A 57,671-nucleotide genomic window follows, 5' to 3' on the forward strand; every position below is an offset into this window, starting at 1 on the left:
TCGTTCTTTAAAAATTTGGGTATGTGATAGAAAGATAGACTGAACGTTACTTTCACTGGTAACGGATCAGGCTAAGGTAAAATTTGTGAGTGGCTCTTAGAGCCAGATCGAATTTTCGGCGAATGTCGTCTTCACAGTATAACCAGATTGCTTGGGGTTATATGGTCAAGTGAAGAAGCGCATACGGTGGATGCCTTGGCAGTCAGAGGCGATGAAAGACGTGGTAGCCTGCGAAAAGCTTCGGGGAGTCGGCAAACAGACTTTGATCCGGAGATGTCTGAATGGGGGAACCCAGCCATCATAAGATGGTTATCTTGTACTGAATACATAGGTGCAAGAGGCGAACCAGGGGAACTGAAACATCTAAGTACCCTGAGGAAAAGAAATCAACCGAGATTCCCTTAGTAGTGGCGAGCGAACGGGGACTAGCCCTTAAGCTTCTTTGATTTTAGCGGAACGCTCTGGAAAGTGCGGCCATAGTGGGTGATAGCCCTGTACGCGAAAGGATCTTAGAAGTGAAATCGAGTAGGACGGAGCACGAGAAACTTTGTCTGAATATGGGGGGACCATCCTCCAAGGCTAAATACTACTGACTGACCGATAGTGAACTAGTACCGTGAGGGAAAGGCGAAAAGAACCCCGGAGAGGGGAGTGAAATAGATCCTGAAACCGTATGCGTACAAGCAGTGGGAGCCCACTTTGTTGGGTGACTGCGTACCTTTTGTATAATGGGTCAGCGACTTATTTTCAGTGGCGAGCTTAACCGAATAGGGGAGGCGTAGCGAAAGCGAGTCTTAATAGGGCGTCTAGTCGCTGGGAATAGACCCGAAACCGGGCGATCTATCCATGGGCAGGTTGAAGGTTGGGTAACACTAACTGGAGGACCGAACCGACTACCGTTGAAAAGTTAGCGGATGACCTGTGGATCGGAGTGAAAGGCTAATCAAGCTCGGAGATAGCTGGTTCTCCTCGAAAGCTATTTAGGTAGCGCCTCATGTATCACTGTAGGGGGTAGAGCACTGTTTCGGCTAGGGGGTCATCCCGACTTACCAAACCGATGCAAACTCCGAATACCTACAAGTGCCGAGCATGGGAGACACACGGCGGGTGCTAACGTCCGTCGTGAAAAGGGAAACAACCCAGACCGTCAGCTAAGGTCCCAAAGTTATGGTTAAGTGGGAAACGATGTGGGAAGGCTTAGACAGCTAGGAGGTTGGCTTAGAAGCAGCCACCCTTTAAAGAAAGCGTAATAGCTCACTAGTCGAGTCGGCCTGCGCGGAAGATGTAACGGGGCTCAAACCATACACCGAAGCTACGGGTATCACGTAAGTGATGCGGTAGAGGAGCGTTCTGTAAGCCTGTGAAGGTGAGTTGAGAAGCTTGCTGGAGGTATCAGAAGTGCGAATGCTGACATGAGTAACGACAATGGGTGTGAAAAACACCCACGCCGAAAGACCAAGGTTTCCTGCGCAACGTTAATCGACGCAGGGTTAGTCGGTCCCTAAGGCGAGGCTGAAAAGCGTAGTCGATGGAAAACAGGTTAATATTCCTGTACTTCTGGTTATTGCGATGGAGGGACGGAGAAGGCTAGGCCAGCTTGGCGTTGGTTGTCCAAGTTTAAGGTGGTAGGCTGGAATCTTAGGTAAATCCGGGATTCTAAGGCCGAGAGCTGATGACGAGTTACCCTTTGGGTGACGAAGTGGTTGATGCCATGCTTCCAAGAAAAGCTTCTAAGCTTCAGGTAACCAGGAACCGTACCCCAAACCGACACAGGTGGTTGGGTAGAGAATACCAAGGCGCTTGAGAGAACTCGGGTGAAGGAACTAGGCAAAATGGCACCGTAACTTCGGGAGAAGGTGCGCCGGTGAGGGTGAAGCACTTGCTGCGTAAGCCCACGCCGGTCGAAGATACCAGGCCGCTGCGACTGTTTATTAAAAACACAGCACTCTGCAAACACGAAAGTGGACGTATAGGGTGTGACGCCTGCCCGGTGCCGGAAGGTTAATTGATGGGGTTAGCTAACGCGAAGCTCTTGATCGAAGCCCCGGTAAACGGCGGCCGTAACTATAACGGTCCTAAGGTAGCGAAATTCCTTGTCGGGTAAGTTCCGACCTGCACGAATGGCGTAACGATGGCGGCGCTGTCTCCACCCGAGACTCAGTGAAATTGAAATCGCTGTGAAGATGCAGTGTATCCGCGGCTAGACGGAAAGACCCCGTGAACCTTTACTATAGCTTTGCACTGGACTTTGAATTTGCTTGTGTAGGATAGGTGGGAGGCTTTGAAGCGTGGACGCCAGTTCGCGTGGAGCCATCCTTGAAATACCACCCTGGCAACTTTGAGGTTCTAACTCAGGTCCGTTATCCGGATCGAGGACAGTGTATGGTGGGTAGTTTGACTGGGGCGGTCTCCTCCTAAAGAGTAACGGAGGAGTACGAAGGTGCGCTCAGACCGGTCGGAAATCGGTCGTAGAGTATAAAGGCAAAAGCGCGCTTGACTGCGAGACAGACACGTCGAGCAGGTACGAAAGTAGGTCTTAGTGATCCGGTGGTTCTGTATGGAAGGGCCATCGCTCAACGGATAAAAGGTACTCCGGGGATAACAGGCTGATACCGCCCAAGAGTTCATATCGACGGCGGTGTTTGGCACCTCGATGTCGGCTCATCACATCCTGGGGCTGAAGCCGGTCCCAAGGGTATGGCTGTTCGCCATTTAAAGTGGTACGCGAGCTGGGTTTAGAACGTCGTGAGACAGTTCGGTCCCTATCTGCCGTGGACGTTTGAGATTTGAGAGGGGCTGCTCCTAGTACGAGAGGACCGGAGTGGACGAACCTCTGGTGTTCCGGTTGTCACGCCAGTGGCATTGCCGGGTAGCTATGTTCGGAAAAGATAACCGCTGAAAGCATCTAAGCGGGAAACTTGCCTCAAGATGAGATCTCACTGGGACCTTGAGTCCCCTGAAGGGCCGTCGAAGACTACGACGTTGATAGGCAGGGTGTGTAAGCGCTGTGAGGCGTTGAGCTAACCTGTACTAATTGCCCGTGAGGCTTGACCATATAACACCCAAGCAATTTGTGAACTCGAAAGAGACCAGATTGCGGTGTGTGAAGACGAAACGAACCGAAAGTTCGAATCTCRCAAAACACCGAAGCTATCACATACCCAATTTGCTGAAGCGAGGCCAACTGGCCACGATTCGGTACCCGAATTTCTTGACGACCATAGAGCATTGGAACCACCTGATCCCATCCCGAACTCAGCAGTGAAACGATGCATCGCCGATGGTAGTGTGGGGTTTCCCCATGTGAGAGTAGGTCATCGTCAAGATTNGAATTTCTTGACGACCATAGAGCATTGGAACCACCTGATCCCATCCCGAACTCAGCAGTGAAACGATGCATCGCCGATGGTAGTGTGGGGTTTCCCCATGTGAGAGTAGGTCATCGTCAAGATCAAATTCCGAAACCCCTATCTGCTGACGCAGGTAGGGGTTTTGTTTTTGCCCCCAGGAAAGTCTGCGAAAGCTCGTGATAAATTTGCACAGTTATTTCCGAGCTGGAGCACTAGAATAGCCCCACCTTAGCTGAGCCAGAGCTGTTTATGCCCGATCCGTCAGACATTGATAGGTTGTCAGATCTGCCCCTGAGCGATCTGGTGGCGTGTCATGAGTGCGACCTGTTGATGCGCAAGCCTCAGCTGGCCCATGGTGAAAAAGCCGAGTGCCTCCGTTGTGGCTATGAGCTCTATGCTCACCGGCACAATGTAGTTGAACGCAGCCTTGCCTTGGTTATCGCGGCCCTGCTGTTATATGTGCCGGCCAACTTCTTACCCATCATGGAACTCAATCTGCTCGGGCAGTCCTCCCAGGACACCGTTTGGAGTGGGGTGGTCGGCCTGTTTGATACCGGTATGCAAGGCATCGCGGCAGTGGTGTTCCTGTGCAGCATGGGCATTCCGCTACTCAAGTTGCTTTGTCAGTTGGTGGTGCTGTTGTCCATTCGCTTGGACTTTGGCCGTAGTTACGGTCTGTTGCTGTATCGCATTTATCACCATCTACGAGACTGGGGGATGCTTGAGGTCTACCTCATGGGCGTGCTGGTAGCCATCGTCAAGTTGGCAGACATGGCGGCCATCACCGTAGGCCTTGGCCTGGTGTGCTTCATCAGTTTGTTGCTGGTCCAGGTCTGGTTGGAGGTGGTGATGTCACCCCATCAGATCTGGCAGGCGTTATCAGGAGAGGATGCCCATGCGGGCGATTGATGCAGGGATTCTGATCTGTACGGAGTGCCACGAGTTGAATCGGCAGGATGCTGAGGCCGACAACCAAACCTGTACTCGCTGCGGCGCGCTGGTTCACCCCCGTCGCCCGAACAGCTTGATGCGGACCTGGGCATTGTTGATCACGGCCGCGATTCTTTATATTCCGGCCAACATGTTGCCGATCATGACTATCAACTCGCTGGGCCAGGGTGCCCCGAGCACCATCATGGCCGGCGTCATCGAGCTGGTTCAACACGGCATGATTCCTATTGCCGCCGTGGTGTTCATCGCCAGCATCGTTGTACCCACTTTCAAACTGGTGGGCATCGCCTTGTTGTTGTTTTCCGTACAGCGGCATCAGCCTATGTCGGCGCAACAACGCATCCTTATGTACCGTTTCATCGAGTTCATTGGTCGCTGGTCGATGCTGGATATTTTCGTGATCGCCATTTTGGTGGCCGTGGTGAATTTCGGACGGCTCGCCAGTGTCGAAGCCGGTCTCGGCGCGATCGCTTTCGCCAGCGTAGTGATTTTGACAATGATTGCCGCAGTAACCTTCGATCCCCGACTGATTTGGGATAACACGGAGTCGGATGACGACCATGACTGATTTGCCTACCGCTAAAACTCGACCGGCTTCGAACTGGTCGGCCATCTGGGTCCTGCCGTTGATTGCCTTGATCATCGGCGGCTGGCTCGGCTGGCGGGCTTATAACGAGACCGGAATCGAGATCAATGTGCGCTTTGAGAGCGGTGAAGGCATCCAGGTCAACAAAACCGAAGTCGTCTACAAAGGGATGACGGTCGGCAAAGTGACGGCCCTTACCCTCGATGACGAAGGCAGCTCCAAGGGAGTGGTCGCGACCATCGAGATGAACAAGGACGTCGAGCAATACCTCAAGACCGGAACACGTTTCTGGTTGGTCAAGCCGAGCGTGAGCCTGGCCGGGATCACTGGTCTGGAAACCCTGGTGTCGGGTAACTATGTGGCTATCAGCCCAGGTGAAGGGGAGTCGACCCGTAAATTCAAGGCGCTGGCCGAAGAGCCGCCGCTGTCGGACGCCAAGCCGGGTTTGCACCTGACCCTCAAGGCTGATCGGTTGGGTTCACTGAACCGTGGCAGCCCAGTGTTCTACAAACAGATTCAGGTCGGTCAGGTGAAGAGCTACCTGCTGTCCGAGGATCAGAGCAAGGTCGAGATCAAAATCTTCATCGAGCCGACCTATGCCAACCTGGTGCGCAAACACACGCGTTTCTGGAACGCCAGTGGCATCAGCATCGATGCCAACCTCTCGGGCGTCAAAGTGCGCAGCGAGTCTCTGGCCAGCATCGTGGCCGGAGGGATTGCCTTCGCCACGCCGGAAAGCCGCAAGGACAGCCCGCCGACGGACCCAAGCCTGCCGTTCCGTCTTTATGAAGACTTTGACGCCGCTGCGGCGGGCATTCGCGTGAAGGTCAAGCTCAGCGATTTCGAAGGGTTGCAGGCCGGTCGTACGCCGGTCATGTACAAAGGCATCCAGGTCGGCAGCCTGAAGAACCTCAAGGTCGATCCGGACCTGGCCAGCGCCACGGCTGAATTGACCCTGGACCCCTTGGCCGAAGATTACCTGGTAACCGGCACGCAGTTCTGGGTCGTCAAGCCATCGATCTCCCTGGCGGGTATCACCGGCCTGGAAGCGCTGGTCAAGGGTAACTACATTGCCGTGCGACCGGGTGACAAGGGCGGCGCGCCGCAACGGGAGTTCGAAGCCCGGGCAAAAGCTCCGCCACTGGATTTGCGCTCCCCAGGGCTGCACTTGGTCCTGCTGACCGAAAACCTTGGATCGCTGGAGGTCGGCAGTCCGATCCTCTACAAGCAGGTCAAGGTCGGATCGGTGCAGAGCTACCAGTTCTCCCGCAAGAAAAAGCAGTTGATCATCGGTGTGCACATCGAGAAGGAGTACGAAGGGCTGGTCAACGGCTCGACACGCTTCTGGAATGCCAGTGGTATCACCCTTACGGGAGGTTTGACGGGCGGGATCCAGGTCAAGAGCGAGTCCCTGCAAAGCCTGATGGCCGGTGGGATTGCCTTCGAAACTCCGGAACCCAATGTGCCGCTGAAAAGACGCATCCCGCGTTTCCGCCTGTTCGCCGATCACGAGGCCGCACAACAGCGCGGCACCGAGGTCACGATCAAGGTCGATCGCGCCGATGGTTTGCGCAGTGGTACGCCGATCCGGTTCAAAGGGTTGGATGTGGGCAAGATCGAGGATGTTGATCTCAGCGCCGATATGCAATCGGTACTGCTCACGGCGCGTATCACCGAAGTGCCGGAGCGCATCGCCCGGGTCGGGTCCCAGTTCTGGGTGGTCAAGCCGGAGTTGGGGTTGATGAAGACCTCCAACCTGGAAACGCTGGTAACCGGCCAATACATTGAAGTGCAGCCTTCGGCGAAAAACCTCGGGCCGCAGAAAAGCTTCGTGGCCCTGGCCAACCCACCGGAAAGCGCTGTGCCCGAAGCAGGACTGAGCCTGGTGCTGAGCGCGGCCCGCCGTGGTTCGTTGAAGATCGGCGTACCGGTGACCTATCGCGAGATTACGGTGGGCAAGGTCACCGGTTATGAACTGGGCCAGACCGCGGACCGGGTGCTGATCCATATCCTGATCGAGCCCAAGTATGCGCCGCTGGTGCGCAGCGGCACACGTTTCTGGAATAGCAGTGGTTTCGGTCTGGACTTTGGTCTGTTCAAGGGCGCGACGGTGCGCACCGAGTCCCTTGAAACGCTGATCCAGGGCGGTATTGCGTTCGCAACGCCGGATGGCGAACGAATGGGCAATCCGGCTCGACCGGAGCAGACTTTCCCGTTGTTCGACAAGTTTGAAGATGAATGGCTGACCTGGGCGCCGAAGATCAGTCTCGGTAAATAAGGTTATTGGATGTAGCACTTGTGGCGAGGGAGCTTGCTCCCGCTGGGCTCTGTAGGAGCTGGCGAAGGCTCGGGTCGTGTTCGGACGATCTTTTGAGCTTGATCTTTCGCTCTGGACTCAATGGGCAGTGGAAAGATCGCAGCCTCGTTGCACTCGACAGCTCCTACGGACTTAAAACCAGCGCAATAAAAAAGGCCGCGATCCAATGGATCGCGGCCTTTTTTATTGCCGTGTAATTCACCTCACACCGAATCCAGCTCCGGCTCGTCGGCCTGAACATTCACCGTGGCCTTCACCGCATCGTGACGACGTATGTATTTCCAGTCCGCTTCGTCGATGTAGATGCCGTTCGGGCCGCTGCCGCCTTCCAGGTCGATAGCGACACTGGCGCAGACTTGCGGTTTCACACTGGCCAGGATCGGCACGAAGCCCAGTTGCAGGCTGGTTTCCAGCAGGGCAGCCTGGTTTTTCTCGTCGATGTCCGCGGCTTCGTCCAGGTAGTACGGCAGGCGCACGCGGCCGGCCTGTTCGCGGTCCATCAAGTGCAGCAACAAGTACATGTTGGTCAGCGCCTTGATGGTCATGGTGGTGCCGTTGGACGCCGCGCCGTCGATGTCGGTGTGGATCACGGGCTGACCGTTGACCTTGGTGATCTCGAACGCGAGTTCGAACAGGTCCTTGAGGCCGAGCTGGTTGTGGTTCGCCGCCACCAGCCGCGCCAGGTATTCCTTGGCTTCTTCGTTCTTGTTGTCCTGCTCGGCGCTCTGGCTGAGGTCGAACACCGACAGCGTCTCGCCTTCCTCGTACTGGCCGGCACTGTGGATGATCTGGTCGATGTGCTTGAGCGCTTCCTTGTTCGGCGCCAGGACGATCCGGAAGCTCTGCAGGTTGGACACCTGGCGCTTGTTGATCTCGCGGTTGAACAGCGCCAGTTGGTGCTCGAGGCTGTCGTAGTCGCTGCGGATGTTGCGCAGGGTCCGGGCGATGTCGGTTACCGCCGCACGGCGCGCCTTGCCCAGGGTCAGGGCTTCGTCAGTGCGGTGGGCATAGGCGTTGATCAGCAGTTGCAGGCGTCGCTCCATGTCGTCTTCGCTGTCGAACTTGGCCACGCCCTTGAGGCGCACCTGGGCATACAGCGCCTCGATCTGGCCGTCGACCCGCAGCAGCCCTTGCCAGCTGTCCTGGTAGTCATTGAGCAGCGGCAGCAGGTTGTCCATGGAGTCGTCGACCGGGTCCATGAACGGCGTGCCGAACGGCAGGTCCGCCGGCAGCAATTGACGACGGCGCAGGGCGTCGTCGAGAGTGCGTTGCTTGGCTTCCATGTCGGCGATCTGCCGGCCCACCAACTGCAACTTGGCGGACAGCTGCTGGACGCGCTCGGTGAAGGCATCGCTGGAGCGCTTGAGTTCGTCCTGGGCGGCTTCCATCTGCGCCAGTTGCTCGAGCTTCTCGCCTTCCGCTGCACTCAGGGTCTGGCTGCGACGGAAGTCTTCCAGGGCTTTCTGCGCATCCAGAACCTGCTGGTACAGCGCCTCGGTCTGGGTTTTGCTCGCGGCGCGGTCGGCGGCCACGGCTTGCTGGGTCTTGAGCTGCTTGAGTTCTTTTTCCAGGCGCTCTTTCTGGTCGCGCAGCGCGGCTCGGTCGGCCAGGGCTTGCAGGGCAGGTGGCTCGATGTGGGACAGGTCGATGGACAGGCCCGGCACTTCGAAACGCTCGCCCTTGAAGCCGTCGAGGATCAGCTCCATGGATTTGACCCACTCGCCGTTCTCGTCCAGCGCGATGCCGTGTTCGCCCAGTGGCAGGCTGAACAGGGCGCTGTTGAACAGGCGCATCAGGCGTTCGACGTCCTGCTGCGAGAACTCTTCCCGCAGACGGGCGTAGCTGTTGTTGTCGGCGTGATCGAGTTGCTGCTTGACCGACTTCAGGCGTTTTTCCAGGTCGCGCAGGCGTTCTTCCAGGTCCTCGGCGCTGAACTGCCGGGACTGGGCCAGGGCACCGGCCAGTTCGTCGTGGGCGTCCTTGGCGGCGAGCAGTTGCTGCTCCAGGACCTTGACGTCATCCACCAGGGCAAAGCGATGCTTGAGCACCGACAGCTCGCCGAGCCAGCGCTGGATGCCGCTGATTTCCCGTTCCAGGCGCATCAGCTCCTGAGTGCCGCCGCGCTGGTCGTTCTGCAGCGAGTCCTGCTCGTTGCGGTAGTGTTCGGCCTGGATGGTCAGCTCTTCCTTGCGCGCACTGGCGTAGTCCGACCAGGTGCCGAGCAATGAGTCGAGCAATGGCGACAGGCGATGCAATTTGCCGCGCAGGATATCGCGTTGCTTGACGCCATTGGCCAGGGCTTCCACCAGCGGACCGGCCGCCACCAGGGAGTTGTAGTCCTGCTCCATGCGGCGTACGTCGCGGAAGGCTTCTTCGCACGCGGCGATGTAGTCCACGCTACCGGAGCGCAGGCTGTGCTCGAACGCGTCGAGGAACAGTTGCTTGAGCTTGGCTGCGGTGATTTCGCGCATGTGCAGCAGGTTGATGAACAGCGCGCGGAAGGTCTTGAGGCTTTGCTCGCTGGTGGAGCGCAGCGGGATCAGCGTCAGGTCCAGCGGGATCGAGGTGTGGCCACCCACCAGCAGGCGTCGCAGTTCATCCGGCTTGAGTTCGTAGGCTTTCAGGCCTTCGCGCTCCAGGTTGGTGAACAACTCTTTCTGACGCAGGCAGGTGTCATTTTTCTGATAGTGGGCCAGGTCCAGTTTGCCGGCGTAGGCAAAGAACTGGTGACCGAAACCGCCGCCAGGGCCGCGACCGACCACGCCAATCACGTGCGGGCCGTGGGGCAGGGCGACTTCCACCAGGATGTAGCTGGTGTCCGAGGCAAAGTAGAAGCGCCGGGATTGCTCCAGGCTGTACTTGCCGAAGCTCATGTCCGACATGCGCGCCAGGATCGGGAACTGCAAGGCGTTGATCGAGGCGGACTTACCGAGGTTGTTCGCGCCATACACCGACAGCGGTTCTTCCAGCGGGAACAAACCGAGGCTGTAGCCGGCGGTGTTCAAAAGGGCAAAGCGGCGGATGCCGTAGCGTTCCTTGCTCATGCGTCGGTCTCCTGTTCTTCGGCAATGGCGCGGGCCAGTGCGTCTTCTTCGCTTTCACCTTCAAATTCACTGAGGTCCAACGGATCGTCGGTCTGCAGCAGCTTCTCGTCGCTGTCTTCGTCGATCAGCACGGGCACCGGCAACGGCAGCACGCTGTGCAGGCTGGCGGCCAGGTCGCGGTCCTGCTGGACCGACAGGCACACGTCGAGGAAGCGATGCATCGGCGGCAGGAAGCGGTACACGCCGTTTTCTTCGCTGGCGAAACCCAGTTGGGTCATGCGCCGCATGATTTTTTCTTCCAGCTCTTCCTGGGTCTGTACTTCGGCCTGGATGAACAGATCGCGGTATTTTTCCAGCAGCGAAGGCAGCTCATCGCGGCCCAGGCTGCCGCCGTCGAGCACGGCAATCGGGTCGCGGCCCTGGTCGGCCAGATGCTCGACCAGGATAAAGGTGAACAGGGCCAGGCGCTGGGCGGTCTTGTTCACCGCCGCGGCGGCCAGGTCCGGCACGAAGTAATAGAAGCCACGGGTGTCGCACACCAGTTCGAAGCCCAGGGCCTTGAACAGCGTGCGGTACTGGTCCTGGAAGTTCGACAGCTGTGCGTACAGCTCCGGGTCGCGGCGGCTGACGTGGTAACCCTTGAACAGCTCGCGGAAAATCGGCGCCAGCTGGGACAGTTCGGATAGATCAAGATGCATGGGGGATGCTCGCAGAATCCTCGGCGGCGGTGTCGCCGGCCGAGAGCAGGGCGAAGGAGCGCAGGCTGACCTGATGCTCGTGAGTGTGATAGTCGCGGCGTTCCAGACGCTCGCGCTTGAAACGTTTTTCCCGCGACAGGCGCGAGAACCAGTACAGCAATTCGTCGGTGGCGCCGTCCGGTTCCTGTTCCAGCAGCCAGGTCATCAGGTCCGGCATCGGCAGGGCGTCTTCGCAGCGCTCGACCATCTCGCGCACGGTGCGTGGCGCACGCGGTGCCTCGCCGCCCTTGTGGGTCTTGTGGGACTTGGGGAAGCGCGCCGGTTTCGGTTCGAAACGGGCCAAGGCGTACACATAGGCTTCGACCTGGCTGGCGCTGCCCAGGAACGTGCTTTGCGGCCGGGTAAACATCGGCATGGCGGCCTGCGGCACGGCATCGATGCCTTTGCGACGAATGGCGGCCAGGGCCAGCGCGGCGCCACGGGTCACGGCGTTATGCCGGCGGGCTTCTTCGCGCAGTGGCAGGAGCAGTTCACGGGCATGGCGCAGGGTCAGCTGGGCGCTGGTCTGCATCTCGAGGATGCGCGCGTGGGTGCGCAGCAGCATGTCGTCGTCCACCAGGTGACCGAGGCGCTGCTGTTCGGTGAGCATGCGCAACAGCACGTTCTCGACCTTGCGCACGCCTTGCTCGAAGGCGCCGTCGGCGTTCACCAGTTGGATCATCGGCTCGACGTATTCGTCCCAGGTCGCCAGCACTTCGGCATAGCGTTGGCGCAGCGGGATCTGCCGGTCGCTGGTCTTGGCCCGCTCGGCGACGGCCACCAGGGCCTGTTCGTCGTTGGCGAGTTTCTTGAGTACGTCGCGCACGCGCATGTCCAGCAGGCGCAGTTGGCGGGCCAGGTCGTTGCCGTCGCGAATGTCGAAGGCGTCCTGGATGTAGCCGGCCAGGCGCTCGAGGTGGCGCAGGTAGGCTTCGATCTCCAGGCACAGGCCCAGGCGGTGTTCGCGGCGCAGGTAGGCGAGGAAGTCATGGATCTGGGCATTGAGCTCGAAGCGGTTCGGGCTTTTCGCCACCGGTACGAGAATGTCCAGGCGGATCCACACATCCAGCAGGCTGGTGATGTCCTGGGGCGTGCTGTCCAGTTGTTGGGCGGCCAGCTGTGAACGCAATTCGTTGAGGCTCAGGGTGCCCTGGTCGAAGTGCTCGCACAAAGGTTCCAGCAATGCCCAGTGTTCAGCGAGGGCGCGCAAGACGCGCTTGGGTTCGATCATCGCAATGGCCGTCGGGTTGGCAATTAAAAGCGGCGATTGTACTGCATCGGGCCGGTTGCGATTCACCCCTTGGACGGACTGTCGTTTGCTATCGATCAACTATTGGCTCAACAGGGAAGCGATCCGCGCCGAAGGGCGGTAGAATCCCTCCCACTTTCAGTTATCCACAAGTGGCCGACCCTTGCTTATCGAGTCCCGTCGCCGCGCCTATCTGACCGCTATGCAGGTGGTCAACTGGCTGCCGCGTACCGAATTGCCGTTCGCCGCCCCGTCGCGGCCCGAGCTGCTGGAAACGCCCGAGCCCGAGTACATCGCGCCGGTCGTGACCGCGCCTGTGGCCAAGACGGTCGCCGAGCCGGTGGCGCCCGTGGTCGAACGGCCAAAAATCGAAGTGCCGCGTCCGAGCCTGGCCTCGACCCGTACCAATGCCAAGCCGGTGGAAGAAGTTGTCGAGGCGCCGCCCAAGGCGCCCTACGTCGCGCCGCCGCGTTTTGCCTTGCAACTGCTGCGGGCCGGGCGTTGCCTGCTGTTGGTGGAGTTGCCCACGGGTGAGCCGTTTCAAAGCCGCGATCCAGCCTACTTGCTGCTCAAGGACATGCTGCGCGCCGCCGGTCTGCCGGATAGCCCGCAGATCATTGGCGAACCGGTGCGCTGGCCGCTGTTGTCACGCGGCACCATGGACCAGGGGCCCGACGCGGCGCGGGATTTTGTCCAGGGGTTCGTTTCAGCGCGCCTCGAAGACGAGCCCTGCGTGTGCCTGTGGCTGATCGGCCTGCCGGCGGTGAAGTTTGCCGGCGAGGCGGATGCCGAAGCGTTCAATCGTGAATTGCAGGTCGAAGGCCTGGGCTCGGCCTGGGCGTTGCCCGGGTTGGAACTGTTAATGGAAACGCCACAGCGCAAGGCTGATGTCTGGCAAGCCATGCGCCGGCTGATGGCGCGCTGGAAAGAATCGAATGAGTGACGCTGTATCGTTCCGCCCGATGACCGAGGCGGACCTCGACGCTGTACTGAAAATCGAATACGCCGCCTACAGCCATCCCTGGACCCGCGGGATATTTCTCGACGGGCTGGGCAAATACCAGATCTGGCTGATGTTCGAAGGCCAACAGCAAGTGGGTCATGGTGTGGTGCAGATCATCCTGGATGAGGCGCACCTGCTCAACATTACCGTCAAACCGGAAAACCAGGGCCGTGGCCTGGGTTTGCGTCTGTTGGAACATTTGATGTCGATTGCCTACAAGGCTGAGGCCAGGGAGTGTTTCCTGGAAGTGCGCGACAGCAACCGCACGGCGTTCCGGCTGTATGAGCGCTATGGCTTCAATGAAGTGGGTCGGCGCCGGGATTACTACCCGGCGGTGGGCGGGCGTGAGGATGCTGTGGTCATGGCGTGTACCTTGGTGGACTGAAGCGCCGCGATCCCATGTGGGATACATCAAACCTGAGGTCATACACAAAACAACTGTGGAAGCGAGCCTGCTCGCGATGGCTTCGGTACATCCGACATTTGATACAAGCTGACCCACCGCTTTCGCGAGCAGGCTCGCTCCCACAGGGTCAGGTCAGCGCTTGCCATCCAGCGGATCGATATCCGCCATTTCCGCCTCGTCCAGCCCGTCGTCCCCGCCAATATCATTTTCATCCACCACGCTCAGGTCCCAGTCCGCCTGTTCATCGTCCCCGGTCTCGTGGGCGTCCCGGGCGCCGTCTTCGTGGATGAGGGTTTTCGGGCTCATGTCGTCGTCGGTCGATTCGTGATCATCCGTCGAAGCCCCGGTCATCCCGGCTTCACGGACGCGTTCGCGAGGCATCAGGTGCTCGCGTTCGTTTTCCGGCAGTTCGTCACCGATTTTCGCGCTGGGTTCTTCTTCATCGAATTCCAGTTCATGCATCGAGCCCATGCGATCCTCATTGTCGTCAATGGGTTCCGGTTGCGTCGTATCGAAGGGACGTCGTGAATCATTCATGGCAATTCCTCATACTGTGGGCCTTACTGGTGTCGACCGGCAGCGCATCCAGGAATTCCAATGCATCGCCGACGTGACCTCGACCGGCGGTCGTTTGTCACAGTTGCGCACTCTCAATCGAGGCTAGACAGCATGAACGAATTACAAGATCTGATTGATAACAACGCGCGTTGGGCCGATGCGATCAAGCAGGAAGATCCTGACTTCTTCTCCAAGCTGGCTCGTCAGCAAACCCCGGAATACCTGTGGATCGGCTGTTCCGATGCGCGGGTGCCGGCCAACGAGATCGTCGGCATGCTGCCGGGCGACCTGTTCGTACACCGCAACGTGGCCAACGTGGTGCTGCACACGGACCTTAACTGCCTGTCGGTGATCCAGTACGCGGTGGACGTGCTCAAGGTCAAACACATCCTGGTCACCGGCCACTACGGCTGTGGCGGTGTGCGTGCCTCGATGCAGGACCGGCAACTGGGTCTGATCGACGGCTGGCTGCGCTCGATTCGCGACCTGTACTACGAGCATCGCGAGGCGTTGGGGCAATTGCCGACCGAGGAGGAACGTGTCGACCGCCTGTGCGAGCTGAACGTGATCCAGCAGGTGGCTAACGTTGGCCATACCAGCATAGTGCAGAACGCCTGGCACCGTGGGCAGAAACTGTCGATCCATGGCTGCATCTACGGCATCAAGGACGGACGCTGGAAGAGCCTGGACACCACGATCAGCGGTTTCGAACAGTTGCCGCCACAGTATCGGCTGCGTCCGGTCGACGCGCCTTGAGTCCGGTTCGTCAGTCGCGGTGACATTGACGGCGCCAGTGCCGTAGAAACTTCATTCCCTGCTCATTGGGCGGTTCGTCATAGCCGGTAATCCAGCCATGACAGTTGGGCGAACCGCACCGGCAGGCGAACTGTCGATACAGTTTCTGTTCGGTACTGGCGTAGTCCATCGTCAGACAGTCACCTTCATCGATGTGGGCCAGTGACCACAGCCACAGTTCGCTCATGTCGAGGAAGACATTCGGGTTGCAGGAATGCAGCAGCAATCCGGCGAAGCGTGGGTCATACATGTGGACGTCCGGCAGGATCTGCAGCGTGTGCAGGCGCCGTCGGCTCACCAGCAGCCCCGAAACCCTGCACATCCTCTCCATGGGGGCGAATGGTTTGCGGGCGATGATGCCGTTGCCGCGGCCGTCGGTCGTGCGACGCACTTCGAAGTCGTGCACCGAGGGGTAGCCCAGGCGGGTGCTGAGTGGTTTTTCCGGGTAGATGCAGTCCCGGTGCTGTGAACAGGTGCGATCTGTAATGAACGTGGTCATGACAGTCCTTGTCGGTGCTAAACACTCGACTTGCTGGCGCTGGCGATCCTGCCGGCGGTCGTTGAAAAAAACCTTGATAGCTTCGCCCAAGTCGGGGGCGTCATCTACTGTCGACTCTGACAGGTGCCAAAGGCGCTTTCCCGCGTCAGCGCCAGCCTACGCGGGAAAGCGCCTCAAGGTTCAGACCGCCTCGGCTGGCAGCGGCATCGGTACCTTCAGTTGTGGAAGTTGCGACTTGATCGCCGGTGTTTCGCATTTTTTCGCCGCTTCATCCGGCGTCAAGTTGCGAATGGAGGTGTAGAACAATTCGCAGGTTTTCTCCTTTTGAGTGACCTGCCAGGTCTGTGTGCATTGGTTCAGCAGGGTGTTCGGGTCGGTGCCCGGCTTGCTGCCCATGCCGGCCTGCCAGCATGAAGCACTCAGGTCCTGGCCCATGACTTTCAGGCCGGCGGCATCGGCCTTGGCTTCGTCACCGTCGTAGCTGTCCTTGTCGGCGGCGTACCAGATGTAGCTCGGATGGTTGGAGCCCAGGACCGGAACCTTGACCCCGCTGCCGGTTGTGATGGTCGCCAAGCTGAGCACATTCACGGTCTGGCCGTACTGGGTCTTGATCCAGTTCCGAACGGGCGCTCCGAAGGCCACCATCGGCAGCGCGGCGCCGCTGGCGGTTTGGGTGACCTGTGTGACCATGGTGGTTTGGTAATCGTTGAAGTAGCTGTAGAGCCCCTCCAATGTACTGCCAGCATTGGACGGCGCCGCGATGGGCGCGATGTCGATGATGGTCTGGTAGGCCGGTGTCTGTTCAGCCGCAATGCCGTTGACGGTCAGCAGCGTGGCCCAACGATCGGTGGTCGCCGACTCCAGGTAGTCCTGGGCCTGGGTCAGGGAGTAGTCCGGCGGGAAGTGCAGCAACTCGACACTCTTGCGGTTTTCCAGGGCCATGCCCAGTGGCAGGAACAGGTACCAGTTGTAGGACCATTTCTTGTCGCTGTTGAGTTTCGAGGCACCGTTGTACGCTAGGTCCCCGGCGTCGAGCAGGGCCTTGAGCGGTTGGCCGTAGCTCTTCGGTACCCCATTGATGCTGGCATAGACCTTGTCGTTGTCGATTTTGACCTCGACCTTGGCCGTGGTGTAGCCGTCACGCTGCACGCTTTGGGTCAGGTAATGCTCGACGGTTTGTTCCAGGGTCCAGTCGCGAAAACAGATGACGTTGCAGTTGTTGGGGTAGGCAAAGAGGCGGGTGACGCGTTCGGTGCTGCCCAGTTGTACGTCGATATTGGTCGTGTCGGCGGCTTGGACGGTGGCGCTCAGGGTGAGGACGGCAAGAGGAAGTACGGCGAGTTTGAACATGCTCAGATCCTTTTCAGCGTGAGGGACCCTCAAAAGCAGGGCGCATCCATACTGAAACAGACCGGGCCGAAGAAGAAGTGGGCCGATGGAAATATCGGCCCTTTTTTATGGCTTTATGGCATCACTGGCGGCAAATAACTCAATGTCGTCCCCAGCGCCCATAGCAGCGCCAGCACCAACGGCGTATGCACCAGCAGCTGCACGAAGGAAAAACCGATCAGGTCCCTGGCCTTCAGCCCCAGGACCCCGAGCAACGGCAGCATGTAGAACGGGTTGATAAGGTTCGGCAGCGCTTCGGCGGCGTTATAGATCTGCACCGCCCAGCCCAGGTGATAGTTCAGGTCGTTGGCCACCTGCATGACGTAGGGCGCTTCAATGATCCACTTGCCGCCGCCAGACGGAATGAAGAAGCCAAGTACCGCCGAATAGACACCCATCAACAGGGCGTAGGTGTCATGGGAGGCGATTTGTACGAAAAAGGTCGAGATGTGGTGGGCCAGGGTCTGGGCATCGCTGCCCTTGACCGTGGTCAGCAGTGCGGCGATCGAGCCGTACAACGGAAACTGGATCAACACGCCGGTGGTGGTCGGCACCGCGCGGGCCACGGCGTCGAGAAAGCTGCGCGGCCGCCAGTGCAGCAAGGCGCCCAGCATGATGAACAGGAAGTTATACGTGTTGAGCCCGGAAATGGCACTGATCGCCGGCTTGGTCGAAAACTCGTGGAACAGCCAACCGGCTGCCAACAGCACCAGGGCAATGGTCAGCAGCGGACTGTGCTCCAGCCATTCCCCTGGGCGGGTACGCGGCTGCAACGCCGGCATGCTGAAACTGGGGTCGATACCACAAGCGGCGGCGTCACGGGCACTGTTCGGCCCGGGAGCGGTGGCGTAGGCGACGATCAGGGAGATCACGATCAGCGCCAGCAACATGACCCCGGATTGCCAGAGAAAAATGGTCTGGGTAAAGGGAATGACGCCGGTAATGGACAGGATCGAGGGCGGCAGGCTGGCCGGGTTGGCCTGCAATTGCGCTGCCGACGAAGACAAGCCCAGGGCCCACACTGCGCCCAGGCCCAGGTAAGCAGCGGCCCCGGCGGCGCGATAGTCCATTTTCAAGTCGGTGCGCCGGGCGAGGGCGCGCACCAGCAAACCGCCAAACACCAACGACAGGCCCCAGTTGAGCAACGACGCGACCATGGAGATCAGCGCCACCCACGCCACGGCGGAGCGGCCATTGGTCGGAATCCGTGCCAGGCGGTCAATCAATTTGACGGCCGGTGGCGAGCTGGCGACCACGTATCCGCCGATCACCACGAAGGCCATTTGCATGGTGAACGGGATCAGGCTCCAGAAGCCGTCGCCGAACGCCATGGCCGCCGCCGTGGGCGTGGCGCCGATGAATTGTGTCGCCACGGCGACCACCAGCACCGCCAGCGCGGCGAAGACCCAGGAGTCGGGGAACCAGCGCTCGGCGAAACTGGAACAGCGCAAGGCGAAGCGGGCGGAACGGCTGTCTTCGATGTCGGTGGTCACGGCAATTACCTCGTTTTTATGGTTATGGGCATTGATGGCAAAGGCTTCAAAGGTCAGGCGCAACAGTAGAACAATCCAGTGACCATGGGAGGCTTATCGGGTTCGAGGGCGTCCTGGAATATTTTCACCAGGGGCTCGCGGTGCTCTTTAGAAAAAAAACGCCGGGCCGATGGCTAGGGAACAGCATTTAATTCTCCTGCTGTCGGAGCTGCCCATGTTCAACAACCGCCTGAAGCAGGAGCTGCTGGCTCTTCGCCAAGAACTGTCCAGCCTTGCGCAAGTCAAGGAAAGCCTGGATCGCGAAATGCTTGGCCTCACCCTGGATGCCGAGGGACGGATCCAATCGGTCAATCAGAATTTCCTCGACGAGATGAGCTACAAGAGCCAGGACTTGATGGGCCGAGCTGTCGATGACCTGGTTCCCGCATATTTGAAATCCAACGAGTTCCAGATGCGCTTCAAGTCGGCGCTGACCCGTGGCGAGCACTTTTCCGGTGCCGTGCGCCTGCTGCGAGGCAATGGCCAGGAAGCCTGGCTGCGCTCGATCCTCCAGCCCGTGCGGGGTGCTGACGGGCGGATCCGCTATTTTTCGATGTATTCCAATGACCTGACCCGCACCATCGAGGCCTCTCGTGAGCATGAAAACCTCATCGGTGCGTTGGTGCGGTCAACGGCGGTGATCGAATTCGATTTGGGCGGTCACGTACTGACGGCCAATGATCGTTTCCTCAACGCCATGGGGTACACCCTTGCTCAGATCAAGGGCAAGCATCACCGCACGTTTTGCGAACCCGAGGAATACAACAGCGCGGCCTACGAGCAGTTCTGGAAGCGCTTGAACAGTGGTGAGTTCGTGGCCGGCCGCTTCAAGCGTCTCGACAGCAGTGGTCGTGAGGTCTGGCTGGAAGCCTCCTACAACCCGGTGGTCGATGCCAACGAGCGACTGTACAAAGTGGTCAAGTTCGCCACCAACATCACGGACCAGGTCAACCAGGAAAAAGCCGTCGCCGATGCGGCCAGCATCGCCTACAGCACCTCGCTGCAGACCGACAACACCGCCCAGCGCGGCACGACGGTGGTGACCCAGGCCGTGGAGGTGATGCGCGACCTGGCCCGGCACATGCAAACCGCTGGCGAAGGCATCGAGGCGTTGAACGAGCAATCCCTGGTGATTGGTACCATCGTCAAGACCATCAGCGGCATCGCCGAACAAACCAACCTGCTGGCGCTCAACGCCGCGATCGAAGCGGCCCGGGCCGGCGAGCAAGGTCGTGGCTTTGCGGTGGTGGCCGATGAAGTGCGACAACTGGCATCGCGCACCAGCCAGGCGACCGATGAAATCGTTGGCGTAGTCCGCCAGAACCAGGACATGGCCCGCAATGCCGTGGCACTGATGACCGACGGACAGCACCAGGCCGAACACGGCCTGGCCCTGGCCGCCGAGGCGGGGACGGTGATCGTCGAGATCCAGGACGGGGCGAAGAAGGTGGTCGATGCGGTGAGCCAGTTTGCCAACCAGCTATCGACCTGAGAAACCTGCTGAGTGAGCCGCCGTTATCGCGAGCAGGCTCGCTCCCACAGTTCTCCCTGAATAGCCTTGATATTGTGTTCGCCGCCCCCCCCTGTGGGAGCGAGCCTGCTCGCGATGGCGGCCACACATTCAACATCCTGGCACGCTGACTCAACCTGATCTACGAGCGCTCAATCCCCCAGCGCGGCGCCTTCGCGCCGCGGATCCGCACCGCCAGCCAGTGAGGTTTTCCCTTGCGCATCACGCACCCGGACGATCGCCTGGGTGCCGCTGTTCATGTCGATCTCGCTCACCGCATGGCCTTTGTCTTTCAGCGCCTGGATCAGCGTCGGGCTGAACTGCCCCTTTTCCAGTTCGGTGGGGCCATTGCGGCTGCCGAAGTTGGGGAGGTTGATGGCGGTTTGCGGGTCCAGGTTCCAGTCGAGCAGGCCTATCACTGACTTGGCGACGTATTCGATGATTTGCGAGCCGCCGGGGGAGCCGACAGCGGCCAGCAGCCTACCCTGATGATCGAAGATCAGCGTCGGCGCCATGGACGAGCGCGGGCGTTTGCCAGGTTCGACGCGGTTGGCGACTTTTTGCCCGTTTTCTTCAGGGATGAAGGAAAAGTCGGTCATCTGGTTGTTGAGTATGAAACCCTGGACCATCAAGTGCGAGCCGAACGCCGACTCCACCGTGGTGGTCATGGACACGGCACCACCCTGGTCATCCACCGCCACCACTTGCGAGGTGGAAATGCGCAGCGGCGAACGGTCCGGCGCATAGGCCACCTGAATGCCCGGCGGTGTCCCGGGCTTGGCGACGCCCATGCTACGAGGGCCGATCAGGCTGGCTCGGCTGGCAAGGTAACCTTGATCGACCAGCCCTTTGAGCGGCACGGCTACAAAATTCGGGTCGGCAATGTATTGGGCGCGGTCGGCGTAGGCCAGTCGCTCGGCTTCGGCGATCAGGTGCACCGCTTCGGGGGAGGGTTCAATGCCGGCGGGTTTAGCGGTCTTGAGGGGTTTCAAGGGGGCGAGGGCCGCGTTGCTGTCGCGCTGTTCCAGGGCCTGCAACGTCCCGAGGATCTGCGCCACGGCAACCCCGCCCGAAGACGGTGGTGGCATGCCGCAGATTTGCCAGCGCTTGTAGTCGGTGCATAGCGCGGGCCGCTCCCGTGCGGTGTAGCCCTGGAGGTCGTTCAGCGAAAGGCTGCCGGGGTTGGCGTGACCCTGCACCTTGGCGACGATCTCCTCGGCAATCGGCCCTTTGTACAAAACATCGGGACCTTCGTTGGCGATGCGCTTGAGCACGCCTGCCAATGCCGGGTTTTTCAGCACGGTGCCGACTGCCTTCGGGCTGCCATCGGCATTGAGAAAGTACGCCGCCATGTCGGGCGAGCCCGGCAACGAAGGGTCGGACGCGATCAAGGCGTGCAGCCTGGGGGAGATCGCGAAGCCCTGCTCCGCCAGCGCGATGGCCGGCTCGAACAGCCTCGCCCATTCGAGACGGCCATGTTTGCGATGGGCCAGTTCCAGTCCGCGCAATACCCCCGGTATGCCGACGGACCGACCGCCGATTTGGGCGGCGGTAAACGGCATGGGTTTGCCGTCGGCTTGCAGGAAAAGTCTTTCGGTGGCGCCGGCCGGTGCTGTTTCGCGACCGTCATAGGTGCGCACGGCCTCGCCATCCCACAGCACAATGAACGCGCCGCCGCCGATGCCTGAAGATTGCGGTTCCACCAGCGTCAGTACCGCTTGCATCGCAATCGCCGCGTCGATGGCCGAGCCGCCACGTCGCAACATCTCCCGCCCGGCCTCGGCCGCCAACGGGTTGGCCGCGGCCGCCATGTGCTTGTCGGCGTAACGGGTCTGCACATCGGTGCGGTAGCCTGAGGTGATTTCCGGCGGAGCGGGCAATGCCGGTGTGGCGGTGGAGGAGGGCGGGGCCTTACAGGCGACGAGTGTCAGGGCGACAGCGAGCAGCGAAACGGCTGACAGGCGATGAAGGTTCGGTTTCAGGTCTATAAGCACGTGTCGCTCCATCCGTGGGCCTGGGGTATGGAGATTGACTGTAGCGATGCGCGGCGTGGGGCGCAAATCAACAAGCCCTCTCGCCACAGGTGAGGGGCAACCAAATCCTGAGAGGACAGGCACTTTTCTCTAGGCATAAAAAAACGGCCTATCTTTCGATAAGCCGTTTTTAGTACTTGGTGGTACACAGTCATTTGAACTGGATGCTCAAACTACTGTATCTAAAGGGTTTATTGTCGTAGCGTTCGGTTAGGCATACATGTGGGCATACACGCTGCCTTTTTCTGGCTACTGTTTTCCCATGTACCCTCCGCCTGTCAAAGCGCCGCCAGACATGGCGTACCTCGATCAAGCAGGGCCGATGCCAAGATAGTTATTCTTTGGCCCGTCCTTCTGCCGCCAGGGAGGCGAGGGCCAGGGTGAGAAATCCTGAGTTTCTATCCAGCGTTTCCAGTGCCCCCCTGATGTTCTGCGCGACTTCTGTAGATCCTCGTTGCTCAACCCAGTTTGAGAGCTCCTCGATAGCTGCTCCCAGGGCAAGCTGGTTTTCATTCATTCGTTTGAGCACAGACGCAAGCAGAGATGGGTCTTCCATGCTGTTCTCCCTCCCGTGTTGACCATATAGCCAATCTACATCGAGCCAGTGGCATTGCATATCAGTAGCCCTGTTTACCAGGTGGGCAAAATTGCGCCGGGGACCCTGGGAGATTTCGCTGCACACGGGGTCGGAAACCCGCGAGATCTTGGTAGTGACAGTTGCCCGAGCTTACTGAAATTTCGACGTTGAAATTGAAAGGATATTGAAGAAAAAAGGGCATCGTTACCGCAACGGTAAAGGTGAGCCATTGTGTTGTTGATAGCGAACGGTTGCGTCCGGTCAACCTTCGAGGTGGTGTCAACCACGTCAACCTGTCAACCGACGTAGAAAACTCAGTCGCTAACAAGATGCTGCGGGTTCTTTGCCCCGTACCCATTCGAAATGCCCAGGGTCCCCGTCGAGCTACCCAGCGAGAGGGCAAATGCACAGGTGAACATCAGTTCACCAGGTTCACCTGTTCACTAAGCTGTGCACTTTTTTGCTAATACGATCACGCGGGTTTCCGACCCCGTGTCTTAAAGAAACCTCAGGGGCCCCGGCAAAATATGGAACTGCTCCTGACGTTCGCTGGTGGCATTGATGCTTCCGGGGAGCGGGGAATACGTATCCTTCTGAAAAGCAGTGTTACGAACGTTACTGGTGTAACAATCGTCGATAACTGATTGTATTTATTGAATATTGTGGGCGTAACACTGTGTTTGAGCATGAGCTTTTTAGGAGTGTTACTAAGCCAACTGGTGTAACGCTTCAGAGGTCTGAAGTAGACCCATAAAAACAGGAAAGAAGCTCTTGTCGAACTCTCGCTTGCCCATCAGCAACGATTGGCAGTTAGGTATGAGCACTTTGCTAGGCGTCAGCAAGCTATCAGCGATTAGCCCGCTTGCCGGCCAAAAGCGGACTTTAATCGACGTCTATTGAGGCTTTGAGGCATCTACGAAATCAGAGGCGATTCATGTAGTGTGAGGGTATGAATTTTCGACAGGGAGGGTGTCATATGCAAAACACGCGGATTCGAGAGATTTTTATTTCGAGGCTTTATGGTTTGTATAACCATCGAATAAATTTAAAAGACGAAGGTCTTACGATAATTCATGGTGCCAATGGTGTAGGAAAGACGGCTGTTTTAAAATGCTTGGATTATTTGTTTGAATGGAATATCGAGGCCTTATCAAGGATCCCATTTAGAACAATAAATATCGGTCTTAGTGATGGTGCCAAGATATCTATATCCAGAGCTGCCAGAGTCGAAAAAAATTCAGTTAAAAATGACATGCTTAATGGAGCTCTAGAGATTTCTTTTTTTAAAGATCCCAACACCCACATAGAGACTGTTTTTGCTATCGATCCGGAAATGGCAAATTTTGCTGAAACAATTACGACCTCACAGTCATGGATGGTAAAAGTTCAGCACGGATTATGGCGCGACACTAGAACAGGCAAATACGTCGATGCGATGGAAGTGGTGCAGGATTATTTTCCCGGGAAGGGTAAGAGAAAGAAAACCTATTCTCCTTTTTTTGAAAAGATCAGGAAAGGACTTAATGTTAAGCTGATTGACACTCATCGTCTTAATCAGCGATCAAAAGAACAATCGGCAGACTTTACCGTGCTGGAATGCGCGGCAGATATGTTAAAGCAAATCAAAATGGTTAACGTAGAGTATGCTAGAAGAGCTCAGGAGTTGGATCAGACTTTTCCCCACAGGTTGATCTTGAACTCCAATAGCTTCTACGGTCCTGATATTGTCAAGGAACGATTGTTGAAGCTTGAAAAACGTCAGGTGCAACTAAGTAAAATTGGACTGTTAGCGACTCACGGGGGGCAGACCTTTCCTTCCGATGTTGAATCCCTATCACATCCAAAGCTTGAAGCGATTAGTCTGTTTGTGCAAGATAGTGAAACAAAACTGGATGCGTTCAATGAATTAGCCATTCGTTGCACTGCGTTACTAAAACTCATAAACACAAAATTTAGGCATAAAAGATTAGAATTGAATAAGGAGGCCGGGCTTTCGATAATTGATTTTTTCGGCGATACCATTCCAATGGATGCCCTATCCTCCGGCGAGCAGCACGAGCTGGTTATCACTTATGAACTTTTATTTAAAACTCCTTCGAATACATTGTTATTGATCGACGAGCCCGAGATTTCCCTGCATGTCGGATGGCAAAAAAGCTTTATTGAAGATCTTTTGTATATATCTGATATCGTAGGCTTTGAATCCGTTGTGGCCACTCACTCTCCGTTCATAGTAGGAGAGAAATACGACATGATGGTAAGTCTTGATGATGGAGTTCATGGGGAATGATCGTAGCTAGAGATGTGGGAGATATAATTTCAGAAATCCAGATGACTTTGGCTGCTGACCCAAATGCTATTTTTTGGCTGTTGGAGGGAGTTACAGATATAAAATTTTTCAAGCCGAGACTAATTGATGAGATAATACTTATTGACTCGATGGGTAAATACAAGGTCATCGAAACCATCAAGAGAATCGCTGCTAGCAACCACCTTAAGTCTTTGTCAGTTCTAGGGGTGGTTGATAATGATTATGACTGGTTGAATGGCTATGAAGCCCCTTCTAATGTTGTCTCAACTGAGCCTAGAGATCTGGAAGGGATTTTACTTAGAGCTAATTGCGTAAGTTGCGTCTTGACTGAATTTGGAAATAGTAACGCGATAGCGCAGTTTGAAAGGCGAGAGGGGCCAGTTATTGAAGCGATTTTATCTAGGGCGCTAGTTTTTGGTAAGGTACGAGCTGTAAATAGTAGAGGTAATCGAGTGTGTTTGAAATCACTAAAGCCAGTTCAGTTTTTTAAAGGTGATTGGTCTTATGATAAAGATAGATTGTACGAGAAGGCTGTGCAGCTAGGTGTGTCATCAAGCATTGTTGAACTAGAGAGAGAGATTTCTAATCTGCCTGAAACTGATCCTTGGCATTATGTCAGAGGGCATGACGCTATAGATATATTATGTGGCGGTTTGATTTCAGTTCTTGGGCCTTTTAAAGCGCACGCCTCTTTAATAGAGCCGGTTTTACGTCAGTCTCTAACTTCGCAGCAATATCAAGCCACCGCAATCCATCAGCAGTCAATGCTCTGGCATGCACAAAGAAATTTACCATATCCTTACAGGGAAGCTATTAATTGATGGGTTTCAATCAGTTTCTGCACTTAACTACCATGCCAGCGGAAATTCTACAAAAAAAAGAAGTGAAGAGCCACATACCTCGATAATTTGTGACGCTGATTAAAATTTGGAGACAAGTCCTGGTAGTGGACAAGTCTCCATACTCTTCCGGTCGAAAATAGTATGCTTCGACGGTGGATTCTCTGGACGATAGTCGTATAGCTGGCGCTGCCCTCGGACAAGTCAAACATCCCCCGGCGCTTCCTGGTAAGCCTTATGACTGCACCTTGGGTCGTCCATACGCGGGCACCCTGCCACTGGTCTTTTTCTGCTTTTTGTCACCAGCAGAAGGTCCGAAAACGATCATTCGTGAATGGCAGTTATTGGCCGATTCTGTTGAAAAAGTCGGCCATAGTTTCCACGGCAGAAAAGTATGCGCTTAAGATTGAAATCTTTACTTTGAGCAAAAGAATGCGGGCTCAGATTTCGCGTAGCTGCGCGCAAAAAAGGCGTTTTCAGCAGTCAGTGCGCGGGTAGTCTGGAAGGACCGACTTTTCAACACAATCGGCCGAAAGCGGTAACTCATAAGCGACTGCCTTCGGCTACGCGACTATGCCACCAAGCCGGCCTTCAGAAAAAGCTGGCAGAGTTTGGTCGGGAGAATGGCACCACCATCAAAGCCGCCATTGTTCATTCCTAGACCGGCGTTCACAAATGCAAGTAGAACAGACTCATCCATTTCGACAGCATCTTCGATTTTCGCCCTGGAAAATTTTCCTATTTTGTCGATGTCAAAGGACGGAATGCGCTCAAGAGCAAATAAGATGCGGCTAAGCTCTTCAAACGAAATGTCTTCACTGGCATAAGCCGCAAAACATTTTGCTGCCAGCTCCGGCTTTTTCGCGCTCTCCATCCTTTCCAGGATTTCGATTATCGCCTCTCCTACTCTCCCAGCGAATTTGTCGTTTTCTCCAAGTTTGCGCAGCATCTCGTTTCGCTTGCTTTCTGAAATCTCGGAAAGCTGGCTAAGAAAACGAAGAAGCTTGCCGCCAAAAACGTGATCCCTGATAGACAGTGTCGCGCTGAAGATACCCGCTATGCTGCTGACGACCGGGATTGATTTGGCAGCATCAGAGGCGAGCAAGGCATCTATCCCGAGCTCGACATATTCCTTGGCTGCGTCTCCTATAAAGCCGGAACGTATTACTTTCGCGAGTTCTGCACCACGTGGTGAATCGTTCTTGTCCATGAGTTTCCCCCTGTTTTTTGTGTTTTCTTCCGACATCAATACACTCTTGGAGTGAGTCGTACACTATTTGAACGTCTGCTTGTGGTCGTTTTCTGCCTGTCGCGACCGACTGAAAACGACCCCTACCGGCCTGTCATAGGATCGCGGTAGGAATGGCAGTTACCTGCCGCCCCCGCACAGATCTGTATGTGCAGAACTACCGCATACGGCTCCTGATTTGGGTGCGAGACGCGAAGCGATCCTCGGATACAGGTGTGCATGCTATGAACGCATGCCCATCATCCAGGGACATTACCTCGAGCTTGTTTGCTTGGAGCCGCTCCTGAAATCCATGACGGGCGTCAAAACCAGAAAGGTCATAGTTATTGGCAGTGTTCGTAAACCGCTTTTCCTGCCTTTTGCTTCTTTCCATCCTAATTTTTTTGCGCCTCTTCCATGTCTCGATCATATCTAGGAGTTTGTAGTAACCGATCCATCCTCGATCAAGATCCAAGAACTTCAAGATCATGTACACGTCCTCGTGTGCAGTGGCCAAGATCGTTAAGCCGAGCTTCGCAGACGTCCTCAGTGCATTTCTGAGCTCTTCATCTCCTTTCTCGGAGGGACGTTGGGTCGACCCAGCAGCCCGACAATTTGCATCCGCTCCTGATAGTTGGTTTGCCTATCCTGAAGGTTGATCCCGTGGATGGTGAGCTTCTGGTAACCCCGCTCGAAAAGCTCTGAGGCGCCGTTGTAGAGGCTTAAAAGCTCATACGATATTTGCCACTCAGTCTGCTGATCGGCAATCTGCTGGAGATACACAGAGTTGAAGCTGAAGTGATCGTTGAGACAGTCGTTCCAGTGATCTACCCCACCCCAGATCCTGAAGTAGTCTAGGGCCAAGCCATATTCGCTGAGCTGCCTCAATTCCTGGGCATTGCCGTTCAGCATGACTTCCCATTCGCTTTGCTCGTGCACCTAGTTTCCTCCTACCTGTGATCTGCCACACCCGCTGGAAAGCCTCAAGCGTACCTAGCCAAAATTTTTTTAGCTTCAGGGCATCAGGCGACGACTCAAATCCTTGGTGGCAGGTTCGAGTTCTGCTGCGCCCACCATACTCAAAGCCGCGCACTACGCGGCTTTTGCGTGTCTAGATATTCACTTTCTACGCCTTCAACTCCTCTAAATCAGTGGAACGTCCAAAAAAACGTCCACACCTACACCCACCACTCAGCAGGCTAGCTGCAGAAAAATTGCAGCAAGCTTGCAAATTGAACTATATTTACCGTCTTATTTCGCTTGAAGTGCGAGCATATTGCATGTTGATTGAGTTCTCGGTTTCTAATTTCAAATCCATAAGAGAAAAGCAGACCCTCTCGATGGTCGCAGCCTCACGTTTGAGCAAGAAGCAGAACGTAATCCATCCCAACGTACCAGGTGAAAAGCTTCCACCTCTCCTAAAGGCTGCTGCAATATATGGCCCAAATGCATCTGGCAAATCAACACTAGTGGAAGCAATGGGTGTCGCGTCCTTTCTCGCAAGAATGGAACCTATCGCCACACCAAGGCTTCTGCCTGTTTCGCCGTTCCGCTTTGATCCTAAATTGGCAGAAGAACCAAGTACATTTGAAATTCATTTCATTCAAAACGACTTGCGCTATCAGTATGCTTTCTCTTTAACAGCTCAAAGAATCCACAGTGAAAAACTAGTAGCGTACCCTCGTGGAAAAGAGGACACACTTTATGAAAGAACTCTGACCAACGACACTGAAAGCTACAGCTTTAGTGGGAATCTGGAAGGAGGAAAAGAGCTTCATAATGCTTGGAGAAATCTTACTGGCCCTCAAACTCTTTTTCTTGCTCAAGCCGTAGCTAACAGCAATGACTCGCTGACTCAACTTAGAAACCCTTTCAATTGGCTTACGGAACTCAGCGGAATTGACTCAAATGATTGGGATGGTTGGGCCAGAACTAGCCAAAACCTTGCAAATCGCCATAAAACATTTACATCAACTATTGCAACCTTTCTTCAACAAGTAGACGTTCCTGTAACAAATATAAAATTCGAAGAAAATGAAACGGCGGCCGTTGCGTCAAAGCCAACTAATAAATCATACACGGCAAAGCCAAACTACAAAACAATTCTAACCCATACAACCGCTCTTGGTGACGCTGACTTCGATTTTAGCGAAGAGTCTAGTGGCACCAAAAACCTAATAGGCTTATGGCTACCGTGGAGCCTTTTAGAAGATACATTGGCAGGAAATACCCGTATCCTACTAGTGGACGAATTTGATAGCAGTCTACACCCGGAATTAGTTACAAATTTGGTAAAACAACACCTTGCATCCACAAAGCACACTCAAATTATATTCACTACTCACAACACGCATTTAATGAATGCAAAACTATTGAGAAGGGATCAATTCTGGCTGACCGAAAGGGATGCTAATGGTGCGACCCAGCTGCGTTCCCTCCACGACTTCGCCGGTAGAGAGGGGGAAGACATTGAAAAGCGCTATTTTGAAGGAAGGTATCGCAGCCTTCCTTACTTGAGGGAAAAGTAATGGCGAGGGACGCTAAATCATTCGAGCGGGGAAAACCAAAATTCAAACCTCAACCAAAAGTATTAATAATTTGTGAAGATAAAAAATCCAGCAAAACATACCTTGATGAAGCGTGCTTGCACTTCCGTGCAAAAGTTGACGTGAAAATAATTCACTGTGGAAAAACCGATCCAAAAGGAATCGTTGAAGAAGCAGTTTCTAATGTAAAAAAATATGAAAAAATATTCTGCGCCATAGATCGGGATGAACATCTAAATTTTGACGAGGCCATAAGAATTGCCAAGCCAATTGCAGAGATAGAAGTGATTGCCTCATATCCCTGCTTTGAGTACTGGCTACTATTACATTTTAAATACACTAGAAAACCTTATCGAAGTACAAAGAGGAAATCCGCAGGAGATCAGGTTGTTGACGATCTCCGGGACGAAAACGGGATGTCGCAATATGCCAAGGGATCAATAACTGGCTTGTTTTCTGAGTTGCATGCTCGCAGCGCAGGAGCTCACAAAAATGCCACAAGAGCATCTATTGAGGCTGAACAAAATAAAGAGCTTAACCCCAGTACTATGTTTCACGAACTACTCACATATATAGAGTCCCTATCCAAGCCGATTAAGATTTGAGATTTTACTAATTGGGTTTAAATTAACCAAGTCGGTCCAATGCCCAGGACTGAGGTGGGCATATTTCTGAGTCATAGCCAGAGTTATATGCCCTAAGTTTCGTTGAAGCGTAAGGGTGTCCCCGCCATTCATCATGTAGTGACTGGCAAAAATGCGGCGTAGAATAGCCGGTCGTGAGGGGCCGCTTTTGGTCGAAAGCTGCCCTTTAAATCAATGTGTGGGTGGGACTGAACAGTTAAGCCTGTCGGCTCAACCAACTACCTATAGAGCGGGCAGCGGAAGCCGACTAGGTCCTCCACCGCACCCTAACTTCGGTGCTTCAATTGCTGATCGATGAGACTCAGTTCCGCTTTGATCGCATTGGCGGTGAGGCTTTGTATTGCTGTGCTTTTACCCCAGCGAGAGCCCATGAGCTTGAGCAGGCTGCTCAGATGGGTTTTCCTTGCCTTCAGCGTATCGGTACGACTGGGGCTGTTTTGCGTGGTAGTGTTCATAGTGCTGATCCTTGGGCATTGTTTAAACAGCCCACACGCGTGGGCTGTTTCGGGTGGGGCAGTGCGTTACAAAGCCAGCACGTCGTGCACGTTGTACCGCACTGAGCGCTCCGACAAATCATTCCAGGCCCAACTGCTAAAATTTTCCCCTTGCTCTGGAACGTTGAGCTTGAGCAGCGCAACGGGATCCCGGTCGATCATTCGACGCGCCGCACAGAGTTGCCCGCCCACATTGAGCAATGCCTGAGCGGCCTCATTCCACTTCTCTTCGAGCACCGTGTTTGCAAGGTGCAGCGCCTTGTTCTCGATTTTTTGGTGTTCTTGCTGCGCTTCAGAGATGTGCTGATCGATGGTGGTTAGCTCTTGTTCCAGAGCGCTGATGATCAACTGTTGACGACGGTTGTGCTCGGCTACAGTCGCGAGGTTTTTCGCGGCTTTTTGGGCGTCAGCATTAGCTGTCTTCTCGCCTTCAGTGTCGCCCCACGCGACAGCCTGAGCGTAGGCGGTTGCGGCTTCGGTCTCAGCCTGCCGTGCCTTCGCCATTTCGTCTGTGGCTTGCTGACGGATTTCATTCAGGCGGGTGCTGACACTCTGCCGCTTTTCGTTGAGCTCGTGCTCGTCGGCTTTCCAGGTCGCCATGGCATCGCGGTAGCCCGCCATTAGGTTTTCGTGATTGGCGACGTTTTCGCGCCGAACAATTTTTTGATTCAACCGATCAATTTCAAAGTCCAGCGAATCACATTTTCTTTTCCGCTCAGCGTACTGATCCTGCACGTCTCGCTCCCGGCCTCGCTCGATAGATTCGGGGCTGGCTAGGGCGGTCTCATAGTGCAAGAGTTCGGCTCGCAGGCGTTGTACTTCGAAAGTCAGTTGTTCACGGCGGTCTTTCAGTTCTTGGATGTCGTTCATTGTTTCGTCTCTGTGTAATTCGATTGGGTTGGGGTGAGCGGCTGGCGAGGCCGGGAATCAGCCGGCGCTACCTCAATCAGAGGGATGCCGTTAGGCAGCCCGAGCCTCGCTCTCATCCGCTCCCGGAATCGTCTTCACGATGTAGCAGCGTTGCGGGCCTAAACCGGGCAATCGGACCAAACTCGATGCCTTGCCGTCGCTACCAGGTTCCAGCACACCCCGATGCAGCAGCTCCTTGTTCACGGCGTTGATGTTCATGCCCCGAAATATCTCGGATCGCCATGCCTCGGGCAGCACGTAGTAGGTGTGGGTGGTGTGCATGGTGTCGCCCATGCCGTGCTCCAGCGTTTTGCGAAAGCCCAGGCGGTCGATGGTGCGTGGCCCGTGCTCATCGATCTTCGCGGCGGCGGTTTCCCAGCGGGTGAAGCGGCTTTCCCCAAAGCGCTCGATGATCTGCCGGAGACGGGCCAAAATCGCATCGCCTTCAAGGTTTCCGGCGCCGCCACGCTCATTCAGCCACGCGCTCAGGCACACGCGTGCCGCCGTGGTTGCGGTGCCGTCAGGCCAGCCAGTGATACCGAGCGCGGTGGCCAGCTCTCCGGCTGCTGCGGCCAGCCCAAAGCGTGCAGCGGCTCGATGCGCCTGCCCGCTAGCCGATGCGGGGAGAGCTTTGGCGACGAACCCTTCCAGAGTCCGACGGAGGATGGTTGACCATCCGTGCATCTTGCCGGGCTCGCAAAGGGCCGCCAGGAACGCGGTGAGTGGCGTGCCGTAGTATTTGGCTACCCGAGCCTTGAGCGCGTCTGAGAGGGCCGCAGCATCATCGAAGCCACTCAGCACATCAAACATGCCCAGGCCTTTGCTGGCATCCGCTGGTACGGCGAGCATGCGCACTTCCATGCCGGCTTTCAGTTCCTTATTGGCTTCGGCCATGTGCTGCGCCAACGTCTTCTCGCCGGTCGAGAGAAACAGCAAGCGCCACTCCTGCACCTGTCGGCCCGCTTGTCCTCGATCATTGGCGCGAGCCTTGCCGGTGCCATTGCCGAGCATGTACACCGTTTCGCCGATGATGCGCGGGTCGCACATACCGATTTCATCGAGCACCAGGAGCCCGTCCGAGTGCGCGGCGGCGATGGATTCCAGGGCGTTGTCTGTCGAGCGCCAGGAACGCACTACACGCGGCCCGCCATAGATCGAGGCGGCCACTTGCAGGTGGGTGGTCTTGCCACCGGAGCTGTCGCCATAGAGGTGAAACCCGCCCGATTCGTGACCGAGCATATTCAACAGCGGTCCCGCAAAGGCCACGCTGACGACGAATGCCAAACGATGGTTGCCAACGCACAATGCGCCGATTTGCTCTTGCCATTGGTCCAGTGTGCCGGATTCGCTGATCGGTGGGAGTTGTGCCCCAGCCTCATAGAAGTGCAGATGTTCGTCATGCGAGCCGATCTGCCGTTCGGGCAACAGGAAGGCACTCCCATGCCAGCCCAGCCGAGTGACCAAACGAGCCCGCTGCGCACTGTCAAAACCCTGCAAATAGCTTTGTAGGTCGTTGCGTGCGTTGCGTCCTGAGCGGCTGCCCGCCAGACGCAGACCCATGTCCACCAGCGGGCCGAGTACGTCCTTGCCAAAGTCCCCGGTCATGGTGCGGGCGGGAATGTTCCAGCGTTTTTTCTGGCCGTCCGGGTCGTCGAACTCGACCAGTAAGCCCCAGTTGTGCCCCTTGTCGTCACGGGTACGTGCGAGGATCTCTAGAGGCGAGCACACAGGCCGCGCTTCGCCGTCGTCGCCGGAGTAAAACACGCCTTCTGACGTCAGGCGAAAACCGCCGGGCAACAGGTCATTTTTTGATTTGGCTGGTCGCTTGGTTTTGGGCTGCACCTTTGTTTCGACTTCTCCGGCCGGAGCGGGAGCGGGTGCCGAGCCAAGCAGCTCGCCAGTGCGCTCCAGCTCGGTGAGGTGGGCCGATGTCCAGCCCTTGGCGAGTGCGTCGGCTGCATCATCGCCATCGTCCCATTGCCCACCTTTGGCAAAGGTCGGTTTGCCATTCTTCAGTGTGGGCTTGCGCTTGAAGATGTCCAGGGCGATTACTTGCACTGAGGCGGCGCCGATTTCACGCAGCTTTTCCGCAACGGCCTCCATGCAACTCTGACCGCTGGAGTCGTTGTCCGGCCACAATAAGACCACCCGCCCTTTGAGCGGTGTCAGGTCGGCCTTGTGCCAAGAGTTGGAACCGTTCGGCCAGCAGGTCGCCACGTAGCTTGGCATCAGCTCGGCAGCGGCATCGGCGGCTTTCTCACCCTCGCACAGTACGACCGGGGCATCGAGCCGTTGCGATAGTTCGTCCAGGCGCAGAAGGGGGCGCGGATCGGGCAGACCTTGCCAACGCCATTGAGTGGTTTGGCCGTCGGCGCGTTGGCACCAGGTCAACGGTGCGAAGACTTTCCTTGGCTTGCCGTCTTCGTCGGGCTCCAGGTCGAAGCGATAAAGCGCCATGAGGGTCTGGCCTTGGGCATCGCGATAGATCCATACCTTGGAGGGCGCACCGTGTTGCCGATGCTTGGCCGGGCACTTGTTCATGGCCTCGACCGGGATCGGCTGGATGGCGTTCCATTCCGGTGCTTTGCTTTTGCTCGGTGTGGGCTTTGATTGCGCGGCGCCTGCCGATACGTGCAGCAGATCCGCCAGCTTGTTGCAGGCCTCGACGTCTGTGCCGCCGTCTAGGTAGCGCACCAGGTCGATCAGGTCGCCGCCTTTGTCGCCGGTGGCAAAGTCAGCCCATGTGCCTTTGCTCAAGTTGACCTTGAGCGACCCGGCACGTTTGTCCGTGCGGGTCGGATTGGGGGCGGTGTATTCCTTGCCGCCATCGACCCGTTTGCCGTTGGGGAGCCAGTGAGATAACACGCGGTCAATGTCCTTGAGTGCGGTGCTTTTCACGTCGGCAAAGCTGGGGCGTTTTGTGGGTTTGTTCATGCGCTGGGTCATGTATCGGCCCCCGGCATAAACATGGCATCGTTCACATCATCAATCAGGGCCTTTGCCATTTCGCCGAGGTACAGCGCGCACCAGCTGTAGCGTTCGCCCTTATCGCTCATGGCGGCATCAAGGGAGAGTTGATTGGCGTAATGCTGGAGGAGCGAAACCGTTTCGAGCGCGTCCTCAATAGGAATGCCTGCATTCACTCGAAACACGCCCTGGCCTGAGGTTTTATTGAAAAACGACGCTCGGCCTAGTGTGGTGTGAGTGCTCATGCGGCACCGCCTTTCTGATCCATCGGAACAGACGTGGTGTCGCCGTGCAGGGTCAGGGTTTTGATCAGTCCCAAGGTGCCCCGAACATCCCAAATAACAGCGGCCAGGACATGATTGGCTAGGCGTGGTCTATCGCTTTCGCTTTCGAAATGGTCCTCAAGCAACATCAGTACGGACTCTGCGCGGTTGATCGCACAGGTGATTGCATCAACAGGGACGCCCTTCTCAATGTCTTTGCTGACGCAGAGCAGATCTTCGGGCAAGGCGAAGCTGAGGGAGGAGTTCATTGGGCACCGCCTGCGGCTTCGAGAGCGCGAGCTTTGACCATATGGGCGTTGTAACGGGCAAGACGAGTAGCGAGACTGGAATTGGCGTGTAAAGCGGCGAGAGCCATTGCACGGTGTGCAGCGGCGCGAATTTTGGACGGATTGAGGGCGTGTTGCATTTGTGAAGGCTCCTTGTACTGAGGAACCGCCACCGTCTGCCGCCAAGCAGATTAGGGTGACGGATTGCGCAGGATTGGCGGACCGGCGTACAAGGAGACCGGCGCACCCGAGGGTGCTCCTACGCAACCCGCCATAACACGGGAATGCAGACACAAAAAAAGCGCCTGCAATCGTAATGGGGGCGCTGTTGCGCCTTGTACTGTTTGGGCCGCCAAGCCCATTCGCTGAATTTGCAGCGACGACCAGAGAGTACCGCTCGTTTTTCGAAAGTGCAACTACGGGGGTGTCTTGCGGATTTTTCGGGTGTGGCATAAATTGTTCGGGCATGTAGATTTACCTCAACGCCTCCGGATCGCCCCCGGAGGCGTTTTCGTTTCAGGCATGAAGTTCGAAGCGCAGGGAAAGCAGGGGCAGGAAGCCGCCTTGGAGCATCGAGCGGGCATCCTCATAGGCTTCCGCTTGCTGGCCCTCATCGACAATCACGGTTCCGGTCTTTTCGCAGTGGAGGGAGAGCGCGCACCAGGTGCCGTCGGCCCAGCTGAGTACGCTAACCACACGACCTTGTTTGTCCTGCTGGCTGCGGTAGCGCTCCAGGCGCTGCATGAGGCGAGGCGAAAAGCCGATCTGGCGAAGAATAGAGAAAGGATGCATCAGAGCCTTGTTGGCGATCTTGCGGCTCATGCGGCCACCTGATCACGGGCAGCGATGCGTGCCCGTGTCCATGCTTGAACTTCTGCCAAAACCCATGCGACCGGAGCGCTTCGGGCATTGCTGTTACTCAGCTTCACCGGCATTGGGAATCCACTGTCCGGTTGGCGCATGAGCTTGTAGATGGTTGGGCGTGCGAGCCCTACGATTGAAATGACCTCGGGCATTCGAATGAGGGTCGATGCTGGGTCATGAGGAGCGATGGTTTTTGATGCGGTATTCATAGCGAGCCTAACCTGAGTGAAATGAGACAACAGGCCATACGCTACGTAGGGGAGGGGGAACGGACAGTGTCCGCTCCCCTTTTTTTCACTTGAGGGGTCTTAGACCCAGAATGGTCAGGTGGTCTCTGATGGTTTTTTTGGTTCCATGAACGTTCTGGTCGAAAAGCAGATTGGTTAGCTCTGCATCGCTCAGACTGCGCTTTTCAATCAAGCGGCCATTGATGATTTTTTCGGCTGCTGCCTTGATATTCGCGCGCCTGTACATCGTGTCCGATTGTATTTTTGATTCAGGGTCTCGGTTTCCCTTACCAGCTTCATGACCCCGCTTTGATGCCTTTGCCGAGAAAGCCTCGTCGAGCATTCGGTGCATCAGGCTGGATGTGTTGAAGCCAGTCTTGGATACGTCGATGTTCTCCGCTTGCCTATACAGTACTGCCATCGATAGGGTCTGTTTGGCTTCACCCAGCAATTCAGCGAATCGCTCTCGCGCTTTGATTTCGGTTCCACTGCGACGCAATCGTTCTTTTTCGACCAGGGCTAGATACTGGCGGGGCGAGTCATTTCTCAACTGCTCTAGCAATTCTGCATCGATGTCGTAGGTCGCAAGTTCAAGTTCGAACAACCAGTTTCCGATTACCTCTACAGCTTCGGTGCCAAGCACGAGAGCAAAGGTCGCTGCCAGTTGCGAGTCTGTAGCTTGATGGTTGAAGCCGGGGAGATGTCGGATGACATTTGGCAACGAGGCTGCTCCCGCGATGCTGGCATGGTCATCGATGACGTCACGTAGTTCAAAGACCGTTGTTGTGACTGGCTCAGCACACAGTGCGTAGGAGCCATCCTCAAGCCAGAATGAAGTAGCGTCGTCGATAAGGTCGAATGCTTGTCGGAAATGCTCGTTGAACTGGCGATAGAGCGCCAGCTCGCGAATGGCTCGTTCGACGTCGTCCATGTCCTGAATTAAGCACTTTACCTCGATCCCGGCAATTTCCAGTTCCTCTATGCCAGTGCTCCGTTCAATGGGCATGTTGGGTACCCCGTCGCCCCGGAGCTGGGAGGCAGTTGCAGCGATGCGCATATGAAAACGGCACCGCCCGCAGGGCTGAGCGAGGCGGATTTTCGTTACACGACTTGGTGTCGTTACACTCGGTGTATCGTTGAGATGGTCGCGGTGTAACTCGAAAAAAACACAATAAATTCAATTGGTTGGTGTCGTCCGTTACACGTGTCACACGCGTTACACCGGTTTTAGAGGTGGGCTGGGTATTCGTACTCATACAGCCTTTCCGAATTGGCCCTGTACAACATTGCCTACCTCTAGGGCATCAAGGTGATCCGCATACCACTGCATCATTTTCACGCGCTGCTCGAGGTACTGAGCTTTGTTGTAAATACCTCGGACTCCCTGTGCCTTGTGACTGAGTTGGGCCTCGATATGGTCAGCGGGGTAACCATGCTCATTGAGGATGGTGCTGGCGATGTGGCGGAAGCCATGACCGGTCTGGCGGCCTTCGTAACCAAGACGCCTGAGTGCCATGAGAAACACGGTGTCGCTTCGGGGTTTGGTGCGGTCGCTTCTACCTGGAAACAGGAGAGGGTATGCACCGGTAAGTTGCCGGAGCTCCAATAGGGCATCTACGGCTTGAGTGCATAGCGGCACCAGATGTTCGCGGCCTTTTTTACGTCCCTTTCGTTCGACAGGCACTGTCCACAGTTTCTTGTCGAAGTCGAACTCCACCCAATGAGCTTCGCGAAGTTCGCTGGGACGGACTGCCATCAGGGTCAACAGCCGCAGGCCAAGCTGAACATCTTTGGCGTGCGGATAGGAGCGTATAGCTCGAAGTAACCCAGGTAGCTCGTCAGGAGAAACATGAGCGTAGTTCTCTGCCTTTCCTGATGACAGAAACTTATGCACGCCCTCCAAGGGATTGTTGACGGCTCTGCCAGTCACGCGAGCCAGGTCATAGATATCTTTGCAGTAAGCCCTCACGCGGCTCATCTGTTCCAAAATCCCCTGGCGCTCAAGTCCTCTCAATAGCTCCATCCACTCCATAGACATGATCGAGGTATAGGGACGTTTACCGAGCGAGGGGAACACGTGGCGTTCGAGTGCGCCGAGTATCCTTTTGGCAGTCCCAGCATCCCAGCCGCTGAGGCGAGACGTATGCCATTCCCTGGCTAGTGATTCGAAGGTGTCATTGGCTGCGTCAATGTCAGCCGCCTGACGAGCCTTCTTGGAGATGATTGGGTTCTTGCCCTCTGAGGCGTCAGCTCGCAGCTCTGCCGCTTTCTGTCGAGCGAAGGCGCCGCTTACTTCTGGATAGCCGCCGAGACCTAGCCAAGACCATTTGCCGTCCGGTTTCTTGTAGCGTAATTCCCAAGATTTTTGGCCGTTTGGTTTGACCCTGAAATACAGCCCAGGACTGTCTAGTTCGCGGTATGCCCCGGCCTCAGGCTCCAGGCTGGAAAGTGTTGTATCAGCGAGAGGACGTCGCTTGATATCGGCGCGCTTCATCCGTGTATGCCTCCAGTTCAATTAGTTCTGAAGCATACACGTGGGCATACACGGTGGGGAAGGATAGGGGTAGACAGAGGTGAACAGCCAGAAACAAGAAAGCCCGCACTAGGCGGGCTTCTTGAGGTTGCTTAGAGACTCATGGAGACATCTGTAAACAGGTACTTGGTGGCTACACAGGGACTTGAACCCCGGACCCCAGCATTATGAATGCTATGCTCTAACCAACTGAGCTATGTAGCCAAGTGGCGCGCATTATTCGCCGGTAACGAAGATGTGTCAAGCGTAAATCTGAAATATTTCTCTGCGCTTTCAACCGCTTAACAATCCTCGCTGCAAATCGCTATCAACCGAGCTGAAATCTCCCTGTGTTGGCACTCAGGGCCCGGCTTCCCTGGCTCAGGGTATCCGCCGCCAGGTTCACGGCCCTTGCGCCTTCAAGCAAACGCATCGCTGCCTGGTCGACCTGCTGGATATTGCCGCTGACCTCGTCGGCGGTGCTGGCTTGTTCATCCACGGCGGTGGCGATTTGCGCCAGGGTATCGGTGACGCTTTGCACCGCGCTGGCAATTTCTCCCAGCCGTTCGCCAAGGCCGGTGACTGCTTGGGCGTCGGTCTGGGCCTGGCCGCAGGCGGCTTCCATCAAGCTGACGGCTTCGTTGACCGTGGCGCGCAGGCTGTCGACGGTGGCGGCAATCTGTTGCGTGGAGGATTGGGTGCGTTGCGACAGGCTGCGCACCTCGTCGGCCACCACCGCGAAACCACGGCCCTGTTCCCCGGCGCGAGCGGCTTCGATGGCGGCATTGAGGGCCAAAAGATTGGTCTGCTCGGCCACGCCACGAATGGTATCGACCACCAGTTGGATCTGTTGCCCTTGTTCGCTGACCCGCCCCAGTGCGGCGGCGGTTTCGTTGAGGCGCTGGTTGAGCTGCTGGATGCTGGCCGTGGTGCGTTGGCTGTCGTGGCTGCTGTCGGTGGCGATGCGGCGGGTCTGCTGGGCACTATCGGAGGCCTGTTCACAACTCTTCGCCACACCCTGGGAGGTGGCGGCCAGTTGTGTTGCGGCGGCAGCGATCTGGCTGATCTGCATCTGCTGGGCTTCGACTTCGCCCAGGGCGCCGCTGGAGTGGGTATTGAGGGTGCGTACGGCGTTGCTCAACTGCAACGTTTCGTGGTCGACCCCCAGCAGGCTGTTGCGCAACTGCACCACGGCGACGTTGAGGGCGGTGCTGATGGCCGCCAGTTCATCGCGCCCTTGCACCGGCACTTGCAGGCTGAGATTGCCGTCGCGCAGGGCTTCGGCCAGCAGGGTGATGCCGCTGGCGCTGCGCCGGATCGACGATTGCAGGCAAACAAAAAGATACAGCGCCGCCAGCAGCAGGCAGCCCAGTATCGTAGCTACCAGGGTGAACTGGCGAATCGCCGAACCGTGGTAGTGGTCCAGCCGCGTATCCAGTGCCACCAGCGACTGTTGCCGCAGGGTCGCCAGGTCGGCGAGGAGGGCGTCCATGTGTTTCTCGAAGTCTTCGGGCTTGAGATTGATGGAGCCGCCGAACACGCCATCATCCAACACTTTCAGGCCGGCATCCAAGTGCTTGAGGCTGCCTTGGTATTGTCCGGCCCAGGTTTGCAGATCGCTGGGCAGGCGGGTTTCCAGCAGCGCTCCAGTCTTGACCAACTGGTCACGGGCGTCGCCGATACGGCTGCGCAAGTCCCGCAGTTGCAGGCGACTCTGCAACGTGAACTGGCCTGATACCACGGAAGCCTGTCCAACGCTGGCCAGGCGACCGACCCGTTCGATCAGGTCCGGTGTCTGCTGAGTGGAAATCTGTGTCAGCAAATACGTTTCCAGCCAGGAGGCGAGGGTCAGGCGGTTGTCCATGACCATCTGCTCGCGCAAGGCTTGCAGGGCGCTGAGGGCGGCGGTGAAGCGGTCGTAACCATCTGGCCACCAGCCCACGCTGCCCAGGCTTTTCGAATCCAGACCGTTGAGGCTGGTTTGCAGGGTTTGATAGCGGGCGAGGGTATCGGCTTCGGCCCCTTCGGTTTGCAGGGCGTTGCCCAGGTCACTGGCGGCCTGGGTGAGGGCCGGTTGCACTGCGTCGTACGCCGCCATGGCGGCCAGCGTCGCCGGTGTCGGCTGCCGATTGGTTTCGGTGGCACGCCAGCGGGCGGCGCGGTTGCGCTGGGCGGTGAGCAGGTTGTCCAGGTTATCCAGGGCCAGCAATTGGCGCACCCCGGCGCGTTCCCCGGAAATCAGGCTGAGTTTGTCGCGATAGTCCTGGCCGATGAGCCACAGGCTGCCCATGAGCGGCAGGATAAAAAGCAGGAACAGCAATTGGAATTTGCGGGCGAAGCCGAAATGCCCCAACAACCTGATGCCTGGTGATAAAAAAGCCTGCATGCCCATACTCCCCTGAGCACCCTTGCACTATTTTTGTGCGTTTTCTACACAAGTGCCGAAACAGGTGCTCTTTTAAAAGGCCTCGAAAGTTTGTCCAAATCGGCTCGGTAGGCCAGCTCTGTAGCGAAACTTCCCATTCTCGGTCCCCTTTGTAAGGAGCCGCGTTGTAGGCCATTAACAAGGCAAGATTCAGACCATGGCGTTGAGCTATCACCTTGGATTTCGACAATTTTTCGACTTCGATAGCTAGCTAAGGGGATAGCCTTGCTGCACCGAAAAATGGCACATTGACGCACCTGCCCGTGTGCACCCTCTGTCGTATGGAAACTCCCATGGCTATCAGCAATACCCAAGCCGAGATCCCAGCCGTTGCCGCCACTACGCAAAGCAGTCCATTGGTCATGCGGATTATCGGCGCCGTGGCCCTGGCGCACCTGATCAACGACTTGATCCAGGCCGTGCTGCCCTCGATTTATCCAATGCTCAAGGACAGCTATGGCCTGACGTTCACTCAGGTTGGCTTGATCACGCTGACGTTCCAGTTGACCGCCTCTTTGTTGCAGCCTTGGGTCGGCTATCACACTGACCGGCACCCCAAGCCCTGGCTGCTGCCGGCCGGAACGGTGTGCACGCTGATCGGCATTGTGATGATGTCCATGGTCGGCAGTTTTGCCTTGATCCTGTTGGCGGCGGCATTGATCGGCATTGGCTCGTCGACCTTTCACCCGGAAGCGTCGCGGGTGGCGCGATTGGCCTCGGGCGGCCGTTACGGGCTGGCGCAATCGACCTTCCAGGTAGGCGGTAACGCCGGCTCAGCCTTCGGTCCGTTGCTGGCGGCGGCGATCATCATTCCCTATGGGCAAGGCAATGTGGCCTGGTTCGGGTTGTTCGCCGTGTTTGCGCTGTTCGTGCTGTACCGCATCAGCCGTTGGTACGCCAACCATCTGAACCTGTTCAAGCTCAAGCAAGGCCAGGCGGCCACACATGGTTTATCCAAGGGCCGGGTCTTGAGTGCGCTGGTGGTGCTGGGGCTGCTGGTGTTTTCCAAGTATTTCTACATGGCCAGTTTCACCAGCTACTTCACGTTCTACCTGATCGAGAAGTTCGACCTGTCGGTGGCCTCTTCGCAGTTGCACCTGTTCCTGTTTCTCGGAGCCGTGGCGGCGGGAACCTTCTTCGGCGGACCGATTGGCGACAGGATCGGGCGCAAGGCGGTGATCTGGTTCTCGATCCTCGGCGTGGCACCGTTCACCCTGATCCTGCCTCATGTCGACCTGTTCTGGACGAGCATCCTCAGCGTGGTCATCGGCTTCATCCTGGCCTCGGCGTTCTCGGCCATCGTGGTGTATGCCCAGGAACTGGTACCGGGCAATGTCGGGATGATCGCCGGCGTATTCTTCGGGCTGATGTTCGGTTTCGGCGGGATTGGCGCCGCGCTGCTGGGGCACCTGGCGGACATCCGTGGCATCGAGTATGTGTACTGGTTGTGCTCGTTCCTGCCGCTGTTCGGGGTATTGGCGATTTTCTTGCCGAGGACTCGAAAGGCTTGAGGCGAGAAGATCCATGTAGCTGAGCCGACGCCTTCGCGAGCAGGCTCGCTCCCACATGGGGTTGCGGGTGTTCACAGCATCCGCGTACGACCCAAAAACCTGTGGGAGCGAGCTTGCTCGCGAAGGCGTCGGCGCATCCAACAGCATTGCAAGCTGACCCTCCGCTATCGCGAGCAAGCTCGCTCCCACATGGGATTGTGGGTGTTCAGGCATCCAGCCCCCGAAACGAAGTCCCGGCATGCCAGCAGCAATGGGCTGGTACGTGAATTAAGTCTCCAGTTAAAACACAGTGAGTCTTGAATCGCTACTTGATGAGTACACTGCAGTCGCGACTAAAGTACTGGTTTGTATAAGCCTTAAGTGGGTGTTTGTATAAAGGTTGGCCGTGTTAATTTGCTGTTGTGGTTAATGGTTAGAAGGGAATCTGCAGCATTATTCAAGGGTGACCCCTGTGGTGACTGGAAAAGCAGGCTTTCACGTTCTTTCCACCTATCGCCCTTATTGTCCCGGACATAAGGCCTTCGGTTCTTGGTTTGATGACCTCTTCTGCGCTGCGGGCGGACAGGGGTTGCGCCCCCGCCTGCCATATTGAAGTTTTTTTAAAGAGCTGTATCGCCAAGTTCGTCCAAGGTGTTTGCCTTGTGGGCGTAGCAGCCGTGATCGATTGTTATGCCGTGTCGTGTGCACGTTAGATGCTGCCGTCTTTTGACGTTGGCCATAAATAGAATCAGGCGGGGAATGATATGAAGTTCAAGTCATTGCAGGCACGCATATGTGTCACGGCAGGCGTGTGCCTGTTTGTTTCATCCATCAGCCTGATTGTCTACGGGCTCTTCAGCGCCCGGGCCAATGAGCAATATGTCGCGACCGAAGTCAGCGCACTGGTTGAAAAATCAACCATCCGGGAAATCCAGAACCTGGCCGAGTCCCGGGCCAACGCCATCCAGGCCAAGTTGCAGAATGCGCTGGATGCGGCCCGCACCATGGCCAATGCCTTCGCCGCGAGCAAGGCCTCGCAAAGCCCCCTGGTATTGGGCCGTGAACAGATCAACAGCGTACTGCTCAGCGTCCTCAAGGATAACCCGGACTTCAACGGCACCTATTCCTGCTGGGAACCGAATGCGTTGGACGGGCAGGATCCGGCGTTTCGCAATGCGGAGGATGGCAATAACCCGCTGACCGGGCGCTTCACGCCTTACTGGACGCGCAGCGCCGATGGCCATGTCGCGGTGCAGCCATTGGTCGAATATGACTCCCCGGACCGTCATCCCAACGGTGTGCCCAAGGGCGGCTGGTACAGCGGCCCGCGCGACACCCTTAAGGAAAGCGTGCTTGACCCCATTCCTTATGTAGTCCAGGGGAAAAACGTCTGGCTGACCACCTTGTCGGTGCCCATCGTATCCAACGGCAAGTTCTACGGTGTGGTCGGGGCTGACTTCGATATCGCATTTATCCAGAAACTCAGCGAGCAGATGTCTGCCGATCTCTATGGCGGCAAAGGCACGGTTTCGATCTTGAGCAACCAGGGCTTGGTGGTCGCGGACAGCCAGCGGACCGACCTGATTGGCCAGCCGATCAAGGCCTTGTTGCCTGACTCGTGGGAAAAAGTGCTCAGTGATATCCAGGGCGGTCGGAGTGATGGCCTGCTCAATGCGCAAACACAGAACATCGAAGTGCTGATGCCCATTGCGCTCGGTCGCACGGGCAAGCCCTGGGCGGTGTTGATTCGCCTGCCCAAGGCCGTGGTCATGAGCCAGGCCATCGCCCTGGAGCAGGAGCTGCAGGCGCGCAGCCTCAACAACAGCATCTGGCAGGTATCGGTAGGGTTGGTCATTTCGTTGTTGGCCCTGGCTGCCCTGTGGTATGCCGCGGCAAAAATCGTTGGGCCGATTCGCGAAGCCGCCGCCTTGGCCGCGACTATCAGCCTGGGAGATTTCTCTCGTCGCCTGGTGCAGAAGTCCGAAGATGAAGTCGGGCAGTTGTCTGTCGCCCTTAACGACATGTCTGAAAGCCTGCAACGACAGGTGCGGGTGGCCGAGCGCATTTCCGAAGGTGACCTGGACCTGGAGGTCCGCTTGTCTTCGCCCCATGACACACTCGGCAAGTCATTGGAGAAGATGGTCAGCAACCTGAACCAGCTGATTTCCGAGGTTCAGATCAGCGCCACCCAGATCACCGGTAGCTCGGCGCAGGTTACCGACTTGAGTCAGTCACTCTCCGACGGGGCCTCCAATTCCGCCTCGTCCATCACCGAAATCAGCGCGGTGATGACGCAGATGGCCGCCCAGACCCGGGACAATGCCGCCAACGCCAAGAAAGCCGATGAGCAATCCCAGGCCTCGCGGGCCGATGCCGGGGAAAGCGACAAATTGATGAGCGAACTGATTGCCGCCATGGCCGAAATCGACAACTCGGGCAAGGACATCACGGCGATCATTACCACCATCGACAACATCGCCGCACAAACCAACCTGCTGGCCTTGAACGCGGCGATCGAAGCTGCCCGGGCCGGTGAGCTTGGGCGCGGTTTTGCGGTGGTGGCCGATGAAGTACGCAGCCTGGCCGCCCGCAGTGCCGAGGCCGCCCAGCAGACCGCCGCGCTGATCGCCGATTCCTCGAGCAAGACCCAGCGCGGCATGATCATCGCCGGCCGAACCGCTGAATCGCTGAAAAACATCGTCACGGGAACCAGCGCGGTTTCCAATCTGGTTTCGCTGATCTACCAAGCCTCCAGCGAGCAGGCTTCGGGTTTGCAGCAGGCCAGTATCGGGCTTGAACAGATCGACGAAGTGACGCAGAAAAACCAGTCGAACTCGCAAGAGTGTGCAGTGGCGGCCAAGGACCTTTCAGAGCGAGCCTCGCTGATGCAGCGGGTGTTGGGACGCTTCAAAGTCAAAAGAGGCTAATGGGCGTCCGTGGCGAGGGAGCAACTCCCCTCGCCACCACGCTCCAAACCTCAAATGAACAGCATTACGGCATAGCAGGCTTTTTTGTTATCCTCGCCGCCTTCTTTCATGGATGAATACCGGGACAAGCTATGGCTAACGACACCCCGTCACGGATCGGGACGATACTGCTGGGCCTGCTTTTTGCGCTGATCGGCATTGGCTTGCTGGGCATTGCCGTCAATCTCACCCTCGACCGTCGCGACTTCCTCGCCCGGGCACAGACCGCCGATGGCATCGTCAGCCACTTGAATGCCGGTGGTTCGCATCCCGAGATCGCCTTCACCACCGTCAGCGGTGAAAAAATTTCCTACCCCCAGGGCGGCTTTATCTTCGGCTATCAGAAGGACCAACCGGTGCGGGTGCATTACCTGCCCGAGCAGCCGACGGCCAGCGCCATCGTCGATGCCCCGGCGGCACTGTGGGGCACTTCCGGGGTACTGGGTTTTATCGGCCTGGTGTTCACCCTTGTCGGCCTGCTGAAAGCCACTCGCCAGCGCGGTCGCGGTGCGGTTCATTCACATAAAGGACTTTGAACGTATGAGCTACAACATCCCACTCCCGGTTAATGAGAGTCGCTGGCAGTACCAGACCGCTAGCGGTGGTGGCCTGACCGTGGTCATGGTGGCTGGCAGTGGTGGCTCGATTATCCTGCGCTCGCCCCAGGGCGAAGACGTCAGCTACCGCTATGGCGGGGTTGGCGTGGGTGTCGGGTTTGGCGCCAGGCTGCCGCGCTTTGGCAAGATCAATATCCAGATCAAGGGCAAGGGTGTGGCTGCGGCCGGTGCGGCAGAGGCGTTTCCCAGCACTGGCAAGGTGTTTGTCAGCGACGCCCTGGTCGACCGCGACCTGAGCAGTGACGATATCACCGGCCCTTGCATGTATACCGAAGTGGGCGTGGGCCTGGGGATCGGCGGTTCGGCCACGGCCCTGCTGTTCGGGCTCGATCCCAAGTTGCTGGCGCTGTCGGTGGCCCTGAGCTCCAACCCGGCAACCTCGCTCATCGCTTCGACCACGGTCAACCGGCAACTGGCGCGCTCGGCCAAGGGCGCGGTGGTCATGGCTGGGGTGAATGCTGGCCTGCAGGCCGGTGGGGGCGCGGCGATCTACATGGGCTACCTGTTCTAGTCAGATTGTGCGAGCGTAGAACAATCCCGGCATCTAAAACCTGTGGGAATGAGTTCGCTCCCACAGGGCGTTGCACCCATAAAAATTGGTATGTGCCGAAAGCATAATGAAAATATTAGTCATCGCTTCGCTAGGGTTTTTATCGCTCATTCAAACATCACTATCCATTGCGGATAATGCCAATGGGAAAAATCTCTATCTACAGAGATGTGCCATGTGTCACGGAGCAGATATCAAGGGGACAGGGCCGTTGGCTCATAAAAGCAATCCTCCTACGCCTGACCTTACAACTGCCGCTTTCAAGAAACGACTGAGTGATTATCCGGGTGTCATTGTGTCGTCGATAATACTGCGACCCAATGGGGATTTGATTCCGAGGACCTTGCGAGAGAATGGTGTGAAGCTATCGCCGCATTCTTGGAGTGTTAAGGATTTTCGCGATTTGAATCAGTATATGGGTGGTGTGATTTCAAAGAGCCGATGATTTTTGGGCTGCTGTTGATCTATTGAGTGCGATAGAAACGGTTTGGGGTGGTGTGTATATCCGTTTCTGCGGTTACGGCGGCTTATGGTTCCGCTCTTACAGCCAGCCCTYTCAAGGTCTTTTGGCTTTAGCGGCCTTGAGCACCCGATCCGTCGACACRTGAGCATTCGCGGCTTTGCCTTCCAGCCACTCTTTGGATTTGGGCACCTTCGGGCCCCGTTTGCTCTTGGCGACGGCTTTGGGTAAGACGTTTTTCGCCAGCATCAGTAGGTACGGGGCCAGCCCATCTGYGGGGATGGGGATCGATAAGGGCTCTGCGGCAAGGCAATCTGCATGCCCTCATATCCGCTGCGTACCTGTACCGTCAGGTGAAAAATCGATGCTTCCCAATCGTCGGGCACGGTCTGACGATGGGCCTGTTCGACGCTGCGCTTGAGCACGGCCAAGACGTTGTAGGCCAGCACCGCCGATGCAAACCCGAGCAAGGCTGCCTTGGGGTTGCCCAAGGTTTGGATTTCACTGTCCAGCACCGATTCCAGGCGCTGGAACATCCCTTCGATGCTCCAGCGACGGCGGTACAAATCGGCGATTTGCTCAGCATTGATAGCGTCGGGCAAGTTGCTCCAGAACAACAGCGCGGTGTCGCCAGACTCGGTGGGGCTTTGCAGGGTCAGTTCGACACGCCGCCACTGGCGACCACCTTGAACTTCGATGATTTGCTCGCGCACGCTACCTGCCGCGACCGCGACAGGCTCCTGCCAGTTGCTTTCCTTAAGCAGGCGTGGATGCTTGCTTGGTTCGCGAATGATGAAGCAAGCCCCGGACTCTTCGCAGGCCTCCATGACAGGGAGCGTGCAGTAGAGTCGATCCGCCATCCACAGTTGCCCCGCACAGGCCTTTTCCAGCAAGGGCAGCACGCTGACACGCTCGCTGGCGTAGGCATCCTCACAAGGCTGAAGATCGACGACCTGGTCCAGATCAGGGTCGTAGACCACAACGGAAAAACCAGGCCGGGCAGCGCCTCTTTCACGGCGCAAAGGGCCCAGGCGCTTTTCGCTGGAGGGCAGATGGTTGCCATCGACGATCCGCAGTTGCCAGCCAGGCAAAATGGCTGAGTGCCCCAGCTCTTTTATCGTTGGAGTCAAGCGCTCTGCGCTGCCGATGATCAGAGCGCGCAACAGCGCAGGCTCTGTTCGGCTGACCTTGTCATACAGCGCCGCCAAACTGACAGGAAGGTCTTCCATCTGCCGCGCAGCGGCATGCAGTGAAGGCCGCAAGCCCAATGAAACAAGGGACATCAGCTCAACGATGGTTGAGAACAACAGCTCACGCGGGTACTGCCGTTGACGATGTTCTTCGAACATCTGATCGATCCATTCGGCAGGAACAGCNCCGCAAGCCCAATGAAACAAGGGACATCAGCTCAACGATGGTTGAGAACAACAGCTCACGCGGGTACTGCCGTTGACGATGTTCTTCGAACATCTGATCGATCCATTCGGCAGGAACAGCCTGCTCCAGAATCAATCGGGTCATGACACTGGCCGGTGCTTTTTTCTCAAACCGCGCTAGAACTTCTGCCCACATTGCTTTCGTCACCCTGACTGGAGTTTTGTGGGATTTTATCAAAGACCTTGAAAGGGCTGGCTCTTACAGCGGCTCACTTTTGAGAAGCGCAAAAGTAAGCAAAACGCTCCCGCCGCGAAGGGCCATCCATGGCCCAGCGCGGCTATCCCGGCATCCATGCCGGGATGCCCACTCCACAATGCCTGCGTTCGGCCAGCGTGGTTAACGGGGCGCCCGAGATCAACGTCCACCGCGAGGCGGCCTAACAGCCGACCTGGCTCTCCTGGTCGTACACCTGTCAGATCTGTGGGAGCAAAGCTTGCTCGCGATGAGGTCAGCACATCCAACATCACCGCAAGCTGACACACCGCCTTCGCGAGCCCGCTCCCACATTCAATCTTCAGTGAACACAAAATTTATATCCAACATAGAACCCCTGTGGGAGCGAGCCTGCTCGCGATGAGGCCGGCACATCCAACATCACCGCAAGCTGACACACCGTCTTCGCGAGCAAGCTCGCTCCCACAGGAGAAACGCGGTCTCACCAGGAACCAGGTCGGCTATCAGGCCGCCTCGCGGTGGACGTTGATCTCGGGCGCCCCGTTAACCACGCTGGCCGAACGCAGGCATTGCGCAGTGGGCCCACGGAGCAATGCCGGAGTGAGGGCATGCCGAACCTAAGCGAGGCACCAAGTGGTGGGGCAGAAGCGTTTTGGTTACTTTTGACTGGGCCGGCTCCCGGGCTCTTCAAAAGTGACCCGCCGTTGGGCGGAACCCTAAGCCGCCGTTACCGAAATAACGGATATAAACACCAAAAAAGCACCCATAAAAAAAGGCCACCCAAAGGCAGCCTTCAAAAACTAGAGAGGTTTTTTGCCTACACGGCCGCAACAGGACGCATGTAGGAGATTGGTGCGGTGCTGGCATCTTCGAACGTCACGACTTCCCAAGCATCTTTCTGCTCAATCAACTTGCGCAGCAGCTGGTTGTTCAGTGCATGGCCGGACTTGAAGCCCTTGAACTCACCAATCAGGCTATTGCCCAGCAGGTAGAGGTCGCCGATTGCATCGAGAATCTTGTGTTTGACGAATTCGTCTTCATAGCGAAGGCCGTCTTCGTTCAATACACCATCGGAATCGACCACGATCGCGTTTTCAACACTGCCGCCGAGTGCGAGGTTGTGCTTGCGCAGGTACTCGATGTCACTCATGAAACCAAAGGTACGGGCGCGGCTGACTTCTTTTACGAACGAAGTGCTGGAAAAATCCACGCTTGCACTCTGGGTGCGGTCACGGAAAACCGGGTGATCGAAATCGATCTCGAAGCTCACCTTGAAACCTTCGAAAGGGACGAAAGTGGCGCGCTTGTCGCCGTCTTCCACTGTCACTTCCCGCAGGATACGGATGAACTTCTTGGCGGCATCCTGCTCTTCCAGGCCTGCCGATTGAATCAGGAATACGAAGGGTCCGGCACTGCCATCCATGATCGGGACTTCGGACGCGGAGAGCTCGACGTAGGCGTTATCGATGCCCAGGCCAGCCATGGCCGAGAGCAAATGCTCCACCGTATCCACTTTGGTGTCACCGTTGACCAGAGTGGTCGACATAGTGGTTTCACCAACGTTTTCCGCGCGAGCAGGAATCTGCACCACAGGGTCGAGGTCGGCACGACAAAACACAATGCCGGTATCGATAGGCGCGGGCTTGAGGGTCAGGTAGACCTTCTCGCCGGAGTGCAAGCCGACACCTGTGGCACGGATAATATTCTTCAGGGTGCGTTGTTTAATCATGGCATGGGCCGCTTCAGCGCAAATTGCGAACTGGTATCAACAAAGGCTGGCGATGATAGCAGACCAGACCTTTGCTGAACACCAATCACCCGTATCCCCCTGATACATTTCATCAATCGGCCTGACGACGCAGGAAAGCCGGGATGTCCAGGTAATCCAGATCGTCTTGCGGATTCATCTTCGCGGCAGTCGCTGTACCGGCCTGGGCCTGGTTGCGCATGACGGTCGGACGGTCCAGGTCACGGTAGTTCACCGCAGGCGCTTCCTGACGCGAAGCCACTTGTTGTTGCGGTTGCGAAGCCATGGAGGTGTGAACGGTGTTGTCGATGACCTTCACAGGCTTCTCGATTTTCGCGCCCAGACCGGTGGCAACCACGGTAACGTGCAACTCGTCGCGCATGTCCGGATCGATAACGGTACCGACCTTGACCATTGCGTGCTCGGAAGCGAAGGCTTCGATGATGCTACCCACGTCGGAGTACTCACCCAGGGACAGGTCAGGACCGGCGGTGATGTTCACCAGGATGCCGCGTGCACCTTGCAGGTTCACGTCTTCGAGCAACGGGTTGCGGATGGCCGCTTCAGTGGCCTCGCGTGCACGGTTCGGACCGCTGGCGCAGCCAGTGCCCATCATCGCCATGCCCATTTCGCTCATGACAGTCCGTACGTCGGCAAAGTCGACGTTGATCATGCCTGGACGCTTGATGATGTCGGAGATACCGCGAACGGCACCGGCCAGTACGTCGTCAGCCTTGGCGAAAGCCGACAGCAGGCTTGCGTCTTTACCCAGGATGGTCAGCAGCTTCTCGTTGGGAATGGTGATCAACGAGTCGACGCTTTCAGACAGCAGACGAATACCTTCGTCGGCGATCTGCATACGCTTGCGGCCTTCGAAAGGGAACGGACGAGTCACCACCGCAACGGTGAGGATCCCCATTTCCTTGGCCACTTCGGCGATGATCGGCGCCGCACCGGTACCGGTGCCGCCGCCCATGCCCGTGGTGATGAACACCATGTTGGTGCCTTGCAGGACTTCTGCGATGCGCTCACGGTCTTCGAGAGCGGCCTGACGACCGACTTCCGGGTTGGCGCCGGCACCCAGGCCTTTGGTCACGCCCGTACCCAATTGCAGGATGGTCCGCGCGCCGATGGATTTCAGCGCCTGGGCATCAGTGTTGGCGCAGATGAATTCAACGCCTTCAATGTTGCTCTTGACCATGTGGTTGACAGCGTTGCCGCCGCCACCGCCGACACCGATTACTTTGATAACCGGGCTAGCGGGGATGTTGTCTACGAGTTCGAACATTTTCCCTCTCCTTTCATTCTCTAGTTTTTTCGCCTACTGCGTTTGCTGCGTCTTCCCGCGCCAAGCCTGAAACCTGCCGCTTGAAGCTTTGAAACTGTTTAAAAATTGCCTTTGACCCAAGCCTGGAGCCGCTCGAACAGCGGAGCCTTCGGCTCGTCGCTGCTGTAGCTGTCGCGGCTGCCGATGCCTGAGAACGAAATCCCGTCGGACTGCTTCTGCAGGCCGTACATCAACAGGCCCACGCCGGTGGAATAAATCGGGTTGCGGACCACGTCATCCAGGCCCTTGACGCCATGGGGCACGCCCAGGCGCACCGGCATGTGGAAAATCTCTTCGGCCAGCTCGACCGCGCCTTCCATCTTCGACGTACCGCCGGTCAGCACGATGCCGGCCGGGATCAGGTCTTCGTAGCCACTGCGACGCAGTTCAGCCTGGATCAGCGTGAACAGCTCGTCGTAACGCGGCTCGACCACCTCGGCCAGGGCCTGGCGCGACAGCTCGCGCGGTGGACGGTCGCCAACACTTGGTACCTTGATGGTTTCGCCGGCACCGGCCAGCTTCGCCAGGGCACAGGCGTAACGGATCTTGATTTCCTCGGCGTACTGGGTCGGGGTGCGCAACGCCATGGCGATGTCGTTGGTCACCTGGTCACCGGCAATCGGGATCACCGCCGTGTGGCGAATGGCGCCTTCGGTGAAGATCGCGATGTCGGTGGTGCCGCCGCCGATGTCCACCAGGCACACGCCCAGTTCTTTCTCATCGTCGGTCAGCACCGAGTAGGCCGAAGCCAGTTGCTCGAGGATGATGTCGTCGATTTCCAGGCCGCAGCGGCGCACGCATTTCTCGATGTTCTGCGCAGCGTTCACCGCACAGGTCACCACGTGGACCTTGGCTTCCAGGCGCACGCCGGACATGCCCAGGGGTTCACGCACGCCTTCCTGGTTATCGATCACGTAATCCTGCGGCAGGGTGTGCAGCACACGCTGGTCGGCCGGGATCGCGACGGCCTGGGCCGCGTCGAGCACGCGCTCAAGGTCGGCGGAACTGACTTCGCGATCACGAATGGCCACGATGCCGTGGGAATTCAGGCTGCGGATGTGATTGCCCGCCACGCCGACGAACGCCGAGTGGATCCGGCAACCGGCCATCAGCTGCGCCTCTTCGATGGCGCGCTGGATCGATTGCACGGTGGACTCGATGTTCACCACCACGCCTTTTTTCAAGCCACGGGACGGGTGCGTACCAATCCCGACGATGACCAGCGTGCCGTCGTCCGCGACTTCGCCTACCAGCGCCACCACCTTGGAAGTGCCGATATCGAGACCGACGATCATTTTCCCGCTTTGCACGTTTGCCATGGGTCCTGCCTCTTCTTAATTCTTCGCGACGGCGGGTGCGGCCGTCGTGGGCGCTACAGGTTCCCGCCAGCCAACAGCCAGGCCGTTGGCGTAGCGCAGATCGATGCGCGCAATGTTCGTAATCTGTTCTTTAAGCGTCTTGTCATAGATGGCGATGAAGCGGCGCATCTTTTCCACCAGGTTGCCGCGACCGAGCAACAGCTCGATGCCCGGCCCCGAGCTACCCGCGCCAGTGGTCAAAAACCAACTGCCGCGCTCACGCAACTCCAGGCGCGCGATGGAGAAGCCCAATGGCCGCAACATCTGGCTCAACACCTGGTATTGCTGCATCACTTGCTGCTGGGCCCGCTGTGGGCCGAACAGTTGTGGCAAATGTTCATAGTTGGCCAGTTCCCGCGGCGTAAACGCCTGGCCCTGGTTGTTCAACAACGACTCGTCACCCCAACGGGCCACCGGCAATTGCTCTTCCAGGCGGATCGACACCTGGTCAGGCCACACCCGGCGGACTTCGGCGTGGGCGATCCAAGGCATCTGCTCCAGTTCCTTGCGCATGCCCGCCAGGTCGATGGTGAAAAAACTCGACGCGACGAACGGAGCGATCCGCTGCTGCACGGCCTGCTGGCTGATGTAGCTCAGGTCGCCCTGGACGTTGATCCGGGCGATCGGCCGGTCGGCATAAGGCAGCAATCGTTGCGCGCCTTCATACGTACCGAACCCCAACGCCACCAGCAGCACCGGCCAGAACAAGCTCTTGAGAAAACCAAAATTGGCTTTCGGCAAGCGCGCCGACATCGGCTCTTTGGCCACCATTCGGCTGGCACCCCGCGGCACCGGCTTGCGACCGGGTGCGGATGGCTGATGACGAAGCGATGCGCCTTGCATGGCTTAACCTCTTGGCTCTTGATGGCCGACACTGGCGGCCAGGATCGACACCACCAGTTGCTGGAAATCCAGACCGGCGGCGCGCGCCGCCATCGGCACCAGGCTGTGGTCGGTCATGCCGGGCGCGGTGTTGACTTCCAGGAACCAGAACTGCCCATCGGCGTCCTGCATCACGTCTGCCCTGCCCCAACCGGCGATACCCAGCGCCTCACAGGCCTTGGCCGTGAGGTCCATCAGTTCTTTTTCCTTGGCGGCGTCCAGCCCGCAGGGAATGCGGTACTGGGTATCGTTGGCGACGTACTTGGCGTCGTAGTCATAGAACGTGTGGGGCGTGCCCAGCGCAATCGGAGGCAATACCTGGTCACGCAGGGTGGCGATGGTGAACTCGGGACCGGTGATCCATTGTTCGACCAACACTTGCGAATCGTAGGAACTGGCGTCTTTCCATGCCGCGGTCAACTCAGGCAGCGAATTCACTTTCGCCATGCCGATACTTGAACCTTCATGGGCCGGTTTGACGATCAAAGGGAAGCCCAGTTCCGTGGCCGCCGAAATACAATCGGCCTCGGACGCCAGCACGGCGTGACGCGGTGTTGGAATGCCAAGGCTGTGCCAGACCTGCTTGGTGCGCAGCTTGTCCATCGCCAGGGCGGATGCCAGGATGCCGCTGCCGGTGTAGGGAATGCCCAGGCATTCGAGCAGGCCTTGCATGCTGCCGTCTTCACCGCCGCGGCCATGAAGGATGATGAATGCGCGGTCGATCTTTTCGCTCAGCAGACGTTGCAGGAAGTCGTCGCCCACATCGATGCCGAATGCGTCGACACCGGCGCCTTGCAGGGCTTGCAGCACGGCATTACCGGACTTGAGGGACACCTCGCGCTCGGCGCTCTTGCCGCCGAACAGCACGGCAACACGGCCGAAGGCTTTCGGATCAAGGGTCGAGACCAGGTTGGCGTAGGCAGCAGTCATTTCAGTTTCCCCTCGCTGGCAGCCACGATTGCCCCGGCGAATAACGGACTGTTCAACAGTTTCGGGGCCAGGCCTCCAATGTCACCGGCACCCTGGCACAGCAGGATGTCGCCGGCGCGCAGCAGCGGCTTGACCAACGGCGCGAGATCCACGCCGCGTTCGATGTAGATCGGGTCCAACTGGCCGCGCTGGCGAATGCTGTGGCACAGCTGGCGGCTGTCGGCCCCTGGGATCGGCTCTTCACCGGCCGGGTAGACTTCCATCAACAGCAGCACGTTGGCGTCAGCCAGCACCTGGACGAAATCGTCGTACAGGTCGCGGGTGCGGCTATAGCGGTGCGGCTGGTAGACCATCACCAGGCGCCGCTCCGGCCAGCCACCGCGCACGGCCTTGATCACCGCCGCGACTTCGGTCGGGTGGTGGCCGTAGTCGTCCACCAGCATCACGTTGCCGCCGTCCACCGGCAGTTCGCCGTAGACCTGGAAACGTCGGCCCACGCCCTGGAACCCGGACAGGCCCTGGACGATGGCTTCATCGCTGACGCCTTCGTCGGTGGCGATGCAAATGGTGGCCAAGGCGTTGAGCACGTTGTGGTTGCCGGGCATGTTCACCGACACATCCAATGGCTCGCGATCAGGGCGCAGCACGGTGAAGAACGTCTGCATGCCCTGTTGGCGCACGTTGATGGCGCGCACGTCGGCTTCTTCGCCAAAACCGTAGGTCATGGTCGGACGCTTGATCAGCGGCAGGATTTCGCGCACCACCGGGTCGTCCAGGCACACCACCGCCAAACCGTAGAACGGCAGGTTGTGCAGGAACTCGACGAAGGTTTTCTTCAGTTTGTTGAAGTCGCCGTCGTAGGTCGCCATGTGGTCGGCGTCGATGTTGGTGACCACGGCCACCAGCGGTTGCAGATGCAGGAAGCTCGCATCGCTCTCGTCGGCTTCGGCGATCAGGTAGCGGCTGGTGCCCAGTTGGGCATTGGTGCCCGCGGCGTTCAGGCGACCGCCGATCACGAAAGTCGGGTCCAGGCCACCGGCCGCGAACACCGAGGCGATCAGGCTGGTGGTGGTGGTCTTGCCGTGGGTACCGGCGACGGCGATGCCGTGGCGATAGCGCATCAGCTCAGCCAGCATCTCGGCCCGTGGCACCACGGGGATACGGCGCTCCAGGGCGGTGGCGACTTCCGGGTTGGAAGTGTTCACAGCACTGGAAACCACCAGCACGTCGGCATTGGCGGCGTTCTCGGCACGGTGGCCGATAAAGATCTGCGCGCCGAACGATTCCAGGCGCTCGGTGACCGGGGAGGCCTTCAGGTCGGAACCCGAGACCTGGTAACCCAGGTTCAACAGCACCTCGGCGATCCCGCACATGCCCACGCCGCCGATACCGACGAAGTGGATGCGGCGGATACGGCGCATTTCCGGTTGCGGCATGGCTTTGCGATTCTCAACCATGGGCCACCTCCAGGCAGGTATCGACCACTTGGGTCGTGGCATCGGGTTTGGCCAGGCGGCGGGCGGCGCGGGCCATGTCTTCAAGTCGTTGCGGCTGCATCAAAACCTCTGTCAGGCGGGCGGCAAGATCCGCGGCGCCAGTCGTTCTTTGCGGCATCAGGAAGGCAGCGCCTTCACGGGCCAAATAATCGGCGTTACGGGTCTGGTGATCGTCGATGGCGTGGGGCAAAGGCACCAGCATCGAAGGCAGACCGGCGGCAGCCAGTTCACTGATAGTCAGCGCGCCTGCGCGGCAGACCACCAGGTCGGCCCAGCCATAGGCTTGGGCCATGTCTTTGATGAAAGGCTGTACTTGCGCCTCGACGCCAGCGGCGCGGTAGCGCTCGGCGGTCACTTCATCGTGGTTTTTGCCGGCCTGGTGAAACACTTCCGGGCGCAGTTCAGGGGCGACCTGCGACAGGGCTTCGGGCAGCAATTTGTTCAACGGTTCTGCCCCCAGGCTTCCGCCCAGGACCAGCAAACGCGCTTTGCGTCCGGCCAGGGCCGGGCGCGGTGTATCGAAAAACAGCTCGGTACGCACCGGATTACCGGTGGTGCGGCGGCTGCCCGACAGGGTAAAGGTGTCGGGAAAGGCTTCACAGACCCGGGCGGCCAACGGCACCAGTAACCGATTGGCGGTACCGGCCACGGCGTTCTGTTCGTGAACGATCACCGGCACACCGGCCAATTTCGCCGCAACACCGCCAGGACCGGTCACATAACCGCCAAACCCCACCACGCACACCGGACGCAACCGACGGATGATCGCCCGCGCCTGCCAGACCGACTTGAGCAGCATCAGCGGCGCCTTGAGCAACGACAACTTGCCCTTGCCCCGCAGGCCGCTGGCGTCGATCCGGTGCAGCTCAAGGCCAGCAGCTGGCACCAGTTCGTTCTCGATGCCCCGTGGCGTGCCCAGCCAGTGCACGGTGTAGCCGCGCGCCTGGAACTCCCGGGCACAGGCCAGCGCCGGGAATACGTGCCCGCCGGTACCGCCCGCCATGATCAGCACGTTAGCGCCCATGAGTCGGCTCCTCGGCGAAGTCGCTCTCCTGGAATTCCATCTCTTCGCTGCCCAGGTGGGTTCGACTCTCCCATTCGATGCGCAGCAACAGGCCAAGACAGGCACAGCAGATCACCAGGGAGCTGCCGCCATAACTGAGGAACGGCAGCGTCAGGCCCTTG

At 57.6% G+C, this 57,671-nt stretch carries 45 protein-coding genes, 1 tRNA gene, 3 rRNA genes and 5 pseudogenes (1 of these 54 running past the window's edge); 22 read left to right on the plus strand and 32 right to left on the minus strand.

What is annotated here, in order from left to right; all coding sequences use genetic code 11:
• Window positions 1-163: 163 nt before the first annotated feature.
• The 6 genes from ASC85_RS24370 (at window position 164) to ASC85_RS24395 (ending at window position 7,165) form a co-directional block, all read left to right on the plus strand.
• Window positions 164-3,055: ribosomal RNA gene (locus ASC85_RS24370) — 23S ribosomal RNA — on the plus strand.
• A 155-nt stretch (window positions 3,056-3,210) separates the two neighbouring features.
• Window positions 3,211-3,326: ribosomal RNA gene (rrf, locus tag ASC85_RS24375) — 5S ribosomal RNA — on the plus strand.
• A 9-nt stretch (window positions 3,327-3,335) separates the two neighbouring features.
• A 5S ribosomal RNA gene (rrf, locus tag ASC85_RS24380) occupies window positions 3,336-3,451 on the plus strand.
• Window positions 3,452-3,599: 148 nt separating this feature from the next.
• Window positions 3,600-4,259, plus strand: coding sequence for a paraquat-inducible protein A (locus ASC85_RS24385; protein ID WP_057451716.1), 660 nt, complete (start codon window positions 3,600-3,602; stop codon window positions 4,257-4,259).
• Window positions 4,246-4,869, plus strand: a complete 624-nt coding sequence (locus ASC85_RS24390) for a paraquat-inducible protein A (RefSeq protein ID WP_013694217.1) — start codon at window positions 4,246-4,248, stop codon at window positions 4,867-4,869. Before ASC85_RS24385 ends, ASC85_RS24390 begins: the two co-directional genes overlap by 14 nt.
• Window positions 4,862-7,165: a PqiB family protein gene (locus tag ASC85_RS24395; RefSeq protein ID WP_057451888.1), complete on the plus strand. Its 2,304-nt coding sequence runs from the start codon at window positions 4,862-4,864 to the stop codon at window positions 7,163-7,165. Before ASC85_RS24390 ends, ASC85_RS24395 begins: the two co-directional genes overlap by 8 nt.
• Window positions 7,166-7,407: 242 nt before the next feature.
• Here ASC85_RS24395 and mksF read toward each other — a convergent pair whose 3' ends face one another.
• From mksF to mksB, 3 genes are read right to left on the minus strand one after another with little or no spacing between them, the layout of a single operon-like run.
• Window positions 7,408-10,248: an Mks condensin complex protein MksF gene (gene mksF, locus ASC85_RS24400; protein WP_057451717.1), complete on the minus strand. Its 2,841-nt coding sequence runs from the start codon at window positions 10,246-10,248 to the stop codon at window positions 7,408-7,410.
• Entirely contained in the window at window positions 10,245-10,946 is a 702-nt protein-coding gene (gene mksE / locus ASC85_RS24405; RefSeq protein WP_003205590.1) for an Mks condensin complex protein MksE, read from the minus strand. Before mksE ends, mksF begins: the two co-directional genes overlap by 4 nt.
• The gene (gene mksB, locus ASC85_RS24410; RefSeq protein WP_041476417.1) at window positions 10,936-12,216 is read right to left on the minus strand and encodes an Mks condensin complex protein MksB; all 1,281 of its coding nucleotides are present in this window, start codon (window positions 12,214-12,216) and stop codon (window positions 10,936-10,938) included. The genes mksE and mksB overlap by 11 nt, the downstream gene beginning before the upstream one ends.
• A 181-nt stretch (window positions 12,217-12,397) precedes the next feature.
• Here mksB and ASC85_RS24415 point away from each other — a divergent pair, with 181 nt between their 5' ends.
• Window positions 12,398-13,177: an energy transducer TonB gene (locus ASC85_RS24415; RefSeq protein ID WP_082534477.1), complete on the plus strand. Its 780-nt coding sequence runs from the start codon at window positions 12,398-12,400 to the stop codon at window positions 13,175-13,177.
• Complete coding sequence (gene rimI, locus ASC85_RS24420) at window positions 13,170-13,622, plus strand: ribosomal protein S18-alanine N-acetyltransferase (protein ID WP_047229376.1); 453 nt, start codon at window positions 13,170-13,172, stop codon at window positions 13,620-13,622. Before ASC85_RS24415 ends, rimI begins: the two co-directional genes overlap by 8 nt.
• 153 nt (window positions 13,623-13,775) lie before the next feature.
• Here the strand turns inward: rimI and ASC85_RS24425 are convergent, their stop codons facing one another.
• Window positions 13,776-14,180, minus strand: coding sequence for a hypothetical protein (locus ASC85_RS24425; protein WP_057451719.1), 405 nt, complete (start codon window positions 14,178-14,180; stop codon window positions 13,776-13,778).
• Between ASC85_RS24425 and ASC85_RS33465 the strand changes: the two genes are divergently transcribed.
• Together ASC85_RS33465 and can are read left to right on the plus strand one after the other, a co-directional pair.
• The gene (locus ASC85_RS33465; protein ID WP_256365268.1) at window positions 14,179-14,307 is read left to right on the plus strand and encodes a hypothetical protein; all 129 of its coding nucleotides are present in this window, start codon (window positions 14,179-14,181) and stop codon (window positions 14,305-14,307) included. The genes ASC85_RS24425 and ASC85_RS33465 overlap by 2 nt on opposite strands.
• A gap of 5 nt (window positions 14,308-14,312) precedes the next feature.
• Window positions 14,313-14,957, plus strand: coding sequence for a carbonate dehydratase (can, locus tag ASC85_RS24430; RefSeq protein ID WP_003205581.1), 645 nt, complete (start codon window positions 14,313-14,315; stop codon window positions 14,955-14,957).
• A gap of 10 nt (window positions 14,958-14,967) precedes the next feature.
• Here the strand turns inward: can and ASC85_RS24435 are convergent, their stop codons facing one another.
• The 3 genes from ASC85_RS24435 to ASC85_RS24445 all read right to left on the minus strand — a co-directional run bounded on the left by ASC85_RS24435 (window position 14,968) and on the right by ASC85_RS24445 (window position 18,377).
• Entirely contained in the window at window positions 14,968-15,495 is a 528-nt protein-coding gene (locus ASC85_RS24435; protein WP_057451720.1) for a hypothetical protein, read from the minus strand.
• 180 nt (window positions 15,496-15,675) lie between these two features.
• On the minus strand, window positions 15,676-16,845 hold the full coding sequence (locus ASC85_RS24440) for a hypothetical protein (protein ID WP_057451721.1): 1,170 nt from the start codon (window positions 16,843-16,845) through the stop codon (window positions 15,676-15,678).
• A gap of 113 nt (window positions 16,846-16,958) precedes the next feature.
• Window positions 16,959-18,377, minus strand: coding sequence for a short-chain fatty acid transporter (locus ASC85_RS24445; protein ID WP_024618910.1), 1,419 nt, complete (start codon window positions 18,375-18,377; stop codon window positions 16,959-16,961).
• 304 nt (window positions 18,378-18,681) lie between these two features.
• Here ASC85_RS24445 and ASC85_RS33960 point away from each other — a divergent pair.
• Together ASC85_RS33960 and ASC85_RS33965 are read left to right on the plus strand one after the other, a co-directional pair.
• Window positions 18,682-19,368 (plus strand): annotated as a pseudogene (locus ASC85_RS33960) (PAS domain-containing protein); the annotation flags it as partial.
• A 108-nt stretch (window positions 19,369-19,476) separates the two neighbouring features.
• A pseudogene (locus ASC85_RS33965) lies at window positions 19,477-19,908 on the plus strand (methyl-accepting chemotaxis protein); the annotation flags it as partial.
• A 170-nt stretch (window positions 19,909-20,078) separates the two neighbouring features.
• Here ASC85_RS33965 and ggt read toward each other — a convergent pair.
• Window positions 20,079-21,920 carry a gamma-glutamyltransferase gene (gene ggt, locus ASC85_RS24455; RefSeq protein ID WP_236712403.1) on the minus strand — a complete coding sequence of 614 codons (1,842 nt, stop codon included), beginning with the start codon at window positions 21,918-21,920 and terminating at the stop codon, window positions 20,079-20,081.
• A gap of 373 nt (window positions 21,921-22,293) precedes the next feature.
• Window positions 22,294-22,515, minus strand: a complete 222-nt coding sequence (locus ASC85_RS24460; RefSeq protein WP_042956428.1) for a hypothetical protein — start codon at window positions 22,513-22,515, stop codon at window positions 22,294-22,296.
• Window positions 22,516-23,512: 997 nt separating this feature from the next.
• Here ASC85_RS24460 and ASC85_RS24465 point away from each other — a divergent pair.
• Window positions 23,513-24,826, plus strand: coding sequence for an AAA family ATPase (locus ASC85_RS24465; protein ID WP_057451724.1), 1,314 nt, complete (start codon window positions 23,513-23,515; stop codon window positions 24,824-24,826).
• Window positions 24,823-25,668: a DUF4435 domain-containing protein gene (locus tag ASC85_RS31640; RefSeq protein ID WP_082534479.1), complete on the plus strand. Its 846-nt coding sequence runs from the start codon at window positions 24,823-24,825 to the stop codon at window positions 25,666-25,668. Before ASC85_RS24465 ends, ASC85_RS31640 begins: the two co-directional genes overlap by 4 nt.
• A 589-nt stretch (window positions 25,669-26,257) precedes the next feature.
• Here ASC85_RS31640 and ASC85_RS24470 read toward each other — a convergent pair.
• Together ASC85_RS24470 and ASC85_RS24480 are read right to left on the minus strand one after the other, a co-directional pair.
• Window positions 26,258-26,896 (minus strand): hypothetical protein, encoded by a 639-nt coding sequence (locus ASC85_RS24470; RefSeq protein ID WP_057451889.1) that lies wholly within the window; start codon window positions 26,894-26,896, stop codon window positions 26,258-26,260.
• 564 nt (window positions 26,897-27,460) lie between these two features.
• The gene (locus tag ASC85_RS24480; RefSeq protein WP_057451726.1) at window positions 27,461-27,853 is read right to left on the minus strand and encodes a hypothetical protein; all 393 of its coding nucleotides are present in this window, start codon (window positions 27,851-27,853) and stop codon (window positions 27,461-27,463) included.
• Window positions 27,854-28,194: 341 nt separating this feature from the next.
• Between ASC85_RS24480 and ASC85_RS31645 the strand changes: the two genes are divergently transcribed.
• Together ASC85_RS31645 and ASC85_RS31650 are read left to right on the plus strand one after the other, a co-directional pair.
• On the plus strand, window positions 28,195-29,442 hold the full coding sequence (locus ASC85_RS31645; protein ID WP_082534480.1) for an AAA family ATPase: 1,248 nt from the start codon (window positions 28,195-28,197) through the stop codon (window positions 29,440-29,442).
• A complete protein-coding gene (locus ASC85_RS31650) occupies window positions 29,442-30,065 on the plus strand; it encodes an RloB family protein (RefSeq protein WP_082534481.1) in 624 nt (207 codons plus the stop codon). Before ASC85_RS31645 ends, ASC85_RS31650 begins: the two co-directional genes overlap by 1 nt.
• Here the strand turns inward: ASC85_RS31650 and ASC85_RS31655 are convergent.
• From ASC85_RS31655 to ASC85_RS24530, 12 genes and pseudogenes are all read right to left on the minus strand, one after another.
• Window positions 30,042-30,230: pseudogene (locus ASC85_RS31655) on the minus strand (tyrosine-type recombinase/integrase); the annotation flags it as partial. The gene ASC85_RS31650 and the pseudogene ASC85_RS31655 sit on opposite strands and share 24 nt — an antisense overlap.
• Before the next feature lie 140 nt (window positions 30,231-30,370).
• Window positions 30,371-30,559, minus strand: coding sequence for a hypothetical protein (locus tag ASC85_RS24485; protein ID WP_057451727.1), 189 nt, complete (start codon window positions 30,557-30,559; stop codon window positions 30,371-30,373).
• 66 nt (window positions 30,560-30,625) lie between these two features.
• On the minus strand, window positions 30,626-31,468 hold the full coding sequence (locus ASC85_RS24490; protein WP_057451728.1) for a hypothetical protein: 843 nt from the start codon (window positions 31,466-31,468) through the stop codon (window positions 30,626-30,628).
• A 90-nt stretch (window positions 31,469-31,558) separates the two neighbouring features.
• Window positions 31,559-34,453, minus strand: a complete 2,895-nt coding sequence (locus ASC85_RS24495; protein ID WP_057451729.1) for a DUF927 domain-containing protein — start codon at window positions 34,451-34,453, stop codon at window positions 31,559-31,561.
• Window positions 34,450-34,719 carry a DUF3077 domain-containing protein gene (locus tag ASC85_RS24500; RefSeq protein WP_057451730.1) on the minus strand — a complete coding sequence of 90 codons (270 nt, stop codon included), beginning with the start codon at window positions 34,717-34,719 and terminating at the stop codon, window positions 34,450-34,452. Before ASC85_RS24500 ends, ASC85_RS24495 begins: the two co-directional genes overlap by 4 nt.
• Window positions 34,716-35,006 (minus strand): hypothetical protein, encoded by a 291-nt coding sequence (locus ASC85_RS24505; protein WP_057451731.1) that lies wholly within the window; start codon window positions 35,004-35,006, stop codon window positions 34,716-34,718. Before ASC85_RS24505 ends, ASC85_RS24500 begins: the two co-directional genes overlap by 4 nt.
• Before the next feature lie 534 nt (window positions 35,007-35,540).
• The gene (locus tag ASC85_RS24510; protein WP_057451732.1) at window positions 35,541-35,846 is read right to left on the minus strand and encodes a hypothetical protein; all 306 of its coding nucleotides are present in this window, start codon (window positions 35,844-35,846) and stop codon (window positions 35,541-35,543) included.
• Window positions 35,843-36,097, minus strand: coding sequence for a helix-turn-helix transcriptional regulator (locus ASC85_RS31660; protein ID WP_082534483.1), 255 nt, complete (start codon window positions 36,095-36,097; stop codon window positions 35,843-35,845). Before ASC85_RS31660 ends, ASC85_RS24510 begins: the two co-directional genes overlap by 4 nt.
• Window positions 36,098-36,182: 85 nt before the next feature.
• A complete protein-coding gene (locus ASC85_RS24515) occupies window positions 36,183-37,121 on the minus strand; it encodes a hypothetical protein (protein WP_057451890.1) in 939 nt (312 codons plus the stop codon).
• A gap of 246 nt (window positions 37,122-37,367) precedes the next feature.
• Entirely contained in the window at window positions 37,368-38,609 is a 1,242-nt protein-coding gene (locus ASC85_RS24520; RefSeq protein WP_057451733.1) for a tyrosine-type recombinase/integrase, read from the minus strand.
• A 166-nt stretch (window positions 38,610-38,775) separates the two neighbouring features.
• Window positions 38,776-38,852 (minus strand) — tRNA-Met (locus tag ASC85_RS24525).
• A gap of 103 nt (window positions 38,853-38,955) precedes the next feature.
• On the minus strand, window positions 38,956-41,013 hold the full coding sequence (locus ASC85_RS24530; RefSeq protein ID WP_057451734.1) for a methyl-accepting chemotaxis protein: 2,058 nt from the start codon (window positions 41,011-41,013) through the stop codon (window positions 38,956-38,958).
• 332 nt (window positions 41,014-41,345) lie between these two features.
• Here ASC85_RS24530 and ASC85_RS24535 point away from each other — a divergent pair, with 332 nt between their 5' ends.
• The 6 genes and pseudogenes from ASC85_RS24535 to ASC85_RS31665 all read left to right on the plus strand — a co-directional run bounded on the left by ASC85_RS24535 (window position 41,346) and on the right by ASC85_RS31665 (window position 47,120).
• Window positions 41,346-42,563: an MFS transporter gene (locus ASC85_RS24535; protein WP_057451735.1), complete on the plus strand. Its 1,218-nt coding sequence runs from the start codon at window positions 41,346-41,348 to the stop codon at window positions 42,561-42,563.
• A gap of 983 nt (window positions 42,564-43,546) precedes the next feature.
• A pseudogene (locus ASC85_RS33970) lies at window positions 43,547-44,569 on the plus strand (PDC sensor domain-containing protein); the annotation flags it as partial.
• Between the two features lie 111 nt (window positions 44,570-44,680).
• Window positions 44,681-45,469 carry a methyl-accepting chemotaxis protein gene (locus ASC85_RS33975; RefSeq protein WP_414705996.1) on the plus strand — a complete coding sequence of 263 codons (789 nt, stop codon included), beginning with the start codon at window positions 44,681-44,683 and terminating at the stop codon, window positions 45,467-45,469.
• 131 nt (window positions 45,470-45,600) lie between these two features.
• Complete coding sequence (locus tag ASC85_RS24545) at window positions 45,601-46,044, plus strand: DUF3592 domain-containing protein (protein WP_057451737.1); 444 nt, start codon at window positions 45,601-45,603, stop codon at window positions 46,042-46,044.
• 4 nt (window positions 46,045-46,048) lie between these two features.
• Window positions 46,049-46,636, plus strand: a complete 588-nt coding sequence (locus ASC85_RS24550; protein WP_057451738.1) for a hypothetical protein — start codon at window positions 46,049-46,051, stop codon at window positions 46,634-46,636.
• 106 nt (window positions 46,637-46,742) lie between these two features.
• Entirely contained in the window at window positions 46,743-47,120 is a 378-nt protein-coding gene (locus tag ASC85_RS31665) for a c-type cytochrome (RefSeq protein WP_082534485.1), read from the plus strand.
• A gap of 111 nt (window positions 47,121-47,231) precedes the next feature.
• Here the strand turns inward: ASC85_RS31665 and ASC85_RS24555 are convergent.
• The 9 genes and pseudogenes from ASC85_RS24555 to ftsW all read right to left on the minus strand — a co-directional run.
• Window positions 47,232-48,511: pseudogene (locus ASC85_RS24555) on the minus strand (IS4 family transposase); the annotation flags it as partial.
• Window positions 48,512-49,563: 1,052 nt separating this feature from the next.
• Complete coding sequence (lpxC, locus tag ASC85_RS24560) at window positions 49,564-50,475, minus strand: UDP-3-O-acyl-N-acetylglucosamine deacetylase (protein WP_003178240.1); 912 nt, start codon at window positions 50,473-50,475, stop codon at window positions 49,564-49,566.
• Between the two features lie 112 nt (window positions 50,476-50,587).
• Entirely contained in the window at window positions 50,588-51,781 is a 1,194-nt protein-coding gene (gene ftsZ / locus ASC85_RS24565) for a cell division protein FtsZ (RefSeq protein WP_003205341.1), read from the minus strand.
• Window positions 51,782-51,879: 98 nt separating this feature from the next.
• Complete coding sequence (gene ftsA / locus ASC85_RS24570) at window positions 51,880-53,139, minus strand: cell division protein FtsA (protein ID WP_003205342.1); 1,260 nt, start codon at window positions 53,137-53,139, stop codon at window positions 51,880-51,882.
• A 15-nt stretch (window positions 53,140-53,154) separates the two neighbouring features.
• Entirely contained in the window at window positions 53,155-54,021 is an 867-nt protein-coding gene (locus ASC85_RS24575; protein ID WP_057451739.1) for a cell division protein FtsQ/DivIB, read from the minus strand.
• Window positions 54,022-54,024: 3 nt separating this feature from the next.
• The gene (locus tag ASC85_RS24580) at window positions 54,025-54,990 is read right to left on the minus strand and encodes a D-alanine--D-alanine ligase (protein WP_057451740.1); all 966 of its coding nucleotides are present in this window, start codon (window positions 54,988-54,990) and stop codon (window positions 54,025-54,027) included.
• The gene (gene murC / locus ASC85_RS24585) at window positions 54,987-56,447 is read right to left on the minus strand and encodes a UDP-N-acetylmuramate--L-alanine ligase (protein WP_057451741.1); all 1,461 of its coding nucleotides are present in this window, start codon (window positions 56,445-56,447) and stop codon (window positions 54,987-54,989) included. Before murC ends, ASC85_RS24580 begins: the two co-directional genes overlap by 4 nt.
• Window positions 56,440-57,510: an undecaprenyldiphospho-muramoylpentapeptide beta-N-acetylglucosaminyltransferase gene (murG, locus tag ASC85_RS24590; RefSeq protein ID WP_057451742.1), complete on the minus strand. Its 1,071-nt coding sequence runs from the start codon at window positions 57,508-57,510 to the stop codon at window positions 56,440-56,442. The genes murC and murG overlap by 8 nt, the downstream gene beginning before the upstream one ends.
• A protein-coding gene (gene ftsW, locus ASC85_RS24595) for a putative lipid II flippase FtsW (RefSeq protein ID WP_057451743.1) crosses the window boundary here: on the minus strand, window positions 57,500-57,671 show its final stretch. The gene runs 1,046 nt beyond the window's last position; only the last 172 of its 1,218 coding nucleotides appear in the window; the start codon falls outside the window, past its right edge; it ends in the stop codon at window positions 57,500-57,502. Before ftsW ends, murG begins: the two co-directional genes overlap by 11 nt.

The sequence above is a fragment of the Pseudomonas sp. Root401 genome (assembly GCF_001425105.1).
Classification (GTDB): domain Bacteria; phylum Pseudomonadota; class Gammaproteobacteria; order Pseudomonadales; family Pseudomonadaceae; genus Aquipseudomonas; species Aquipseudomonas brassicacearum.

Bases quoted from the DNA above. Each gene is read 5' to 3' on its own strand.
- ASC85_RS24385 (WP_057451716.1), top strand. From the start codon at position 3,600: ATGCCCGATCCGTCAGACATTGATAGGTTGTCAGATCTGCCCCTGAGC.
- ASC85_RS24390 (WP_013694217.1), top strand. From the start codon at position 4,246: ATGCGGGCGATTGATGCAGGGATTCTGATCTGTACGGAGTGCCACGAG.
- ASC85_RS24395 (WP_057451888.1), top strand. From the start codon at position 4,862: ATGACTGATTTGCCTACCGCTAAAACTCGACCGGCTTCGAACTGGTCG.
- mksF (WP_057451717.1), bottom strand. From the start codon at position 10,248: ATGAGCAAGGAACGCTACGGCATCCGCCGCTTTGCCCTTTTGAACACC.
- mksE (WP_003205590.1), bottom strand. From the start codon at position 10,946: ATGCATCTTGATCTATCCGAACTGTCCCAGCTGGCGCCGATTTTCCGC.
- mksB (WP_041476417.1), bottom strand. From the start codon at position 12,216: ATGATCGAACCCAAGCGCGTCTTGCGCGCCCTCGCTGAACACTGGGCA.
- rimI (WP_047229376.1), top strand. From the start codon at position 13,170: ATGAGTGACGCTGTATCGTTCCGCCCGATGACCGAGGCGGACCTCGAC.
- ASC85_RS33465 (WP_256365268.1), top strand. From the start codon at position 14,179: ATGGCAATTCCTCATACTGTGGGCCTTACTGGTGTCGACCGGCAGCGC.
- ASC85_RS24425 (WP_057451719.1), bottom strand. From the start codon at position 14,180: ATGAATGATTCACGACGTCCCTTCGATACGACGCAACCGGAACCCATT.
- can (WP_003205581.1), top strand. From the start codon at position 14,313: ATGAACGAATTACAAGATCTGATTGATAACAACGCGCGTTGGGCCGAT.
- ASC85_RS24435 (WP_057451720.1), bottom strand. From the start codon at position 15,495: ATGACCACGTTCATTACAGATCGCACCTGTTCACAGCACCGGGACTGC.
- ASC85_RS24440 (WP_057451721.1), bottom strand. From the start codon at position 16,845: ATGTTCAAACTCGCCGTACTTCCTCTTGCCGTCCTCACCCTGAGCGCC.
- ASC85_RS24460 (WP_042956428.1), bottom strand. From the start codon at position 22,515: ATGGAAGACCCATCTCTGCTTGCGTCTGTGCTCAAACGAATGAATGAA.
- ASC85_RS24465 (WP_057451724.1), top strand. From the start codon at position 23,513: ATGCAAAACACGCGGATTCGAGAGATTTTTATTTCGAGGCTTTATGGT.
- ASC85_RS31640 (WP_082534479.1), top strand. From the start codon at position 24,823: ATGATCGTAGCTAGAGATGTGGGAGATATAATTTCAGAAATCCAGATG.
- ASC85_RS24470 (WP_057451889.1), bottom strand. From the start codon at position 26,896: ATGGACAAGAACGATTCACCACGTGGTGCAGAACTCGCGAAAGTAATA.
- ASC85_RS31645 (WP_082534480.1), top strand. From the start codon at position 28,195: ATGTTGATTGAGTTCTCGGTTTCTAATTTCAAATCCATAAGAGAAAAG.
- ASC85_RS31650 (WP_082534481.1), top strand. From the start codon at position 29,442: ATGGCGAGGGACGCTAAATCATTCGAGCGGGGAAAACCAAAATTCAAA.
- ASC85_RS24485 (WP_057451727.1), bottom strand. From the start codon at position 30,559: ATGAACACTACCACGCAAAACAGCCCCAGTCGTACCGATACGCTGAAG.
- ASC85_RS24490 (WP_057451728.1), bottom strand. From the start codon at position 31,468: ATGAACGACATCCAAGAACTGAAAGACCGCCGTGAACAACTGACTTTC.
- ASC85_RS24495 (WP_057451729.1), bottom strand. From the start codon at position 34,453: ATGACCCAGCGCATGAACAAACCCACAAAACGCCCCAGCTTTGCCGAC.
- ASC85_RS24500 (WP_057451730.1), bottom strand. From the start codon at position 34,719: ATGAGCACTCACACCACACTAGGCCGAGCGTCGTTTTTCAATAAAACC.
- ASC85_RS24505 (WP_057451731.1), bottom strand. From the start codon at position 35,006: ATGAACTCCTCCCTCAGCTTCGCCTTGCCCGAAGATCTGCTCTGCGTC.
- ASC85_RS24510 (WP_057451732.1), bottom strand. From the start codon at position 35,846: ATGAGCCGCAAGATCGCCAACAAGGCTCTGATGCATCCTTTCTCTATT.
- ASC85_RS31660 (WP_082534483.1), bottom strand. From the start codon at position 36,097: ATGAATACCGCATCAAAAACCATCGCTCCTCATGACCCAGCATCGACC.
- ASC85_RS24515 (WP_057451890.1), bottom strand. From the start codon at position 37,121: ATGCCCATTGAACGGAGCACTGGCATAGAGGAACTGGAAATTGCCGGG.
- ASC85_RS24520 (WP_057451733.1), bottom strand. From the start codon at position 38,609: ATGAAGCGCGCCGATATCAAGCGACGTCCTCTCGCTGATACAACACTT.
- ASC85_RS24530 (WP_057451734.1), bottom strand. From the start codon at position 41,013: ATGCAGGCTTTTTTATCACCAGGCATCAGGTTGTTGGGGCATTTCGGC.
- ASC85_RS24535 (WP_057451735.1), top strand. From the start codon at position 41,346: ATGGCTATCAGCAATACCCAAGCCGAGATCCCAGCCGTTGCCGCCACT.
- ASC85_RS33975 (WP_414705996.1), top strand. From the start codon at position 44,681: ATGGTCAGCAACCTGAACCAGCTGATTTCCGAGGTTCAGATCAGCGCC.
- ASC85_RS24545 (WP_057451737.1), top strand. From the start codon at position 45,601: ATGGCTAACGACACCCCGTCACGGATCGGGACGATACTGCTGGGCCTG.
- ASC85_RS24550 (WP_057451738.1), top strand. From the start codon at position 46,049: ATGAGCTACAACATCCCACTCCCGGTTAATGAGAGTCGCTGGCAGTAC.
- ASC85_RS31665 (WP_082534485.1), top strand. From the start codon at position 46,743: ATGAAAATATTAGTCATCGCTTCGCTAGGGTTTTTATCGCTCATTCAA.
- lpxC (WP_003178240.1), bottom strand. From the start codon at position 50,475: ATGATTAAACAACGCACCCTGAAGAATATTATCCGTGCCACAGGTGTC.
- ftsZ (WP_003205341.1), bottom strand. From the start codon at position 51,781: ATGTTCGAACTCGTAGACAACATCCCCGCTAGCCCGGTTATCAAAGTA.
- ftsA (WP_003205342.1), bottom strand. From the start codon at position 53,139: ATGGCAAACGTGCAAAGCGGGAAAATGATCGTCGGTCTCGATATCGGC.
- ASC85_RS24575 (WP_057451739.1), bottom strand. From the start codon at position 54,021: ATGCAAGGCGCATCGCTTCGTCATCAGCCATCCGCACCCGGTCGCAAG.
- ASC85_RS24580 (WP_057451740.1), bottom strand. From the start codon at position 54,990: ATGACTGCTGCCTACGCCAACCTGGTCTCGACCCTTGATCCGAAAGCC.
- murC (WP_057451741.1), bottom strand. From the start codon at position 56,447: ATGGTTGAGAATCGCAAAGCCATGCCGCAACCGGAAATGCGCCGTATC.
- murG (WP_057451742.1), bottom strand. From the start codon at position 57,510: ATGGGCGCTAACGTGCTGATCATGGCGGGCGGTACCGGCGGGCACGTA.